This window comes from Paenibacillus brasilensis, assembly GCF_009363115.1.
GTDB lineage: Bacteria > Bacillota > Bacilli > Paenibacillales > Paenibacillaceae > Paenibacillus > Paenibacillus brasilensis.
The window spans coordinates 4,827,646-4,885,316 of sequence record NZ_CP045298.1; the positions used below are offsets into that span (position 1 = coordinate 4,827,646).

The window sequence follows — 57,671 nt, forward strand, 5'->3', positions numbered from 1 at the left end:
GGTCTGGGCCTGGCTATAGCCAAGCAGCTTGTCAAGCGATATAACGGTGACATCAGAGTGAGCAGTATTGAAAATATCGGGACAACCGTAACACTTGCTTTTCCAATGCCAGAGTCTAGATATGTTGGATAAATCAAAGAAGCTCCTAAACCATGGATATTGGTTTACGGAGCTTCTTTCACACTCAAGCATCGTCAGATTGTGGTTTGGTTGATTTATTCCAAATTTTATGTTCTGCTTTTTCGTACAGCTCCAGACATAAATTTACCAATTGCTGAGGACGTTTGAAATGCAGGAGCAGATAGCGGGTACTAACTGCACATAAGGTACCGATCAGCGCACCAACTGCAATATCCGACGGATAATGGACACCAGCCCAGATACGAGAAAAGCTGATAAGTAAAGCTGCGGCGAGCCAGAACAATCTAAACTTCTTACCATATAGCCAAAACGTGACCGCCAGCGCAAAAGCTCCAATAGCGTGGTCACTCGGGAAAGAGGCATTTGCCGGGTGCTTGATTAGCTGAATGACAGCGTGGGTGACGAAGGGACGATCCCGGTACATGAGATGCCCGATGATAAAGCTGATCCCCATACCCAGACATGTAGATACGACTGCGGACACGATCATTTTCCGGTTGAGTTTATTTCTTGAAAACCAGTATAGGATTAGAGCCAAGGCGAATACATATTGGAAATCTTCGGCGAAAAAACGCATGACTCCATTCAGAAAAGCAAAAGTATTCGCTTGTTCATTGATGAGGTGAAAAATTTGATAGTCCAGGTTGGATAACATGTTAGGGATTACTCCTTTTCTAATGTGATTCGAAAGTAATATGATCTTAACTTATTAATATGGGAGGACTTTTAGATGAAAATTAAAATTTCATGAGAAAACGCTTTCTTGACATGACTACATCGTTGGAACTTGTCCAGGTGTCCTTTAGGAGATATAATATACAAGGATATAATGAAGTTCGTTGTGTATATTCATACAGGAAGAGAGCGGGATATTATGGGACGTAAGTGGAATAACATTAAAGAAAAGAAGGCATCCAAGGATGCTAATACGAGTCGTATATATGCTAAATTCGGTGTGGAAATTTATGTAGCAGCCAAACAGGGTGAGCCCGATCCTGAATCTAATCGGGTGTTAAGAGTCGTATTGGAACGTGCAAAAACGTACAATGTACCGAAAGCGATCATTGACCGCGCTATTGAAAAAGCAAAAGGTGCCGGCGATGAAAACTACGTAGAGCTTCGTTATGAAGGCTTCGGGCCTAACGGTTCTATGGTTATTGTAGATGCACTGACTAATAACGTAAATCGTACAGCATCGGATGTGCGTTCTGCTTTTACTAAAAATGGTGGCAGCCTGGGTGTGAGTGGATCAGTAGCTTACATGTTTGATTCAACAGCAGTTATTGGTTTGGTAGGCAAAACGGCAGATGAAGTGCTGGAGCTGCTGATGGAGGCAGACGTAGAGGTACGTGACATCATTGAGGAAGATGAAGCCGTCATCGTATATGCAGAGCCTGACCAATTCCACGCTGTGCAAGAAGCTTTCAAGCAGGCAGGAGTGACTGAGTTTACAGTGGCCGAGCTTACCATGCTTGCCCAAAATGACATCTCACTTCCAGAGGATGCACAGGTGCAATTTGATAAATTGATTGATGCATTAGAAGATTTGGAGGATGTTCAACAGGTATACCACAATGTAGATTCCGGGGAATAGCTTCTGTTAAACAGATTATAAAAACATTGTATTTCGATACGATGTTTTTTTGTTATACAGTTTTTTTCTGACTGATCAGTCTTATAAAAGTATTATTTTAGGCAAGGCGGTGAATGTGCAGTTGGGAAGAGCAAAAGAATTGATACAGAACACGTTCTCCGTAAAGCCATGACTGTATTTTGAGAGTTGTTCGACCAGAGTCTGAGCTTTTGTCGCTGGCCCGATTTTTAAATCACGCCCGCTTGTCATTAACGTTTACTGCCAAAACAGGTGCAAGTCCGGAGGTGCTTAGCGACATCGTTCGTACGACGCTCTTGATTTTGAATTAATGAAAAATAGACGCTAAACGCTGTAGAGCGTTTATTTTTAAAAAATTAAGACCAAACAGTCTGAAAAAATGTTTGGTCTTAAAAAATAAACTCGATTGGAGCTAAGTTTAAGTTAATGTTTCTCCCTGCTCCTGCCTGGGCACGGCTTGTTCTTGGCAGCGCCACACCGTTCCTTCCGAAAATATATTGTATATAGGAAGAGCAATCGAACTTTTTGGACTGTGGATAGGGATCAGCGCCGAACATATATGGTGTTCCCCTCAGTTGTCTACCCAAAGCAATGATAGCGGGTGCCAGTTCCTGATTCTGCTTGATCTTCACCCTTTTTTTTACGTGATGATTGGGAAGAGGAGCATTATTAAAGCGGATGGTAGGTATCCTTACTTTGGTTCCGGGCGTAATGGGTTCTTTCAGATTCTTATTGACGGATAAGAGCTGCTTGACCGTTGTATTCAGCAATCGAAAGATCTTTCCGATTTGACCTTAAAATATCATACTCCAGAATCTCCAGTACACTGCTAAAGGGAAGATAGTTTATATTATTTTGGTTTATCAAGCGTACATGGTTGAACACTCTTCTTCTTCGTACAAAATAATCTCTCTGAAACAAGACGAGTTTGATATCAAACTGCTTCACATGCCTACCTCTTTACAGAAATTTTCTACATTATATGTTGAGGGATGTAAATAAGTCCGTTCCAGTCATGAGGATACAAAAGATAGGCTACATTGTGTCGATTATAATGGTTGGGTTTGATCTTTTCCGGATTTTGTCAGGTAGATTACCAAAGTTAAAATAATTACAAGAAAAATCATGCTGGTTCCAGCCGTACCTAGGCCAAGTCCGCCATCGGTGTGAGATTGTGACAGATAATCCCCAAGTGAGGCACCGAGAGGTCGGGTCACGATGTACGCCATCCAGAAGGACCACACGGCATTAAATTTAAACCGATAGCGGGCAATCGTTAAAATACCAATCAGTGACGCGAACATAAGCGCTGACCTCCAATAACCTAAGTCAAGGCCCTCTGATATGAGATCACCAGCCGCCGTACCCAAGGCAAAAGTAAAGAAAATCGTTGCCCAGTAGAATATTTCCCGTTTGGTTGTGTAAATAGAATGAATGGATAATGTTTTCTCACTCCCATACCATAGCGTGAAAGTCACCAGGAGAGCTAGTGCAAAGACGGTTGTGGTTACTTGCAGCGAAATCCCTATATGATCCACAAGGTTATCTGAGACGAGCGTGCCCACTACGCTGATGAGAGTCACCACGAGCCAGTAGATTCCGGGTATATATTTGCGTGACCTAAACTGAAATAGAAGTGTGACAAGTAAGAGAACAACCATGATCAAAGTTGTACGAGTCAACCCCCAATGCAAATTAAAGTTAAGAAAGTCGGCGGCTGTTTCTCCCACGGTAGTCGTCATAATCTTAATGATCCAGAAGAAAATGGTGATCTCCGGCACCTTGTTTAGCATTTGCAAACTAATGGATGAGTCCTCATTTTTCATTTCTAATCCTCCTCATGAACTAGGGAACCTTATTAAATGCTTGTTCCTACTGAGCAGTGTACATAAAGAACATGAATCGGTAGTGAGAACTAGATGTGAAAAAACCTAGAAAATTTAAATTTAGATTAGAAAATGATGAGGAGTAGTGATGCGAATTACTATATTGTGAACAGACAATGCTAAAAAAGATATAGGCTCGGCTAAAGCCGGAGGCCTATATCTTTGTATATAAGCAGCTATGGATAACGAATCGGTACAAATGATTAACTTGCGTTTAACTCCGGTGATTGTTTCATTTTAGAAGCATTTAGAGTAATGTAGATAATTAAAGCTATAAGAATTGTAACCAGTACCAGCGAAGATCCCATAGTGCCTAAATCCAAACCTCCCTTTGCGTGTGATTTGGTAAGAAGGTCTCCAAATGTCGCTCCAAAAGGACGTGTTAATACAAATGCTATCCAGAATAGAAATACTCGTGAAACATTTGTAAAATAAGTTAATAGTAAAATAATACCCAGCAAACTACCTATTAAAACCGCTCCTCCTACAAATCCAAGGCCGGAACTATCCGCCAAAAAATCACCTAAAGCAGTACCCAAAGTGTTCGAGAACAAGATGGCAATCCAATAAATTACTTCTACTTTCCGTGTAGTAATATTATTGACATTCAATGATCGCTCACTAAAATACCAAAATGAAAAAATGGCTAACAATATACAAATTAAAATGAATGATCCGGTTGCATAACCCAACCCTAGGCTACGATCCATGTAGTCTGACATGGTTGTACCAGCAGTGCTCGTTGTAAGAATAACAGTCCAATAAAGAAATGGATGATACTTCTTGGAAAAAAGTTGAAAAATAAGACTAATTAAAAAAATACTAAACAAAATCATGGAACTAATGGCATAGCCCACATTAAGAGTTTGTGACAATAAGTCACCTGCGGTTTCACCCAGCGTAGTAGCACAAATCTTCATAATCCAAAAAATGGCTGTAACTTGTGCGATTTTTTGCATCTTTATTTCTCACTCCCCGAATTTTACAGCATTTTATTTTTATAAAATGCCATTTGCGTAACTATATCCGGAGATCATTAAATTCGCATTAGAAAGCAGTAAGAAATGAATGAGGATATGTTTTTTTCTGAATGCATGCACAAGACGCACGTTCACCGCTTCTTCAGGGGTTACCCCTTCGGGTAAAAAGAATACCCGGGATACTTGACGACAGGCCATTTTTCTTTGCGCAATTGAGAGGTCACATCGGTGCCAACATGTAAATTGCTCTGAATCAGTTCTGTTGGGGTGAGAGCCATCCATTGATTCAAGGAAACATCTGCAAAACGGTCACTTTTAAACATTTCTAGAAACCAAAGTGTGCTGGTGCCTGTATTTTGAATGTAATGACCGTAAGCAAAAGGCACATATCCAACATCTCCGGCTCTGAAATCAAACGTACGGGCTGCACCATTACCGCCAAAGACAGTCATTCTTCCTTGCCCGGCAAGATAGTATTGCCATTCGTCATTATTAGGGTGCCAGTGCATTTCCCGCATAGCTCCTGGCTCAATCTCAACAAGAGCAGCTGCGATGGTTTTGGATATTGGAAAATTGGAGGAATCGACGATTCGTACGCTTCCCCCTGGTGTTTTAATTGGGGGCTGAGCTAGTAATTTATACTTAAAGGATTGAGGTGCCGCACCATAGGGAGAGGAAACCGCTTGGCTTTGAAGAGAACCGGGAACGGCATCCTGATAGATGTATACTTGATCTTGAGGAATCGACGCAAAATCAGCTTCTGGAACACCAAAATTGGCAGACAGTACATCTTTGGGGGTATGTGCGAACCAATCGGAGATGGATAGGGTGTTTAAATCCGAGAAGCTGCCATCATCAAAGACCAGCAAAAATTCGCAGCCGTCCTCAAGACCCTGTATAGAGTGGGGAATGCCGGGTGGGAAATACCAGAGATCGCCTGGGCCCACATCAGCAATAAAATTACGCCCGTACTGGTCGACTGCTGTAATACGGGCACTTCCCAGCAGCATATAGGACCATTCTGCTTGCTGATGCCAGTGAAGCTCACGGACACCTCCAGGCGTCAAACTCATATTTACCCCGGCTAGGGTTGTCGCAATCGGTAATTCCCTGACAGTTATTTCTCTGGACCATCCACCATAATTAAGCTGCATATGGGCGTCTGAAAAAGAAAATCTCATGTTCGGAATGAGTCCATTATCTGTTATGGGGGGAACCAGCATATCGGGATTTTGCAAATCCCTCATCACATCACGGGGGCCCTTGTCGATGCCTCCAGCCCCATCGCTTCTGATGGGCTGTGGGACTCCGCTATTTTTCAAGCCATCATTATGCATGATTTGATCTTCCTCTCCAGGTTGAAGCTAAGGATAAGAGAAAATACGCATAAAGATTTTATGACCGTATGGTGAGTTTTATGCTGTATGCGTCAGATCTGCAAACTGTGCCTGAGTAATTTGAGCCAAATTCTGCGGATTCAACTCCAGTTGGGTTCCAATTTTCCCGGCGCTTACAACAATGGTTTCCAATTCAAGTGCGGGCTGGTCGATAAAAGTAGGATAGAGCTTTTTCATTCCGATCGGCGAGCAGCCGCCGCGAATATATCCTGTATGCTTTTGCAGGTCTTTAACAGGAAGCATTTCGATTTTTTTCTCTCCCGCGGACTTGGCAGCCTTTTTAAGATCAAGCTCTTTATGTACAGGAATCACAAAAACAAACAGATTCTGTTTGCTGTGTGCAACCAACGTTTTAAAAACCGCTTCGGGCGCTCTTTTGATCTTTTCGGCTACGTTCATACCGTCTATTTTGCCATCTTGATGATCATAGCTCAAAATATTGTAGCTTATATGCTGCCCGTCCAATATGCGCATAGCGTTTGTTTTGCTGGTACTCATCTTATTTCTTCCTTTCCTAACTCGTGCGAGGTAATCGTTGCAACTAGAGTCGTTCCAAGGCATCCACGTAATTTTTTGCTTCTTTTAAAGAGTGAGCCCTAGCTGTTCTCAAAGTTGACACCAGAATTCCCCCTATTTCACTTGATTTCTTCAGAAATGGCACACTGAACATCAGTTACTTCTGAATAGTATAGCAAATGATTTAAAGGAATAGGGAGATGCACATCTCTATATGTGTCAAATAAGACTGCAAATTGACTTTTTGTAAACCAAAAGCTATATTACAGCTTATTATAACCGTTTTAATAAAACCTTGAAAAGGAGTGTATTACAATCCAGCCAGTCTCCAATAATACCATTCGGGTCAAACAAATAAATGTAGAGTTAGTCAAAAACACACTAAAATCCAAGGAATATGCGACCAAATCGTCCATAGCCAGCATTACAGGACTTAGTGTGGCAACCTGCGGGAATATTTTGAAAGAGCTGCTTCAAACGGGAGAAGTATTAGAGATGGAATTGGAAGAATCCAACGGTGGACGTCCGGCAAGACGGTACAAATATAACGCCGATTATTCCTATATCATCTGTTTAAACGTAAAAACGGAAGGCGGAGTGTTTTCTCTTACTTACGCTGTTGCCAATTTACTGGGTGAGATCATTGCAGAAAAGACCTCAATTGTGTCTCAGATTGATTACGAGGTAATAGAAACCCAAATTGGAGAACTGATTCATAACTATGGAAATGTCAAAGCCATTGGTATTGGCGTTCCAGGGGTTGTCCATCAAGGGGTGATTGATGTTTGTGATATTGACCTGCTCATCGGAGTCCCGGTTGGGCCGCGTCTTCAAGACAAATATGGGTTGGAAGTTACCATGGAAAATGATATGAATCTGACAGTTTACGGGTTTTATAACATGCAAAATTATGATGAGGATAAAACCTTCGCCATTGTTAACTTTCCCAAGGACCATTTTCCGGGAGCAGGTTTTATTGTTGACGGACATTTGTTAAAGGGAAATACCAAATTTGCCGGGGAAGTTTCATTTTTACCTTTTGATGTGACGAGAGAAGAACAGCTTAAACAGCTTAATAGCACTCAAGGGTTTGTTCCACTGGCAGTCAAAACGATAACTTCCATTATTGCGATTATTGATCCTGTATCTATCGCTTTGACCGGAGAGCTATCCAAGCCGGCTTTGCTGGACGATATTTATAACGGCTGTTTAAAGGACATCCCCAAAGAACATATGCCAGAGATTTTTGTGAAAAACGATACCTATGAAGAGTACATGAACGGGTTGATTTCGGTTACCCTCGAAAGTCTGACATACCATTTGCAATTAGTGGAAAAAAGAAAATAGAGAAGTTAAATTTTGGAAATCATACCATTATAGGCTCTGAAAGTGTAGTGTTCACATGTACTGTGATAATCACTGCCGCTGAAAAAAATACTTGACATGAAACGCGTTACAAATCTTAAGATTCAATTAGAAGTACTTTATAACACATCAGCATAGAGGTAACGTATTTCTATCCTAGTTCATGAAAAAACATCAGCAAAGGCGGAGAAAATATGAGTACACAGTTTCCAAAAGATTTCCTGTGGGGCGGAGCAGTTGCTGCGAATCAGCTCGAAGGCGCTTATCAAGAGGATGGAAAAGGCTGGTCCATTCAGGATGTAACTCCTCGCGGTGGTTGGGGACCGATTACGGATGTGCCAACAGAAGATAACATGAAGCTGATCGGTATTTATTTTTATCATAATTATAAGGAAGATATCAAGCTTTTTGCCGAAATGGGCTTTAAAGTGTTCCGTACGTCCATCGCTTGGTCGCGTATTTTCCCTAAAGGGGATGAACTGGAGCCTAACGAAAAGGGCTTGCAATTTTATGATGATTTGTTTGACGAACTTCATAAATACGGGATTGAACCTCTCGTTACATTGTCTCACTATGAAACACCTTTACATCTGTCCAGAGAATATGACGGTTGGGTAAACCGCAAGCTGGTTGATTTTTATGAGCGCTATGCTACAACTGTATTTAAACGCTACAAAAATAAAGTAAAATACTGGTTGACCTTTAATGAAATTAACTCCATTCTTGAAGCACCATTCATGAGTGGCGGGATTAGCACACCAAAAGATCAGCTAAGTGAGCAAGATCTTTATCAAGCCATTCACCATGAGCTTGTGGCGAGTGCAAGAGCGGTAAAAATCGGTCATCAAATCAACCCTGATTTCAAAATCGGTTGTATGGTGCTGAGCATGCCTACGTATCCGCTGACACCTAATCCAGACGATGTGATCGCTGCAATGGAGTTTGATCACAGAAACATGGCCTTCGCGGATATTCATGCAAGAGGTCAATACCCAGGCTACATGAAACGTTTCTTTAAAGAAAAAGGAATCACGATTCATTTTGAACCAGGTGACGCTGAAGATTTGAAGCATACCGTTGATTTTATCTCGTTCAGCTATTACATGAGCACTTGTGAAACAGCAGACGAAGCCAAGAAAACGAAAGGTGAAGGTAACATCCTTGGTGGTGTTAGCAATCCGCATCTTGAGGCTAGTGAGTGGGGCTGGCAAATTGATCCGCAAGGTCTGCGTTATGTACTGAATACGTTCTACGATCGCTTCCAAAAACCACTATTTATCGTTGAAAATGGTTTAGGCGCCGTTGACGAGCTTATCACCAATGAAAAAGGCGAGAGAACCGTTGAAGATGACTACCGCATCAATTACCTGAATGATCATTTGGTTCAAGTTGGAGAAGCGATTGAGGACGGAGTAGAAGTTATGGGCTACACGTCTTGGGGCTGTATCGACCTTGTCAGCGCATCGACTGCTCAGCTTAAAAAGCGTTATGGTTACATTTATGTAGACCGTCATGATGATGGCAGCGGTACACTGGAAAGATATCGCAAAAAATCGTTCCACTGGTACAAAGAGGTTATTGCCACGAACGGCAAAAGCCTTAAACGTTAATTTATAAATAAACTAGTGATTAAGTTTTAAATATACAACGAATACGTAGCGACCGCTTCTGCTCTTTTACGGGAAGCGGTCGCTAATTTTTTAGGGCATTAGCAACCGAATTGTCAAGCTAAGTACGACAGAGCTTTCATGAATGATTCGTAAGCGACATTTTATTGATAATTGGTGATAAATAGATTGGACAAAAGTAAATTACTGAGATATATTAGGACTTATTAAAACATCAATAATAACTATATAAGCCACGAGAAGTAGACCATGAATTTCGCAGAAAGCTACTGAAAAAGCATTGAAAAGCTGAGCCCAGTATAAATGAAGGTTTTATGATGAGGGCCACAGAAGGAGGAAAATAGTGAAGATTGAGCATGTAGCGATCTGGGTCAGAGACTTAGAGAAAATGAAGAGCTTTTACGAGCAGTACTTTGACGGGAAATCTAACGATAAGTATTATAATGCGACAAAAGGATTTGAGTCCTATTTTATCACCTTTAAGGATGGAGCAAGGTTAGAGGTTATGCGTCAAACAGGAGTAGATCATTCACCACAGATCAATACTACAGGCTGGGCTCATGTGGCATTTTCCGTTGGAAGTAAAGAACTGGTGAATGAAAAGACAGAGCAGCTCATGCATGCAGGATATGAAGTAGTGGGTCAGCCAAGATTAACAGGTGACGGTTATTATGAAAGCGTAATTAAAGATCCAGAGGGTAATTTGATAGAAATTTCAATGTAATACCTAGATAAACGGAGTGAGGACAGGCTCCTGTACAATGCTATTATGATGAAGAGTTATTGAGGAGCGTTTATACGCCAAAGGTATCTGCCATGAATATAATCATCTCCATCCTAGAAATAAGATGATAAGCACAAGTATAGAAGGCATTAATAATAAACTACAGCTCATTGGGAGCTGTAGTTTTGTGTCTTAAAAGAATATTACCCAACGGAAGAAACATTTTTGCACAGATTTGTTCAGGGAATAATGTAATAATGGGCTTAAGAGGGATATTTTCTAATTATACAGCAAATTACAACAGCCTATTCAGAAAGGAAAGAACAATCATGAAATTGATGTGTATATCAGATATTCACGGCTCCCTGCACTGGTTGCAATTGGCGCTGGAAAAATTCAGGGAGGAGAAAGCTGACCGTCTTGTCCTGCTCGGAGACTATATGTACCATGGGCCGCGCAATCAGCTGCCAGAAGGATATAACCCAGCAGAAGTGGCTGCTTTGCTGAATCAGTACAAGCCGCATATTGCGGTGTCTGTCCGCGGGAATTGCGATGCAGAAGTGGATCAAATGCTGCTTGAATTTCCGATGATGGGCGATTATGCCTTGTTATACCATGAAGGGCGGCGCATCTATGTCACCCACGGACACGGCTTCAGTATCGGAAATTTACCTCCACTGGAAGCAGGGGATGTATTCATACAGGGACATACCCATATTCCAGTAGCGGATGTAGAAAAAGGCGTATTTGTTCTAAATCCGGGCTCTATCTCGTTGCCAAAGGAAAACTATCCGCCATCTTATGCTGTACTGGAAGAAGCACAGTTTACAGTGAAGGATTTTGAAGGAAAAACGCTTAAAGCCATCACATTTTCAAAGTAATTACTCCCATATGAATGTAAAACATTCAAAACTTTTAGGCTCTGATTGAGAGAAAGATCATATTATTGTATGATAGGAGCGGAGTCTGTCCGTCTTGTTTATTAGACATCGTTGTTCAGCTATAGATAAGGCTCCATATTATGAAAAAGAAAGAGAGCTTCAATCCATGCAAATTAAGGATTCACATTATAAGATGCCGCCTGAATGGGCGCCACATGAACGTACGTATATTTCCTGGCCAGTACAGTCTTCTATGGTTTACCCGGATATGCATGTCGATGTATGCACGGGCTACGCCGGAATAGTACGCGCTATGGCAGAATTTGAACCGGTTACTGTGGTCGTAAATCCGGCTGATCTGCAGAGCGTTCAGGCGCTTGAACTCGGGGAAAGGGTGGAGCTGCTGCCGATTGAGCACAGTGATGCATGGCTGCGCGATAACGGTCCTACCTTTCTCACGAACGAGCATGGCCAGCTGGCAGGTGTGAACTGGAAGTTTAACGCCTGGGGCGGCAAATACGCTCCTTGGGACCTGGATGATCAGGTTGCACCGCAAATTTTGGACAAGCTTGGCATTCCGCGGTTTGATGCACCGCTTGTGATGGAAGGCGGCTCATTGCATGTAGATGGCGAGGGCACACTGATTACAACGGAAGAATGCCTGTTAAATCCGAACCGTAATCCGGAGCTAAGCAGAGAAGACATTGAACGGTACGTATGCGAGTATACAGGTGCCGAGAAAATCATCTGGCTGAAACGCGGACTGAGTGGCGACGAAACAGATGGTCATGTGGACAATATTGCTTGCTTCGCTGCTCCAGGCAAGGTTATTATGCAAGTATGCGATGATCCTGAGGATGAAAATTACGAAATTACACAAGAAAATCTGCGCATTTTGGAGCAAGCAACAGATGCCAAGGGTCGCAAGCTGGAAGTAATTCGGATCGGTCAGCCGCCGCGAGTGGATTATGAAGATAGCCGATTGACACTGAGCTATATTAACTTCTACTTTGTGAACGGTGGTATTATTTTACCAGTGTTTGGCGGCACTGCCGTTGAGAGCGATCTTGCAGCCCAGCAGGTGCTGGCAAAGGTTTTTCCAGATCGCAAGATCCGCACCGTAGATGGTATGGCAGTTATCCGTGAAGGTGGAAACGTACACTGCACAACTCAGCAGATGCCTGCTGTAAAACGTTAAGCAATACAACATCAAAGAGGAGGACTAAAGTGAGAAAAGTAAAAGTAGCAGCAACCCAAATGAGCTGCTCTACCAATATCGACGAAAATATTAGCAAAGCTGAAAAGCTGGTGCGTGAAGCGGCTGCGCAAGGCGCGCAAATTATTTTGCTGCAGGAATTGTTCGAGACTCCGTACTTCTGCCAGAAGGAGAAGTCTGATTATTATGTATATGCAACTGAGCTTGAGCACAACAAGGCGATTAATCATTTCAAGAAGATTGCCAAGGAATTGCAGGTGGTGCTGCCAATCAGTTTTTATGAGAAGAAGAACTACGCTCGCTACAACAGTCTTGCTGTAATTGACGCGGATGGCGAAGTGTTGGGTAAATACCGCAAAAGTCACATCCCGGATGGTCCGGGGTATGAGGAAAAATTTTATTTTAATCCGGGCGATACCGGTTTTAAAGTATGGAATACACGTTATGCCAAAATTGGAGTCGGCGTGTGCTGGGATCAATGGTATCCTGAGGCAGCTCGTTGTATGGCGCTGATGGGCGCAGAAATTTTGTTCTATCCGACAGCGATTGGTTCAGAGCCGCAGGATTCTTCCATTGACTCCAAGGATCACTGGCAGACCTGCATGCTCGGTCATGCTGCTTCCAACCTGATTCCCGTCATTGCCTCCAATCGTATTGGAACTGAAACAGATGAGGATTCGAGTATCAACTTCTACGGCTCGTCCTTTATTGCTGGGCCTCAAGGTAACAAGATTGCTGAGGCTGGCCGCACCGATGAGGAAGTGCTCACTGCCGAATTTGATTTGGATGAGCTGGAAGTGGGACGGATTGAATGGGGCATTTTCCGCGATCGTCGCCCAGAGCTATACAAAATGATTGCGACCTATGATGGTGAATTGAAATTGTAGTGGAATAAAAATAGAAGTATAATCTTTGTCTGCATAATAAGGAACATTCCTCACAGGTTTGTTCCTTTTTTATGTCTGACTTCATTGGACCTATAGATTAAAACTATGACTTAGTACATAAAATAGCGTTAGAATTTATGCATTGTAGGATAAAAAATCAAGCCATAAGGAATGATCGTGCTCAGCAAAACCTCGAGACAGCATTGTCTTTTCAACCTTTTTTATTGGGCGCACGCTATCATTGAAAGTATTGATTTTCTTGCGAAATTAAAGGTAAGCTATGGAGGAATAGGGGGAACAGTGGGAGGTGTCATGTGAATCAAATCTTTAGTGACATTCCGGGCTCCAGGACGTGGAGCCATGTGGAAGAGATTCATAAAGGCTGGTCAAACGATAAGAAATATTATGTTCAAACCAATGACGACAGAGAATTGCTGCTGAAAATATCAGACATAACCCAATTTGAAAGAAAACAACATGAGTTTGAAGCCGTAAAAAAGCTGGATCATTTGGAGGGAATTTTAATGTCCCGGCCGCTTGGTTTTGGGATTTGCAACAACGAACAGTCTGTATACTCTTTATTCACCTGGATTGAGGGAGAAAATGCAGAGAAGATTATTCCCACCTTAAACGCTAACGACCAGTACCGATTCGGGTTTCGAGCAGGAGAAATACTAAGAAAAATGCACGAAAACCCGGCGAAGCAAGACCAAGAGCCATGGGCCGAATATTATAACGCCAAAATCAGCAGATACATTAGCAACTATAAGGGAAGCGGCATTCCTTTTAAGGGAGCAGATCAAACCATTCGCTTTATTGAGCAGCATCGCCATCTATTAGAACATCGTCCTCAAACGTTTCAGCACGGTGATTATCATGTAGGCAATATGGTGGTTACGCAATCCGATGAACTGGGGATCATTGATTTTAATAGATTGGATTATGGAGACCCTTGGGAGGAATTCAATCGTATTACCTGGTGTGCGGCATTAAGCCCTTCATTCGCGTCGGGTCGTACCCACGGTTACTTTAACAACGATGTACCTGATTTATTTTTTAAATTAATGGCTTTGTATATTGCAAGCAACCAAATTTCATCCATCCTCTGGGCAATTTCGTTTGGACAAAAAGAGGTTGACGATATGGTTCAGCGGGCTGAAGAGGTACTGAATGCATATGATGATTTTCAAACCTATATCCCCAAATGGTATTTGCCGAGTTACCGCGATTAAAAAAAAAGCAAAAGTTCCCTTTTAAAAAATGAAGACCGCCGCTCCAAAGAGTGACGGTCTATTTATACATGTTCCATTATTGCTTCTTGATCTTGTACGTAAATTCCCAAACAGCTTGATTACCTGAATAACGTCCACGGTTTTCAGTAACCGTGACCTTTAATTTAATGGTAGAACCTTTGGCAGAGATCGTGGAGACCTTTACATTTTTGCTGGCTTCGCCTTCGTCAGGAACCTTGTCCTGTTCCTCAGCATACGCATACAGCTTGATGCTGCCACCTGATTTGACCTTCACCTTTACGCTGTTACCTTCACTAATGGACTTGCCAGCCACCTGAGCAGCAATCGCCCAATCGTTGCCAACATGATCATTGGATACCGGGGTTGCCTGCTGAAACGTTACGACATAGGTTGATGTTGCCGATGCTGCGAGCGCATACGTTCCGTTGAATAACAGGGATACCACGACGAATAGAATAGCCGATGCTTTCGTCCACGTTCTATACATTCTCATTCTCCTGTCTCCTTCAGTTTGATATATCGAAGGGAAAACCCCCTCTAATCTTTTTATCGTATGCTACACAAACAATTGTTAATGGTTGGTAAAAAATGAATTTTACTTCTTATTGCATCACTTATGATGTAATGATATTTGCTAGTTATACATGCAGAGCTGCTTAAACAAACCTCGATTTATGATGACCTAAGTCCCTATGTGCAGGTTGGTAAACAGGGTTATACGCTTCAGATGTGTGAAAGGGCGTACAAATGCTCAATAAGCTTACGACAGATGTAGAGGATGTGATGTATTGTATCATCGAAGATACCATTCACATCATTGCTCATCTGAACCTGCTTCGCAAATATAAAGTGGATCATACAACTCCCCCTTTGTAATAAACCAAGGAGATTAGAAGAGAGCTGACGACCGCTATTAATAAAGCATTTCAGCAAATCGGAGGGATTTATCAGGAATGGCATGAAGCGAATAGAAGGGGGAGGCTGGAGAACCCATTAATGTAAAAAATGCTAGAAAGCCAGTTAAATGCACGATGAATGAAAAGACGCTAACCCATGCCCATGCAAAATAAGACAGGGTTAACGTCTTTTTTAGTGTTCATCGCGTAGTGCTTCACTGTCATAGCTCAATTGCCATTCAATTCCGAACTTATCTTTCAGGCTACCATAGCATTTGCTCCAGAATGTTTCCTGAAGCTCCATGTTTACGGTCCCACCTTCTTTTAACTTATGAAAGTACGATCGAATTCTCTCTTCGTCCTTATTGACGATGGCGAGGCTGATGTTATTTCCCGCAATAAAAGGCATGCCAGGAAAAACATCTGAAAACATCACATTACTTCCATCAATATGAAGTCGCGTGTGCATGACCAAATTTTTAGCTTCTTCCGGTAGAGGATACTCGGGGTTGGGCGGTGCTTCACCGAACGTCATGATTTGTGGTTTCTCAGTCCCAAAAACCTCTGCATAAAACTCCGCTGCTTCACGACAGTTTCCATTAAAGTTAAGATAAACATCAACAGACATGTGTTTCACTCCTTCAAGGATCATCATTTTTCCATACTATACGACCTTATTTCATTATTTACCTGCAAACAAACAAAAATACAATCCGTTTTGCGAAAGTATTTGCGGCTTAACATGTTCAATTTTTAAAACAAATGGGCATTATGATCAAAGTAATGGTATGATAGCTTAGTTAAATCTGAACGACAAGTAATGGAGTGATCATATGGGTGGAAAAAGCAAGGGCGGCGGGACCGGCAGAGGTACAGGTAGTAAGGGTTGGACACGCTGGAATAAAACAGCGAAGCCAGTAAGGACAAAAAGCGCTTCTACAAGCGCACCGGGAAGCAAAGCGGCAAGTGGCACAAAAGGCGGTACTGCTAGACCAACAAGGAATAAAAGCGGCGGCAACAGTAGCAAATAAGCCGGGAAAGTATAAGTTGTAGTAAACGGCGAACATCTGATTAAGCAAGAACAATCAGGTGTTTTTTTAATTAATTACTATCAGAAGCAGGTGGATCATGAGAATTAACAAGTACATCAGCGAGACAGGATTCTGCTCACGTCGGGAAACGAACAGGCTGATTGCAGCAGGACGAATTACAATTAATGGCAGCGTATGTGAAGCGGGTGCGGAAGTAGAGCCACAGGATATCGTGTTAATTGATGGGGAAGCTATTCCAGTTAACCGTAGTGAACCTGTATATTTGGCGCTAAATAAGCCTATCGGCGTTGTATGTACGGCAGCGGAACAAGTGGAGGGCAATATTATTCGTTATGTCAATTATCCTTCACGTGTTTTTGCCATTGGCAGGCTGGATAAAGCGTCAGAGGGACTCATTCTATTAACCAACGATGGCAGTATTGTCAATCAAATGATGCGTTCCGAGTATGGTCATGAGAAGGAATATGTAGTGACTGTAGACAAACCTGTTACAAACGAGTTTACGCAGGCCATGTCTCGTGGCGTTGAAATATTGAACGTCTTTACCAAACCGTGCAAGGTTGATCGTACAAGTGAATACGAGTTCCGCATTATTTTGACGCAGGGTCTGAACTTGCAAATTCGCAGAATGTGCAAGGCCTTGGGGTATAGAGTGCTAAAACTGGAACGTATTCGAATTATGAATATTACCTTAGATCATCTGGAACGTGGACAATGGAGACATCTTGAGAGGGAGGAACTGGAGTTACTTTTTGCTAAATTGCAATAATGAGTACAACAAAAGTTTATTTGAGGACAGTATGTTCATACAGCCAACGCACTTTAGTGATACTTTTTACGTAATTTCAACGGGCCGCCTACCTTACCCACCAGCCATAGCACAAAAGGAAACACAATACCGAAAATCATGGCGTAAAAAGGCCATACTGAAAAAACTTGATTAAAAATTGCATGTTTGGCCAAATAAAAAAAGACTGTCTTTCTCCACTTTTTTGGATCAGGGATGTACTGTGCAAAAAAAGATACAGAATTGCCTCAAGGTAGGGAAAGGCAAACAAATTGAACGAAGCGAGAAGGTCAATGACATCTTCAATAGTGGAGGATTCGGGCTAAGTAATTTTTGAACAGCTGCGAACAACAAGAAACTGACGATGCAACTCTTGGATAAGGGATATTCTGATATAGCAAACAGCATGAAAGAAACCAATTGTGTGTCTATTCTCTTTTTTTGAAAGCTTTGTATGATAAGGACAAATTCGTTATCAGAGATAGTACCAGCGAAGCTGACACCACCCGTAAAGTAGATGTAATTACATAGGGGTACTTTTATTTGTTGAAAACATCGGTTTAACTACGAAAACACTAAAATCCATATCTGGGGCCTAGTTAGGGCCAGCCGAAGTTGCTACGAAGGATTCAATACATGGAATAATATACTATATGCCATTTATCTTCAGATGTAATATTTCATGAGAATACACTAAAAGGAGTTTTCCTCATGAATTCAACGCCAATTGTGTATGACTATAGAGTTGAACAAAAAATACTAAGTCTTTCTAATGCTGTCTTAAGCGAAAAAGATGAGACTTTGTGTAGCGAATTACTTTTATCCTTGGCGGATAGCCTTTTTTAAACCAATCTTTCTACAGACAATTAAGAAAGAGAAGGTTCAAATTCGAACAGCGAAGGATATGATTCATACCAACTTAGAACATGTACTTAACTTGACGAGATATGTAAAGAGCTAAATTTATCGAAATTTCAGTTTATCCGTGTATTCAATGCTCATACCGGAATTTCACCATACCAATATTTTCTTAACTGCAAGATCGAACGTGCAAAGCAGTTAATAGAAAAAAATAGAGATACTTATTCAGCAGTAGCTAAATGTGGTTTTGTTGATTTAACCCATTTAAATAAACACTTTAAAAGTGTATATGGGACAACCGCATTTGAATATATGTCACATTTAAATTGAGGAGGAGGGATTGGATGTGGATGCCCAGGTTCTCGTATATCATGTATTTTAGGCTATGGTGTTGAACGGCTCCCTAAGTTTGTGAAACAATACCATTCGCTGAATCCGTTTATATTGGAGTCCATTCAAGCTTATACTGCTGATGTGAAGAAAAACATACATTTACGATGAAGGAAGAGGAACTGAAGGTACTTTATGGAGTTAAGTGACTGCGAATCCATCACTATTGTGTTCATTTCTAAATTATTTTTCGATTATACTGTAAACACAGACTAATATTCTGCGTTTTTTTGTTTTGACGGATTGTCAAGCCAAGTGCGACAGTTCCTGTGTGAAAGATTCGTGAGCGGTTTTCCACCCCAGGCATTTTCGGGGGCGATGGTTGATTAAATCTAGCGAGCGCTCCAATGCCACATCGGATACTTGGGCAAAGTCTGTGCCTTTAGGAAAGAACTCTCGAAGCAAACCGTTCGCATTCTCATTCGATCCTCTTTGCCAGGAAGAGTATGGGTCAGCAAAGTAGATCTGCACGCCATGTGTGGTTTCCAGGTTCTCGTAACAGGCGAACTCTTTGCCTCGATCTGCAGTTGCTGTTTGAAACACCCCAACAGGGTACTGAGAAGCCGCTACGCCAAAGGCAATCTCCATCGACAATGCCGTTCGATCGGGCATTTGAATCGCGGTGTACAAACGGGTTTTCCGTTCAATGAAGGTTGCCACACAGCCTTTGCTTTTCCCACGACCAGACACCACCGTATCTAGCTCCCAGTGTCCAAAGGTGTCCCGGGAACGGATCTCCTTGGGGCGTTCGGAAATCGACTTACCCACGGCAAACTTCCCTCGTTTTTCAGCAGGCTGTTGCCGTTTACCTTTGTGCCGTAGCACCTTCACGTCCGCTTGGGCAAGGCGGCCTGCATAGAGCCAGCGATAGATGGTTTTGCAGCACACGGTGGGCTGGCCTTCTGCTCTAAAACGCTCCACGATCTGCTCAGGTGACCATGTCGCATGCAACTTCTCTTCGAGCTCTACCGCTTGTTCCTCTGTCCATTTGCCTCGGGGTACAGAGGCTCTACGGCGCTGCTCGTAAGCATGTTGGGAGCGCTGTGCATCGTAGGGCTCTAGCTCAGCATTCCGACGAATTTCCCGGCAAATGGTCGCATGATGTCGCCCCAGCTCCTCAGCGATGGCTCTTGAACTTTTCCCTTGCTGATGCAGGATTTCTAGCTTGCTTCGTTCGATTATGCTAAGATGTGAGTAGCTCATGGTGGATTCTCCTTGTGTGAATGTGGGTGTAGGAACTTTCATTCTACACGAATCCGGCCATGGGCCCTTTTTTATTTATTTCCAGCAGGTGTCGCACTTCATATTACAATCCGTCATATCTAAATGGAAAAAAAACAAATGAACAGGATGCTTAATCAGGCTGTAGTGCATTTGTCTCAATTTATTTTGAGAGTTTGATTAAGGTCAGAATTGCTGGATACGTCTCTCTAGAGGATAACCATAATAAGTAACAGATTATTACGGCATATTGAGTGGAACGCTAGGTGTATCTTTCTGCGATAAATGTTTGATTATGAGCTAATTGCTGGCGAGAGTGGAGGACCTAATGATATTTAACTTGTACTCTCAAATGGTTGCCAAGGCAAAAGATACATGAGCGGAATGACCGTTCATAACGATTAGGGAACCCAGTACTAAAATAGAAATTGTTTATTAAATATTTGAAATTTCTATTCTACATTATAGTCATCATATTGACTATAATGTAGAATGCTGTTATTGTAATTATAGTCAGTATGGTGACAATAAAAAGAAAGGATATATTTATGGAATATTCTAAAGCGTTTAGAGAGTTATATATAATGCAACAAACTTACGCTACTTTTTTTTCCGTTACTAATAAGTTGCAAATACAAGGCGATAACTATTTTGAGAAATTAACATCACGACAGTACATGATCATGCTGGCAATAGCTCATTTGCCAGAGGAGGAAACAACACTTGTTAATATTGCAAGAAAGTTAGAAACAAGCAAACAAAGTGCACAAAAGCTTATAGTCAATTTAGAGAATAAAGGATACCTGATTACGGCACCGAGCAAACGGGACAAACGTGCCATTAACGTAGAAATCACGGAATTAGGGAAAAGAGTCATGCTGGAATGTGGTGAGAAAGCAATATGCCTAATGGCAGATATTTTTAATGAATTCACAACTGAAGAATTGGAAGTGTTATGGAGTTTATTGAAAAGAATATATGGTACCAACAACGAAGAGTACGTTGGTTTTGAGGAAGATGTAAATTATAAATTTGAAGACTTGGAAGGGTTTCAAGAAGCACAAATTCGAGCTTTAGATAGTTTTATTATACGGAGAAAACATTTTTAAATGATGGGAATTGAAATGGATAACATTTCTCCATCAAAATCCTATACTATCTTTGGGGGTTGCGAGATGAAATTAAAAGTACAATCAAGAGTTGCACTTATTGATGAAAAAATCGATTTTTGTGTCACAGGGTTACCACCAGAGAGCAAATTGAAAATAACTGCATCCATGCATTTTCCATGGGCAGTCAGTGAAAAGTATCAATCATTTGCTTGGTTTACTGCGGATTCAAACGGTAGTGTTGATTTATCAAAACACAAGCCTGATTCTGGAACTTATGATTATATAGATACTATGGGGCTTATAGCTTCTTTACAAAAGGTTAATAGTGAGGGAGGGAATATCGCTCATAATATTTCAATAGATGATAGTGTATTTATTGACATAGTATGTGAAAATGGACAAGATCGAGAATGCATAAGACTAGAGCGTATGTTTAAGTTACCGGAAGTGAAAAGACATCAGATTACTGATGAATTTGTGGGTGAGTTGTTTTTTACTGAAAACTCAAATTATAAAACGATTGTAGTATTAGGTGGAGCTGATGGTGAACGAAGTGGTCTTTCGCTTTTGTCGGGACCATTGGCATCTAGAGGTTTTAATGTTTTAACCGTTGGATATTTCAATGAAAAGGGATTGCCTAAAAAGCTTGAGGAAATTCCTCTTGAATATTTTGAAAAGGTGTTCTCTTGGCTTAAAAGGAATCCATTAACACGTACTAATGAAATATATGTACATGGTACATCTAAAGGTGGAGAATTGGCGTTACTTTTGGCATCACGATATGATTTCATTGCTAAAGTTGTGGCTTCTGCACCTCATGCATATTGTTTTCAAGCGTTGGATGGTTTGATGAGTGGTAAAAATGTTTCATCATGGTCATATGAAGGGAGATCATTACCATTTATACCAGTTGATAATGACATTTTTTATGAGCATCAGCGTGATTGCTTAGCAAAGAATATCCCTTTTGGGTTTACTACTACATATAAAAAAAGTGTGGAAAGGGCAAGAAATAAAGAGGAGGCTCGAATAAAAATAGAGAATGCAAATGCAAATTTATTGCTGATTGCAGGTCAGCAAGATAATATTTGGAATACTCACGATGCATGTGTAGAAATAATGAGTATTTTGAAAAAAAACAATTATAAATACAAATACAATCTTTTAGACTATAAGGATTTAGGTCACCCATTACCAATACCGTTTGTAATACCTTTAAGCGAAACATTGAACTTAAAAATGGGTGGAGGCGTTTTTACTTGTGGTGGTACTTTAAAAGGAAATTCTTTTGGTCAATCAGATTCTTGGCAGAAAACAATAGAATTTTTCATGAATTAGGGCGTGTCTCCAAACTTAGGCAAGCCAAAACATAATGGTGATCCTATTTTAGGATGACTTTGGCGAGTTTTTCCGGGAATCATCTGAATAGCCTGCTGTTCCTTCAAAAACATGCGAATGGCATGGATAGCATACGCGCTAGATGAACATCCGTGATTATTCCTAGGCTCCATGTTTTTTTAACAAATACTAATGATGGAAGGAGATAAAGGAGTGAAAGGTGTTTTCTCCCAGTCTGAATACTGATTTCGATACAAAAGCCTGGCTCTTTAGCCCCCTAGTGAACTTGGACACTAAGAGTTGTATATGGATTACACTACTAGTGATAAGGGGCTGAGGAAATGACACGAAATAAACATTCTAGAGAATTTAAACGCCAAATCGTCAAGGAAGCCATCGAAACCGGGAATAAGGCGGCTGTAGCCCGGAGACATGAAATTGCCGTCAATATGCTTCACCGTTGGGTAAAGGAATTTGAAGAAGGTAAATATGGTGAAACTTCACTGGAAACCATACATGGACTGGATTTTAAAGTGCTTTCCCAGGAAAATGATCAATTGAAGAAACTACTGGGTGAACAGGCACTAGAGATTGCGATACTGCGTGACTTGATAAAAAAGAAAAACCCTCATTTGCTGAAAAAGTGGAAGTAGCAGAACACTACATTTGTGAAGGATATGCCGTCACGCTTGTGCTACGACTGGCCAACATCCCGAGATCTAGTTACTACTACCATAAAAATGGAAAAGTAATCGAGAAAACAGCAAGTGAGGGACGACAAAAGCTAGGATATTCGCTGCGTTCGGACGGCGTAAAAGTACCGGATGCTCAGATTATGGAACGGATTATGGAACTGGTTTCTGCAGATGGCCATGCGTATGGATACCGAAAATTAACCGTCGCTTTACGCCGAGATGATGGCCTAATCATTAACAAGAAGAAGGTTTACCGATTGTGCAGAGAACTGGACATCCTGCGACCACAGCGAAAAGTGAACTTGTCTTACCCACGGAAACTGGCACGAAATCGGATCATTACGAATTCGAACCAACTGTTTGAGACGGACATTAAGTACGGTTATATTGAAGGAGAAGACCGATTCTTCTTCATTCAGTCTTGCCTCGATGTTTACGACCGTTCTGTGGTCGCTTACCACATAGGATTGCGGTGCGAGGCCAACGATGTGATCCGAACGCTACAAACGGCCTTGTTTAAGAGACAATTATTTAAGGCGCAAACCAAACCTGCGATTCGTACAGACAATGGCCCTCAGTTTATTTCTCATGGGTTTGAAGCTGCCTGTGAAAGCTTTGGAGTGGAGCACGAACGCATTCCTCCACGAACACCGAATATGAACGCACATATTGAATCTTTTCATAGGTTATTGCAGGATGAATGCTTGGCTCGCTACGACTTTGAAACGTACAGCGAAGCTTATGAAGCCGTCACGGAATTCATTCATTTTTATAATGAACGAAGAATTCATTCCAGCATTCGCGATTTGTCGCCGTCTCAGTTTTATGAGAAAAACCAGATAAAACCGATTCCGATCCGAGAAGTTCGTGTATAATTTCAAAAACGAAGTCTCGATGAGCAAGAGAGAGTTAGTGTCCAAACTTAGGGGGTTAATCCGCTGGCTCGTTAATAAACGCTGAAGCGTGTCATTATTAGTAAAGCGATGCAATTCGATAAGTTGCTATCTTCGATCCCCAATCACGGAACGTGACCCAGTGCATGATCTGGTTACTTGAATCATACGACTGTGTCCCAGAAATCTTGACTTTAATTCCATCCTTATCGATAAATTTTCCCCAGATGCTTTCCTCTTGGTTGGATAAATCGGTTCCTAAGGGGTTTCGAGTTTCAAAAACAAACATCCCATTTGGCTCTAGGTGCTTGCAGACGGTTTCGACTAAGGCTCGTTGATCCTCATCGCTCAAAAATACCTGGAATGCATTTCCTGTCAGATAAATCATGGAAAAACGCTTTTCGGAATCGAATGTACGAGCATTAGCTTCAATAAAATCCACAGGCAAACCTTGAGCTTTAACCCGCGCATATTCTAGCATTGATGAAGAAATATCAACACCTGTTATATGTATCTCCGATTTGGATAAATGAATGGTTGTCAATCCTGTAAGAGCATCGCCTGGACCAACAGATATAAACAATATTATGAACTTCTCCATTGAGCAACTCTATAGATGATTTTTTTCAACCGTATGTGGAACAAAAAGTATGATAAAGAAAAAGAGGCTGTCCCCTATGCGGAGTATTTTCTGCAAAGAGGAGCCTCTTTTTGTTAGCCCATGCATAAGTTCTTGAACGATCAATCATACTCTAACAGGTCATGGGTCAAGGCTGAGGCTTGTTGTTCTTGGTATCCTGGAGGCGATCCAGTACAATTTGTACGGCGATTGCATCGTCCAAATAGCCTAATGGAAATACATAATCGGGGATGATATCTGTGGCAGAGACAAAGTAAAGCAAGCCGCTGCCGAGAATCGAGCGCTCCTCCGGAGTAATGTTATCGCTACTGTAGAGCTGATACATTCTTTTGAGCTCTTCAATGAATGGGCCTGCGCCGTTAACGCTTTTTACTTTACCGGGAAAGTCATTGTGGATAATCCGTGCTCCTTCTTCGGTTAGGACATAGGGCTCGTATTTGCTCAGTTCCTTCTGAACCTGGTCGGCAGTAAACTGGTGGTCCATGAGGTTGGAGGCTTGAAGGGTTTCTTTAATACTGTTGATGGAGGAGAAAATATCGTTTGATTGGTTATGATAAATTGGTGGAGCGGAGGCGCCATAACCAGCAGCTTGGAAGAGTGGAGCGGAGGGAACATCAAGATGAAGGGCAAAAGCCTCCAAATGTTCTGGCTTGGCTCTTTGCTTCCCGTTAACAATCCGCGATATTGTGGCCGTATCTATGCCGGTAGCGGCGCTTAGCTTACGCATAGATAAAGAGCGTTCTTTCAGCAAGGAGACCAGTGTCTCGCCCAGTGTAACGTTTCTTTTCTCATCAGACATTTGCAGTTCACCTCACTTTGTGTTGATGTTGTATCGAATGTTGAGGGAATCTCAACATTTTTAGAGATGATGAGCACCTTTTTGCAATATGCTCAATAGTATGGCTGTAAACAAACAACAAGGAGTGAGAGACCCATGGTTGCTTGGCTTTTAATTCTTGGCTTTGCCATATCATCCAGTCTGGATAATTTGGGTGTTGGAATATCTTATGGGATTCGGGGTATCCGTATTAACTATTTATCAAATTTAATCATTGCGGTTATCTGTTTCATCCTTAGCATGACAGGGATCATATCCGGCCAGTGGCTAGCGAAGATTCTTCCGGGCGTATTACCCGTCCTGATTGGAGCGTTATTGCTGTTCATTGTTGGTGTCCGCATCATTCTGCTGGCAGTACCGCGTAAAAAACAAGAATCTAGCCAGGACGGTGAAGGAGCTAGGGAGGCTGCCTCAGACGGATCACTCAAAGGAATTCTGCAAAATCCTGAAATGGTAGATAAAGATAAATCAGGGTCTATAGGATACTTTGAGGCAGCGGTGCTGGGGATTGCACTTGCCGCTAATGCCATTACGAATGGGATCGGTGCCGGCCTGATGGGACTGTCCCCGCTTGCGATCTCTCTGACTGCGGCAATTGGAAGCTATATCACGGTCTGGCTTGGCGTGATGCTGGGACAAAAAGTGTCGGCGATACGTATCGGCTCTTTCACATTAGGTCAGTTCAGCACGGTCTTAAGCGGAGTTATTATTATTTTGATTGCTTGTAAGTCTTTCTTTGGGTAAGTGTAGAGTTGGAAAGGAGGATTCCATAATAATAACGGACACTTTTTTTGCAATGGTGAAATAACAAAGCGACCATGCTTAGTATGCATGATCGCTTTTATTTGTAGCTTACCGGAACTTTAATTTTAACTTTATAATCCTTGACTAAGTCTTAATATCTGGTCATTCACATGTACATTACTTAATCCCCCGTGATAACAAACTACCGATGCTATGTCGAGTTCTAAATACTTTCTCAATGAGATACGAGCTTCACTCATATCCGGTGTGGTCGGTGCATGAATTCCCGCGAGAATCCCGTTTTCACTATACATCGAATCCCCAGCAATGAGAATCTTACTTTGCTCTAAATAAAGGCTGATATGACCAGGTGTATGTCCAGGCGTATGAATGATCTGAATCCTTCCGCAAAACGGTAATTCCTGGCCGTCTATTAAGGTAACGTCCACTTTACCCTTCGGAGGATTCTCAAGATGACTATCTTTTAAAAGAGGGAGCTCTCCCTGAATATACGGCTTATCCAGCTCATGTGCATATACTTTAATATTGTTGCCACACTCCTGCAAAATCTCAGGAAGACAACCTATATGATCCACATCCTGATGTGTCAAAATCACAGCTTTTAGCTTGTCGAACGATACGCCTACCTTTTCCATAGCCACGCGTAAATCTTCCATTTGTCCAGGGAATCCTGTGTCTATTAAAACAGCCATTTCTTGACCCCATAAAAGAATGGGGTGAATCATATTCCCATGAAAATCTAGCTGAAGCATTTCTACTTCCTTTGAGATTTCCATAATATCATGCCTCCATAAATAATTTACACCCATGCGGTTCGTTGATTCCACAAGTCATGAAAGGGTCACTTTACTTGTCGGATCGGCGAGTGCCAGTAATGTTAAAATAGAATTATGGGGCAAATCCAACTCTATATGGCTGTCTTTCTTTAGTGTCTATGGATACGGTACGAATGGACGTGATTGGAATGACAAGCATCTGATATTGCGTAAGGTATTTAACGAACTTGTCGTCAATCTGATCCAATACCCCGTCGCATGCACATGTTCCATCGATGAAATGAATAGTAACTTCCTTGCCTTGCAAGCTTGCTAACATGAAATCACCTCGTATTTTTTCTTGTAGTTTCTTAGCTGGATCGGGGAATCATCAAGTCCTATGCATACTCTTCAAAAGAAGTTATCACTTGATCGATGATCCCATACTCCAATGCCTCCTGAGCGGACATGTAAAAATCCCGGTCCATATCTTTTTCGACCTTTTCCAAAGGTTGGCCGGTCCGTTCAGCTGTGATGCGGTTTGCCTTTTCACGAGTTAATAAAATTCGTTTGGCGCTGATCGCAATATCGCTGGCCTGCCCTTGTGCGCCGCCATGTGGCTGATGGATCATAATTTCACTGTTCGGCAGTGCCGAACGTTTCTCTTTGGCGCCAGCCAACAAAAGAATTGCGCCGAACGAAGCAGCAAATCCCATACATATCGTATGCACATCAGGTTTGATGTACTGCATCGTATCATAAATGGCAAATCCTGCGGAGGTAGAGCCCCCTGGGCTGTTGATATACATATAAATTTCTTTTTCCGGATCTTCTGCCGCCAGAAATAATAACTGAGCAATAATATTGTTAGCTAATTGATCGTCGATGGCTGCTCCTACAAACACAATACGATCCTTTAACAGTCTGGAATAGATATCGTACGATCTTTCACCTTGAGCAGTTTGCTCAACAACATAAGGAACATAAGCACTCATTTGTGATACCCCCATTTTCTTGGTTCAGTTGATTTCTTCTTGTAAACGAACCGAGATCGTAAAAAGATACGGAGTTTTAATGGGAAAACGATTTGCGTAGATGGTGTAACTTCTCCAACTTCTTGTTCGTTTACAATGAAGGTAGCAAATGGCTTTGCTTTAGCAAAGGGCAGAATAAGACCGTGGAGGAGAAGGCCTATGAACATAGATGATTCTATTCATATGACTGACAATACAGTGAGCATCCACAACTTTGAGGAATTACAGGCGGTCCTGAAGCGCTACTGTCTGTCACTTACGAAATCAAATTGGGATGCGGAAGAATTGGCTCAGGACACTTGGGTAAAAGCATTAGGAAAGTTAAACAAATTCGAGCATACAAATCCCAAAGCGCTTTTGCTGCGGATTGCTAAAAATACCTGGATTGATGATATGCGAAGAAAAGCAGTCTTCACTCGGATATTGAACAAGGAAGAAGCGAAAGTAACTGCGCCGGATTACGGATCTTTTGAAATCGAAGTCGCGTTACAGTCCTTAATAAAACATCTATCTCCGCTTCAGAGGACTGTTTTTGTGCTGCGAGATGTGTTTGGATATTCGATTAATGAAACATCTGACATACTGGGTACAACGGAGGGAGCGGTAAAAGTTGCACTTCATCGGGCACGAAAATCGCTAGGAGCCGTTCAGGAGGAATTTCTAAAAGGAGACTTATCCTTACCGGAAAGTGAAAAATCGAAAACTTTTCTAAGGGCGTTGACGGCTGCATATCAGATGGGAGATATTGCAACATTGGTTATGCTCTCTTATCAGGATGTGGTAGAGCCAGACGTGATGATTGGTATCGTCAATAATAAGCTGCTTTGGAGTCACACCTCAGAAAAACGAGTTGAATCCCATACAATAAGTATGATGGCGGCGTAGTTTGTTTTTTGACCCGGAAGGCAAGATACAATAGGCTGTTTTAAGCGAGGGTAAAGTAATTGATAAAGCAAAAGTTGAAAATAGAGGGTATTCCGGAAATTTTGTGGGGCGGTGAATCGGATAAGATATTTATAGCTATCCCGGGAGGACATTAGTATTTTCGCTTGCAGCATGGGGGCCTATTTTAGTTTGCTTGCTTATAATCACTTCCCACTTAGACAATGCCTGTTTCTTTCTCCAGTGCTGGATATGGAGAGAATAATCAAAAATATGATGACATGGTTCAGTGTAAGTGAGGATAGATTGAAAGTTGAAAAAGAAATATCCACCCCCATTGGGCAAACACTTTATTGGGATTATTACTGCTATGTTAAATCACATCCAATTGATACATGGAATAAGCCAACTGCCATTCTTTATGGTTCTGAAGATGACTTGTGTGAATATGATGTCATATCTACGTTTGCAAGTCGATTTCATTGCCAGCTAAAAGTGATGGAACATGGACAACATTATTTTCACACCACAGAGCAATTGCAGTTTTATAGGCAGTGGTTGAAAGAACATGTAACCGCACAATAAGCATAATGGGAAGTAAGTAGTTGATCTCCCTGCTTCCCATTTTAACTGGTGAAAAAACAGTGGAGGAGATGCCTGTTCGTAAGTTGCTTTAACCGACTTCTATTGATAACGACGCAAGAAGCCATCAACTAATTGGGCATTGGTCATCTGGATTACGGACTGATTTTCCAATTCCTCGGCCATATCATCATCCGTCATGGACACGAAAAAGGTAATATTTTCTTTGGATTGGCCGAATTGAGTAAAAAGTACCTCGTCGGTTTCTTTAACTACCTTGGTCATAATTTTTATCATTTCATCTTTATAGTCCAACACATTGTCAGTTGCATACAGAAATTTGCTAATATGATTAAGGTGTGTTGTATCGCCATATTGATATTCGCTTAATCCCCATCTGTAATAAATTTCATCTTCCTTACTGTTGCACAGGTCTTGGGCTTTCATGTTTGTGATATGTCTAACTAGTGATTCCTCTGTATTAACAGCTAGAAACAAGGTGACAAAATCGCTGTCTGTGCCAAACGCGCATGCGTAAACCTTCTCATCCTTCACTTCTTCCAGTATGCTTTTAAGATCATCCAGAAATCCTGTTCTAAATCTTTCCTCAAATTCATTCAGAAAATTGCTCATCTGATTCATATACTCCTTTACAAGATTTATATTTTTATATTGTACATCATTAGCTCGACTCGGTTTTAGAAATTCTTACATTTGGTTTGAAAAGGTTGCTATTTATAGTGTTATATTGTTTACTGAGGTGTTTGTTATGGATGGTAAAAAATTTGTTCTTTTGCTTTTACTTTTTTGCTTGTTGGGCATTGTAGGGCTAGTTGCTTTAATTTTCGGTTTTATGTGGTTAGCATTCATGGATAGTGTATAAAATCAGCTACCTATCAACCCAAATGCTAATCGCTTGCTTTTGGTCGATATTATTTGCTGGTCCCAGGTGAATAGAAGTTATGCTATACTTGCGAGGTAAAAGGGGGTGCCTACTGATGGAGAATCTGTTAGGATTGTCTGTGACTTCTTACACTCATGCAAAGCCAATTATTGGAAAAGCGTTACTTTGTGTGGGGCGAAATCTTTTTTAACGCTGAACAAGCTTTTTTAATCTTACTGGCTTTGCACCTTATTTTAAACAATCAGAATAAGGGGCGAGTATAATTGAGATATACGAATGCTACAAAAGTTTTACCCCAAAAACTAATTACGGAAATCCAAAAATATGTTCAGGGAGAGACTCTGTATATCCCTAAGCCAAAAACGGAATATATGGATTGGGGCAGTTTGAGTGGGGGGAGAAGGCTGCTCGAACAGCGAAATGCCGCAATCAGAAATGCTTTTCAAAATAGCAGCAGTATCGAGCAATTAGCCAAGGAGTTTTTCCTCTCTACCGAAACCATTAAGAAAATTGTTTATTCACATAAAAAGTAGGATGGCGTGTTAGGACGTGACCGGATGATGGCGGTGTAACCAATCCGGTCACGTCTTTTTGTTTGGAAAAAGATTTGATTCTACTGCCAATAGACAAAGCCATCGTTGACCTAATCGGTGGTTGTCGTTTCAACTTCGTGTTATCTCTCACATCCAGATTCCAAGAAATTCTGCTCGTTCTCCCTGATAATCCAACAGATCAATTCTTTTAAACAGACTGTATTCCATTTTTTCATAAACGTTTTTATGCCAAAAATGATTCTAAATCGTTGTTTTCATTTATTAAGTTTATTTTAATCTCTAAAATATGAATATAAACGACAGGAACAACGAATTTGGATGGGGACCATTTCTGAATAATGAAGGGAAATATGTATGGATAAATGGTCTTTAAAACAAGAAAGTGAGGAAACAATTTCTATGGGGGAGCAAAAAAGTAGAAGTAGACATCTGATTGATCCAGAAATTATCAGTGCAGTTGATTTAATACCAACAACCGATCTAACCGAATCTACACTAATGGAAGTACGTAAAAATCAATCTCAAATGATGCAACAAATAGATGTAACGCAGATGTTCCCTGTTACATTAGAAAAAAAGGTTGTGCCAAGTTATTTTAGTGGTCCAGATATTCAAATAGAAATCATTAAGCCCAAACAATCAAAGCGTAATAAGATGCCTCTATACTATTCGATACACGGAGGCGGGATGGTCTTAGGAAGTCCAGTCGTGGATCGTCCTGCTAATGCATCTCTTGCTGCACAACATGGTTTCTGTTGTGTATCTGTGTACTATCGCCTAGCACCGGAGCATGTACAGCCAAGTCAGTTACAGGATTGTTATTCGGGCCTAAAATGGTGTATTGAGCATGCGGAAGAGTTAGGGATAGATATTCAGAAAGTTGCCGTTGGGGGCAGCAGCGCTGGCGGTGGTTTGGCGGCTGGCCTAGCCTTGTACATTCGTGATCAGAAAGAATTCGAAATCCATCATCTAAGATTAATGAGGCCAATGCTAGATGACCGTACAAGTATTGCACCAGAGCATCCATACGCAGGAGAGTTTATTTGGACAAAACAAAGTAATTATTTTGGCTGGAAATCTATATTGGGGGATGAACCGGGTCAGGAGGAGATAAGTGAGTATTATGTGCCGGCCCGTGCTAAGTCATTGGCCGGGTTACCACCGACTTATATAAATATAGGTACCATTGATTTATTCATTGATGAAGCCTTATTTTTTGCAAAACAACTGGCCTTTGATGGTGTCTTAGTGGAATTACATGTCTATCCCGGGTACCATCATATGTCTCCTGCGTTTCCGGATGCACATTTTTCAAAAGAAGGGGCCAGAACAAGTGAATACGCCTTACTGAAAGCTCTAGAGATATTTGATATAGATTCTAATGAGTATAATGCTAAACGCTAATGAGGTACGACTGCAGCAAATAAAGCACTGTTGGAGAATATCCATCAGTGCTTTTTCATACCTACTTATGATCTGAATAAAAAATTTATTGATAGATTCGGTTGAGAGTCATCAGTTTAGCGGCGTCCAGCCTTCAAGGCGATTGCGTTAAAAACCCAAGTTGATCGTGCTGGTTGAGTGGGTGAGGGGATGATATTATCTTTTTTCATTCCTTCCGACTTTTACCACCTATTTAGGGTAAAATAATACCGAGTATAAAATCCAACTACGGAAGTGGTGATGCCCCATGTCAACGAGCAGCAAACCGAATAGATTAGCCAAGGAAAAATCACCGTATTTGTTACAACATGCCCACAATCCGGTAAACTGGTTCCCTTGGTCAGATGAGGCTTTTGAAATTGCTAAGCGTGATAACAAGCCTATTTTCTTATCTATTGGCTATTCAACTTGTCATTGGTGTCATGTAATGGAAAGAGAATCTTTCGAGGATGAAGAGGTTGCAGAGGTTTTAAATCGGGACTATGTATCCATTAAGGTGGATCGGGAGGAACGTCCAGATGTGGATCATATTTATATGTCCATCTGCCAGACGATGACCGGGCATGGGGGCTGGCCGCTGACGATTCTGATGACACCGGATCAGAAGCCTTTTTTTGCGGGTACGTATTTACCCAAGGAGCAAAAATTTGGCCGCGTTGGTCTGTTGGAATTGTTGGACAAGGTGGGAACCCGCTGGAAGGAGCAGCACGAAGAGCTTGTGGAGCTGAGTGAGCAAGTGCTGACAGAGCATGAACGGCAGGACATGCTTGCAGGATATCGCGGTGAATTGGATGAACAGAGCTTGAATAAAGCCTTCCATCAATACAGCCACACCTTCGACAAGGAATATGGCGGCTTTGGAGAAGCACCCAAGTTTCCCTCTCCGCATAACTTGTCCTTTTTGCTGCGATATGCACAGCACACTGGAAATCAGCAGGCACTGGAAATGGCAGAGAAGACGCTGGATGCAATGTATCGTGGTGGAATTTACGACCATGTGGGCATGGGGTTTTCACGGTATGCAGTAGATGAGAAGTGGTTAGTGCCGCATTTTGAAAAAATGCTGTACGATAATGCACTGCTTGCTATTGCTTATATAGAGGCTTGGCAAATGACGGGCAAGGAGCTGTATCGGCAGATTGCAGAACAAATTTTTACATATATTTCAAGGGACATGACGGATGCGGGGGGAGCCTTCTATTCGGCGGAGGATGCCGATTCCGAAGGAGAAGAAGGCAGGTTCTACGTCTGGAATGAGACTGAAATAAGGGCAGTACTGGGTGATCGGGACGCTGCATTTTTTAACGATTTATACGGGATTACGCCGTATGGTAATTTTGAAGGACATAATATCCCCAATCTGATCGATATCAATCTGGAGGCTTACGGGAATAAGCATGACCTGACTAAACAAGAGTTAGAAGACCGGGTACGTGAGCTGCGAGAGAAGCTGTTTGTCGCCAGGGAAAAGCGGGTTCATCCTCACAAGGATGACAAAATTTTGACCTCGTGGAATGGGCTGATGATCGCTGCTTTGGCCAAGGCAGGACAGGCTTTTGGAGACGTCACTTATACGGAACAGGCACAGAAGGCGGAGTCGTTCCTGTGGAGCCACCTGAGACGGGCAGACGGGCGACTGCTGGCGCGTTATCGGGATGGTGAAGCGGCTTATCCTGGCTATCTGGATGACTATGCTTTTTATGTGTGGGGCTTGATCGAACTGTATCAGGCGACCTTTGATGTACAATATCTGCAACGGGCGCTGACATTAAACCAGGATATGATTCATCTATTTTGGGATGAGGAGCGACATGGTTTGTTCTTTTATGGAAAGGATAGTGAGCAACTCATTGCCAAGCCTAAGGAAATCTACGACGGTGCGATCCCGTCCGGCAATAGCATTGCGGCCCACAATTTTGTAAGGCTGGCACGGTTGACGGGTGAATCCCGATTGGAGGACTATGCAGCGAAGCAGTTCAAGGCTTTTGGCGGCATGGTTTCTCATTATCCGCCAGGATATTCGGCATTGTTAAGCTCGTTGTTGTACGCGACCGGAACGACGAAGGAGATTGTGATTGTAGGCCAGCGCGACGACCCGCAAACGCTCCAATTCATTCGGGCGATTCAAGCTGGATTCAGGCCGAATACAGTGGTGATTGTGAAGGATGAAGGGCAGCCGGCAATCGTAGACATAGTCCCTTATATCCGTGATTACAAGCTCGTCAATGGTAAACCGGGTGTATATGTGTGCGAGCATTTTGCCTGCCAAGCACCTGTGGTTACTCTCGACGACCTTAAGGCTTTACTGAATTGAATAGCCTATCCTAAACAAACTTGATCCCCTTGGGGTAGTAAGCATATGGTGATTTTCGAACAATGACCTTATGCATGCCACCTACAAGGGGATTATTTCATGTTTGGAGATAGGTCTAGTGAATTGAAACTAACATTTTCTTAACATGTTCAGTGCATTTTTTTTTTAATATTTTTTAGGTATATTACATTAAGGAATCGGTTCCAGGGAGCCTTGCCGCATTCATAACTAAGTACATATACCTATGCAACGGGAAAGAGGATTTGTCGAGTGGATAATTATTGGCAAAATGAAGCAGTTCACATTATGCAAGCAACCCAAGTGATGAAATGGAGATGTTGACTGATGAAGAAGCTCGCGGGAATACCATGGCTCGTGGGAAGGGGGCTCAGCAAAAATTTTAAAACGAAGCTGATAATCGCCTTTATTGCCTTTTTGATTATACCGTCTATGATTGTTGGGGCTCTGTCGTTTGTGAGCGCCAGCCAGGAGATTCGAAAACAAATTGAAGAAAGCGCCAGGCAGGCCATTATCCGTACTAATTTTATCATTGATAGCGCCATTGCCCCCAAGGTGCATGATGCAGAATATTCTGCTGAAAAGCTAAATGGCAATCGGGTGGAGACGGAGGAAGAAGCGGCGAATTTAGAAGAATTCTTTAAGCAATATGCTGCACTCCATCCTGAAGCCGAATCCATTTTTTATGCTACAAAGGATGGTAAGTTTATAACCTATCCACAGAATCAATCATCGGGTAATTATGATCCCCGGGTCCGATCTTGGTACGATAAGGCGATAAAGGAACAAACAAAGACAGCGATTAGTTCACCCTATCTTTCCAACACCTCGAAGCATGTGACGGTTACGGTGTCCAGGGCAACGGCAGATGGATCAGGTGTTATTGGCATCGACTTGAGAATTAGCAGTATTAAAGAGACATTGAACAAGATTAAAATAGGTCGTGAAGGTTATGCCATATTGCTGGATAGCAAGCGTACTTACATTGTTCATCCGACGAAGGCATCAGGCAGCAAAATTTCAGATGTTGAATCACGCATGTATGAGAGCGATGCTGGTGAATACGAGTATCAGTATGAAGGTCAGCTCAAATATATGAATTACGCGACTAACAAGCTGACAGGTTGGAAAATAGGAGGGACGCTGTATTTATCTGAAGTGGATGATGCAGCACGACCGATTTTGATCAGTACCTTGCTTACGGTCGTCGGGTGTCTGGTGGTAGGCATAATCATTGTCTACTTCCTGATCCGTTCCATTATCAAGCCTATTTCAAAATTGAAGGAACAAGCGGTGAATGTGAGCGCGGGGGATCTGACGCAGGACATTGAAGTGAAGAGTGAGGATGAGATTGGAGAATTGGGACGAGCTTTCCGAAATATGCAGGATAACTTGCGAGCTGTCATTCAGAACGTAGGGGATAGTGCAAATCATGTCGCCAGATCCTCGAACGAACTGACGGTAAGCGCAGAACAAACCAGTGCTGCAAGTGAGCAGGTGTCCCAGGCTGTTCAGGAAATTGCCAGCGGAGCAGAGAAGCAGACTACAGGTCTGGAAAATAACTCAGTTGCGCTTGATGAAATTGCACAGGGGGTTACACAAATCGCGGAACGCTCAATCTCGGTAGCGGATCTGGCCAGACGATCCTCATTGCAAGCTGAGGAAGGAAGGAAGTCTGTTGAGCAGACAGGCGAACAAATGAATTCCATTCACCAATCGGTAGAGCGATCTAATCGGATGATTCAAACCTTGCAAGCCCGCTCTCAGGAAATCGGTGAAATTACGAAAGTTATCGGTGATATATCCAATCAGACGAACCTGTTGGCTTTGAATGCAGCAATTGAGGCAGCCAGAGCAGGTGATCATGGCAAGGGCTTTGCCATCGTTGCCGATGAGGTGCGCAAGCTGGCAGAGCAGTCGCAGTCATCTGCAACACAGATTGCCACATTGATTGCCGAAATTCAGCAGGAAACGGAAGCCACGGTTCAGACGATGAACCAAGTTACGACTGAGGTACAGGACGGGCTGCAGATTTCCAAAGCAACCATAGTCAAGCTGGGGCACGCGATGGAAGGTATTCGAGAGACAACACCTCAGGTAGAGGAGGTCGCAGGCATTGCCCAACAGATATCAGCCAGTGTACAAGAGATTGCAGCGACGGCCAACGAGCTGACGACGATTGCAACCAGTAATGCTGCTACATCTGAGGAAGTCGCTGCTTCCTCGCAAGAGCAGCTGGCTTCCATGGAGGAAATATCAGCTTCTGCTCAGATGTTATCCACAATGGCTGCTGAGTTAAAGTCGATGATCAGTCGTTTTAAATATTAAAACGAACTTGAACCCTATGGAATCTATAGTACAATGAATGCTCGGGACAGTTCTTTAAGCCTTATGGCATAAGGAATCTGTCCTGAGTTTTTTATATTTTCAATTTAGCTTACAAAGTAGGGGAGATTACAGGTGGGTGAGCATTTGGTTCGAGATTTGATGCTTTATTTTATCGTGATATTATTAAATGTTTTGACTTTTCAGCTCTTTCGGCGGGGGATCACGCGTATTATTTATGGAGTGGCCGGAATGCTGTTTTTATATTTTGGTATACATGATAGAGCGAGAATGACTTATCTGCTGGAGCTAGCGATTGGCTTGATATTCATCCTTTTGATTATACGCGTTTGGATCATTCAATCTACATATGAACGACGTTTACAGGACCAAAACCGAGATCTTCTAAGCCTGCTTCGGATTCAACCTGGCTTTACCTTCAGGCTGGAGAAAAGCGGCGACGAATTTTATTATAGGCTGCTCGAAGGAGGCTTGCTGGAGCGCATGGGTCTGGATCTGCAAGTCAGCTACAATCGAAGGGAGCATGTAGAGAGACTCGGGGACATTTTTGAGCTATCCTCTGAAACACTTGAGCAGCTTATCGAACATTGCAAACAGGCATGGTTCGGAGACCGGACGGTATTTGAACTTGAGTTTTGGGAATACTCGGCTTTAGTTACATTACATCCGGTCAGGGAGGACGGGATTACCAAGCATGTCACAGGACATGCAATGGATATAACAGAGTATAAAGCTTTAGAGAAGAAAAGAAAGGAGATCGACGAGGCTAACCATGCCAAAAGTGTTTTTTTGGCTCATATGAGTCACGAAATTCGCACGCCGCTGAGTGGGATCATGGGTCTGTCGAAGCTGTTGAACAAGACGGAACTGACTGACGTTCAAAAAGACTACCTCCATAAGCTCCTAGCCTCCTCGCGTACTCTTTCGTCCATGCTCAATAACGTACTGGACTTTTCCAAAATGGAAGCAGGCAGTCTGGATCTGGAAAGGGTTGAATTTGAACCGGAAACAATGCTTCGGCATCTTGCGGATACGGTGGGTGCTTTGCTGGAACACAAAGAAATAGAGGTTGTATTTATAACGGACCCCAATTTACCCCAAAGCGTTAAAGGTGATCCATTGCGGATGGAGCAGGTGCTTTTAAATCTGCTAACCAATGCCGTCAAGTTTACGGATCAGGGGCATGTATTATTTCAAGTCAAGCTGCTAAGCCACCAGAACGGACGGGTAGCGTTGTCTTTTATGGTGGAGGATACAGGCATAGGTATTTCCGAGGTGTGTATGGACAAGCTGTTTATTCCTTTTACCCAAGCGAAACCATCAACTAGCCGCCGCTATGGGGGCTCGGGGCTGGGTTTAGCCATCAGCAAGCATTTGGCTGAAGCGATGGGTGGAAATATAGAGGTGGAAAGTCGATTAGGGGAATATAGTCGATTTTACTTCAATGTCGAGCTGGAAATCGGGGAATTACATACGGAAGGCACACCGGTAGGAAGACAAATAAACGGCAAAGCCTTAATGGTTGTGCAGCACGAGCTGCTGGGATATAGCCTGAAGGAATTACTTCAAAGCACAGGATTAGAAACATACACCATTTCATCCTTTCAGGAATGTGTGGAGGCTTTTGAAAATGGCAAAGCATTTAATTTGGTTATGGTTGACATGAGGATGGATGGCTTTAGAGAGCTGGAGGCAAGGAGACATTGGCTTCAATTACTCGATAGACAGATGACTCAGGTCATTGGACTTACAACAGTGTTCCAGATGGAAGAGATGGCGGCTGGAGATGAGGATAGTAGGGTAGATGCCTTTTTGTCCAAGCCCGTGACTCGGAATGCTCTATTGGAGGTTATCGGCTGGAGACTGGAAAAGGAAAATCCAGTGTCTGTAAATGTTAATTCTATGGATACACATACGATGATGAGTTTTCCTTATGAAGGAGAGATTGCAGCGCAGAAGTATCAAATTCTCATAGCGGAGGACAATGAAATTAATCAGGTGGTGATTACCGAGTTTCTGGAAGAGCGAGGTTTTGAAGTAACCATGGTTGCCAACGGAAGAGAGCTGTTAGAGTCACTGGAGCTGCGTTTTTGGGATATGGTCATGCTTGACCTGCATATGCCGGAGATGGATGGCTTTGAGACGGTCAGACATATTCGTAGAAGGAAAGCTTTTAACAGACTTCCAATTATCGCTTTTACGGCCGATGCTGCGCAGCATGAACAGGAGGTTTGTCTTCGTTCAGGCATTAATGCTGTGCTGCTCAAGCCTGTCCATGAACTGGATGCTGTAAAAGTGTTAAATAGCTGGATTCATTTAGCGTGGCTGCAAAAATTACAAGGTCTTCACGCAGAACAGGCGATAGCTGGTATGGATGGAAAGGTATATATTTTTCAATTTGCCCTTTACAAATGGATTCAGGAATACCAGCACCTCGATAAAAGAGTGACCATGAAAATGGACAACGGCCAGTTATCTGCTGCTCTCCGATTAATCCACTCACTCAAGGGAGGCGCAGGGAACCTGTGCGCGTCCAGGCTGTTGGCAAAGGTTATGGAGCTGGAAAAGGGATTGAAGCGTAGCCATGGAACCTCAGCAAGGGAGTTGTACCCAGACTGGCGAGAGCAATTGAGGTTAGTTCAAAAGGAGATTAACCAAATCAAGTCATCGGTTCCCTGGAGCTGATCGTATTACTGCATAAATTTATATCCAATCCCCCAGATGGTCCTGATCAATTTTGGATTTTTAGGGTCTTTTTCGATTTTTCTGCGTAAATGGTTGGTATGTACGTCTACAGCCCTCTCATTAATAAAGGAGTCTGTGCCACGAAGAGCTTGAATCAAGGCATATCGACTGAATACAATTCCCCGGTTCAAATAAAAAAGCTTCATAAGCTCAAATTCCGAAAATGTCATCTCCACAATCTGCCCACTTACGGTAACCATTCTTCGCGCCAGATCCAAAACAATGTCCGTATCAGACTCGGCTTCTGGCGCAAGGCCTCTTCCCTTTAGTCGTGTAATTTCAATACGTCGGAAAAGAGCCTCGATTCGTGCCTTTAGCTCCTGCATACTAAAAGGCTTGCAAATATAATCGTCTGCTCCCAACGTAAGTGTACGAATGCGCTCTGAGATGTTGTTTTCCGAAGAAATCACGACAATTGGCACATCCGTATGCTTGCGTATCAGTGGGCAGGGATTCACGCCGTCCAGGTCTGGAAGCAACAAATCTAGCAAAATAATATCAGGCTGTACGATATCGAGCCGGGTAATCCCCTCAGTCGCTTGTGCCACTCTGGTAACGCTATAGCCTTCTCCTGTCAAATATAAGGAAAGAGTGTCGCCCAGCATATTATCATCTTCAATAATTAAAACATTAGACATATTGATGTTTCCTTATCTATTTTTTAAATTTGTCATCTTCTTTCTGAATAGAGTAAACTCCTTTGGACAGTCTGTCAAAAGATCAGATAGATTGTGGTAACCTTATAGTCAAGAAGCGCGAATTTATATCTATTTGATATGGGAATGTACTATTTTCGATATTTGTCTCCATAATACGACAATTTTCGAATGGTTTTAACAATAAACTGCAAGTCTATCGCCCTCGATTACAAAAAATTAACAAATCACACCAGAAACATGCATTGACTTCAAGAAAATTTATGGTATTTTATTACATAGGAGTGACATCCTCTGATAGGCCCCTTAGAAAACCCCACCACTCATCTTCTGAATGTAATACTACTTACAACATGCTAATCTGTACTATTTTTTCGTACTCTATTCGTTCTCATGATCGTATTCATGCATTCTTTGGTGTGGCAGCCTCATCGCGATTCAGACTGTTTGCTCATTTTAGATTACATATTTAAACTTTTTTTTGCTTTCGATGCTTGTGTTTTTCCAAATCAGGTCAGCGGGAGGACGAGAATTCATGAACACATTCGAAGCATTGGAGTCCAATGTAAGATCTTATTGCAGAAGCTTTCCGGTTGTATTCAACAAAGCAAAAAACGATGTGCTGTACACAGAGGCAGGAGAGGGATATATCGACTTTTTTGCCGGAGCAGGGGCGTTGAACTATGGGCATAACAACGATTTTATGAGTAACCTCCGATCGGATCATGCACGGTCTGGATATGTATACGACAGCAAAGCAGGAATTCATAGAGTCTTTTTCAGAGCGTATTCTCCAGAGCGTATTCTCCAGCCTAAGAGTTTAAATTATAAGCTGTAATTTTGCGGACCAACGGGAACCAATGCAGTAGAGGCCGCGCTAAAGCTTGCACGCAAGGTCAAAAAAAGAAATGGTATTTTTGCTTTTATGGGCGCGTTCCATGGCATGTCGCTGGGCAGTTTGTCTATTACCAGTAACAATTCCATGCGTGAGAGCGCTGGCGTATCTTTGGATAACGTCACCTTTATTCCTTTTAACAGTACGTTTAATGGAATGGATACCATTTTGTATATGGAGCAGCTTTTAACGGATACCCATTCCGGGGTAGAAAAGCCAGCTGCGATCATTCTGGAAACGGTACAAGCTGAAGGCGGTATTAACATTGCAGATACCGAATGGCTGCGTGATTTGCGGCAGTTGTGCAATGATCATGATATTTTACTGATTATTGACGATATACAGGTCGGCTGCGGCCGAGTTGGCTCGTTCTTCTCGTTCGAGCGTGCAGGTATCGTTCCTGATATGGTTGTTTTGTCCAAGTCAATCAGTGGTTACGGATTGCCGATGTCCCTGCTGCTGCTTAAGCCCGAATTGGATATCTGGGGTCCTGGTGAGCATAATGGTACCTTCCGTGGCAATCAGCTTGCCTTTGTCGCTGCCAAAGCAGCGCTGGAATTTAGGGATACGGTAGGGCTGGAAGCACAGGTGAAGGAAAAAGAGGCTTTTGTCCAGCAGTTTTTGCGTGAGCAAATTCAAACCATGGATCCTCTCATCGCAATTCGCGGCTTGGGTCTGATCTGGGGGATTGATGTATCCCACCAGGGAGAAGCATTCGCCAAGGAAGTAGCTACTCTCTGCTTTAAAAATGGCCTTATTATTGAACGGGCTGGACGTAACGATACCGTCATTAAAATTATGCCTGCGTTAACCATAAGTTTGGAAAACCTTCGCAAGGGCTGCAACATTATTAAAGAAAGCATGGTTCAGGTGTCCAGTACTTTAGTTGCTTTATAATATTTTTTGTAAACCATTGTAAAGCGATGAGTAAATCCCCTTGGCTGGAGCTGTCGTCTGCTAGGAAGCAGAACATGGCAGCTACCGTCCAAGGGGATTTTATCGTGAAGATTAAGAAATAACCGTTTGTGCGTATTTCTGCGCGGATTGCTCGAGCTGCTCATCGGTCAGAACCCCGGCACCATATTGTACGAAATAAGGCAGCAACTTGGTACCAACCATATGGCCTGTTGCTTCCAGAGGTCTCAATAACTCTTCAATTGTATATCTATTCTGTCCGTCATGTTGGTAGTTTTCCTCAACGCTGGCAGCAGACAAGGCGATCAACAGCTCTTTACCCTGCAGCTTGCCGCCTTCGCTTCCAAAGGCCCAGCCGTAGGTTAGAACCTGATCCTGCCATTTTTTCAGCAGGGAAGGAGTGCTGTACCAGTACAAAGGGAATTGCAGTACGATGCGGTCATGCTGCTCCAGCAGTTCCTGCTCCTGAGCGACGTTAATTTGCTCGTCCGGGTATACTTCATACAAGTTGTGAATCGTCACGCCGGGTTGCTTCTTGAGCTCTTGCACCCATCTTTTGTTAATGCGAGACTCCGCAAGATTAGGGTGGACAACAATTACGAGTGTTGACATTATGAAAAACATCTCCTTAAAACTAATTTTTTGTAAGTAAATTACCAATATATATGTAATCATTTTAGTTTCAACTAATAATATTGTCAACTCTTTAAATATTCAAACTCTACATAAAAAAACTCCGGCAAGCTCATGCCGGAATTTCATCAATGAAGTGTTTTTTATATTAAGCGATATGGTTAAGCTCAGCAACAATCTTATTTTTTCCAGAACGCTTGGCCTGATACAGATAATCATCCGCACCCTGGAAAAATGTATCTTTGTTCATTTCTTCCGAATAGCTTTTTAATCCGATGCTTACGGTCACGGAAACACGTTGCATTTTTTCGTCAAAGGTCTTCTTCTCGACTTCACGCCGGATGCACTCGACAATCTGATAAGCTTCCTCAAAAGTATGCTCGAACATCAGAATAGCAAATTCCTCACCGCCATACCGGGCTGCAATGTCATTGGCTGTAATCTGCTCTGTAATGATTTGCGAGATGCTCTCCAATATTTTATCTCCAAACTGGTGTCCGTAGGTGTCATTAATTTTCTTGAAATTATCAATATCTACTACCGCTAAATGGATAATAGCACCTTGCTCAGCATATTCAAGTGCTTTCTCATAAAAAGTTTGAAACGATAAATGATTGTAGAGCTTTGTCAGTCCATCAGTCATTGACATTTTGCTTATAATCGCGTTACTGATCATTAACTCTTGCTGGGCGCGCTGTGTTTTATGCAAATCCACTAGCAGATCACGGCCACTGGCCTGAATTATAAGTGCAAGAAAGGTGGACATCGTCAAAAAAGCCGGAATAGCTACGATGTCAAAGGCCGACAAGTAGGCACGGAAGGAGCCATCAATTGCCAGTAAGGAAAAAAAGACTACAACTTGTAAGACATAGGAAAGCCATATCAGGTGACGAGTGAAAAACAGGATGGATGAGAAAATAGGTAACAAGCACAATGCCGTAATAATCCGGATATCATAGTTCAAACGAATAATCATCCAGCAAATAACCGTACTTGCTATAAACAAGATTACGAAAGATAATCTGTTGAATTTATAATAAGCCAGTTCTGCAAGAAAGTTGGAACCGCACATGATTAGTGTGGGAACAAAAAGGATTCTCACGTAAAATTCATAAGGTGTAGCAGAATAATCGAGAAATAAATAACTGCCTAGCTGGGCAATGAAATGTACTGCTATAATCATCCAATAAAGCAATAGCATTTTACGTACCCAGCGGCCTTGCTTTGTTTTGTAATCCATCGTTTGAGTAACCCGTTTTGTTCTATTCATGATGTCACCACACTTAACGTATCTTTAGCCATTCTCGTATTATAAGATACTATGTGATGAAGTTGAAGCTAATTTTTTAGGGGGTATTCCCTGATCGGAACAGAGTCCTGTATTTCGACCTCGCCTGTGCTCAAGTTGCACTGAAAGTTGGTCATATCGCTTGATCTTTTTAGTTTGTGAAGTGGTGTTCAGAAGCTTGATTGATGTACTTCACCATCAAAGGATAACGGCACAAAAGCCAGTTGCGTAGCCCGAACACCGCTGCGTTCTCTTGGAATCATCAAAAAAGCCGTACTTCATGCTTAGAACTCCTCTCGATAGAAAAATAAGACCTAACACTTGATTTTCCCGACTATTTTTCTTGAATTTGCAAAATATTCGAAATGGGTAAATATACCTTTTTATGCTAAAATAAAAAAGTTAGGATTCAGCAAGGCGGGAGGTTGCAAAATGGCATCTATTACATTGTTTTTCATTCCATATGCAGGTGGATCGGCGTCAGTCAGCTTCAAATGGAAAAAGCTGTTGTTGCCACAGATTAAGCTTGTTCCACTGGAACTGGCGGGCAGAGGGATTCGTTCCGGAGAACCACTAAAGGATAGCATCGAGGAGATAAGTGATGATCTACTGCATAAGATCGGGCAAGAGATAGCCCACGGCGACCCTTATGCCATATACGGTCACAGTATGGGGACGATGATTGCCTTCGAGTTGTACTACAAGCTGGTGGCTGGCGGATTTGGCGAGCCTGCTCATTTATTTGTTTCCGGTGGACGAGCACCGCATGTCCCAAGAAATTTCCCGTGGTCACATGATCTGCCAGCAGATCAGTTCAGGACACATTTGCAGCGGTATGGTCAGCTTTCCGAGGCAATTTTTGACAATCGAGAATTATACGACTATTTCATGCCGGTGCTGAGAGCGGATTTCAAAGCCGTTGAGACGTATAAATACACGGCCAAGCCCGAGCCTTTACACTGTCCAATTACCGCTTTGACAGGACTGGCTGATAATACGTTGGCCTTGCAGGATGTGGAAGCGTGGGCGCAGCATACGGATCAGGATTTTCGTATGTTCACCTTTGATGGGGGACATTTTTTTATTCATGATGAAATGGAACGGATTACACAGATCATCAATGAGAATTTGGAACGCAGTGCAGTGGCAAACAGAATACAACATTAAAAAGAAGAGGTAATGGTAGTGACTGTAGGTGTATTGGCACATTTATTTGGCAAGTTGCCATATCGCGAGTTGGCTGCCAAGGTAGGCGCAGCGGGCTTTACCCATGTTCAGTTGGCTCCGTGGAGAGCGATCAGTGATGTGGATTTTAATAAACCGGGCAAGTTTAGCCCAGGATTGGCATTGTCTATCGCAGAGGAGTTTCGCAGGGCATGGAGTATCCATATCGGTGCTCGGGTGCTATCTGCATTTTTTTGTACAGGATGAGCAATTGTTGCGTGAAAATGTAGAGCGCTTCAAAGAGCTGATTCGATACGCGAGTCTGTTAGGAGCACCCATCGTCGCCGCAGAAGTCGGGCGCAATGAGGATGGCAGCGCTTATACGGAACGTGATTGGAGAGTTGTCAAAGAGGTTGTGCGTGAATTGGCAGAGGAAGCGGAAAAATGGGGCGTATTCGTAGGATTGGAAGCCGCTAACGATCATTTGGTCGGAACAGCTGCAGAACTGGCAGCCTTGCTGGAGGAAGTACCTTCGTCACAAATCGGTGTTGTCATTGATCCGGGGAATCTGTTGAAGACGGAAAACCTGGCACAGCAGGATGAGATTATTCGCGAAGCTTTCCGACTGCTGGGACCTCGGATTATCGCAGCACATGCCAAAGACCGTCGGTTATCATCATCAGGTGAGATCGAGACGGTACCACCGAGATTTGGTGACATGAACTATGGCCTCTATATGGAACTGCTGGAGCAGTATAAGCCGGGGGTTCACATCATTATGGAAGCAGCGCAGGAGCATCAAATGGCCAAATCCAAACGCTATATCGAAGGCCATCGGTTAGCGGCTCAGAAAGCGCAGGAAGTACAGACGAAGTAATTATTTCCTTTATATTACAGAAACTGTTAAAAGACTTGGAAGCGTCTACTTTTCCAAGTCTCTTGTGTTGGGTAGGGCTTAGCCTTGCACAACCGCCACGATGACAAGCACCCAGCTTGCCAAAAAAGCAAGCCCGCCAAACGGGGTGATCGCTCCAAGCTTTTTGACGCTAGACAAGCTAAGTGCATACAGACTGCCGGAGAACAGAAGAATGCCCACTAGCATAACCCAACCTGCGGTTACAATGAGAGCGGAATGAACAAAATTCCCTGCAATCGCTCCAAGCAGAAGCAGACCCAGTCCATGAGCGATCTGATATTGAATGCCCGTTTGGAATATGCTCATCATGTCTGCGGAAAGTCTCTTTTTCAAAGCATGTGCCCCAAACGCGCCGAGAGCTACAGCTAAAAACATAATGATACAACCCAGCAGCAGCAAAATTTTCATGTTTCAACGCCTCCTTGTGAAATAGTACCGATTTGAACCGATTTCGTCAATTTTCCTAGTTTAACTCCAAACTTATTGAATTTTTCGACTCTCATTGGTGAGCTAATATGTTATATTTTTTCCAGGGCCAATGTGAAGCATTTGGAGCTATGGACAGCACGTCCTCCACCTTTTTTACGGGAAAGTGAGGTGATGGTGCTGTTTTTTTGTGCTGCCGTTTTTCGGAACAAAATCTTGTGCAGGGCCAAAATTGATAATGGAGAGGATGACTGCAAAAGTGACTAGAAAAAAATCTGTGTTCAGGAAATCCGTCTCTATGGTCATGTCAGCCATTTTGGTGCTTCCGCTAACCTTGGGCATATTTCAGGCTGAGCCTGATCGTGCCTCGGTTGCAACACTAGAATCGACACGCTTCCTTCAATTGTATAAACAACTGAAGGACCCGGCCAGCGGATATTTTTCAAAGGAAGGCATTCCTTATCATTCCGTTGAAACACTCATGAGTGAGGCCCCGGACTACGGGCATTTAACGACCTCGGAGGCCTATAGTTACTGGATGTGGCTGGAAGTGTTATATGGTCATTATACCGGGGATTGGGGACACTAGGAATCCGCTTGGGACAACATGGAGAAATACATTATTCCAGTTAATGAAGGGGACGGGAAGGAAGAACAGCCTACGATGAGTAACTACAACCCCAACAGCCCCGCCACTTATGCGGCTGAGTATCCGCAGCCGGATCAATATCCAAGCCGTCTGAGTGGTCAGTATAGTGGCGGCAAGGACCCGCTGGATGCAGAGTTGAAGGCAGCCTATGGCAACAATCAGACCTATCTGATGCATTGGCTGCTGGATGTGGATAATTGGTACGGTTTTGGCAACCTGCTGAATCCGTCGCACACGGCCACCTATGTGAACACCTTCCAACGTGGAGAACAGGAATCGGTTTGGGAAGCCGTCCCGCATCCATCGCAGGATAATCAAAAATTTGGTAAACCTAATGAAGGCTTCATGAGCCTGTTCACCAAGGAAAATAATGCTCCTGCACAGCAATGGCGCTATACGAATGCGACCGATGCGGACGCACGGGCGGTTCAAGCCATGTACTGGGCAAAAGAACTGGGATATGACAACCCGGTATATTTGGATAAAGCGAAAAAGATGGGAGACTACTTGCGTTACGGTATGTACGATAAATACTTCCAAAAAATAGGAAGCGCTTCCAATGGGACTCCGAGCGCTGGTTCCGGCAAGGACGCCAGCCATTGTCTAATGGCATGGTATACGGCATGGGGCGGTGGACTAGGCCAAAGCGGCAACTGGGCTTGGCGGATTGGCGCAAGTCATGCGCACCAGGGCTACCAAAATGTCGTTGCTGCCTACGCGTTATCCGATAAGGATGGCGGATTAATACCCAATTCACCAACGGCAGGACAGGATTGGGCAACCTCGCTGAAGCGCCAACTGGAATTTTATGCCTGGTTGCAATCCGATGAGGGAGCCATTGCAGGTGGAGCAACGAATAGCTGGGATGGTGCCTATAAGGCGTATCCGTCTGGCACAAGCACCTTCTATGGAATGGCTTATACAGGTGCTCCTGTATACCAAGATCCATCGTCCAACAACTGGTTTGGAATGCAGGCATGGCCGGTTGAGCGGATTGCTGAGCTGTACTACATTTTAGCCCAGAAGGGCGATACTTCGTCCGATCAGTTTAAAATGGCTAAGCAAGTGATTGAAAACTGGGTAGCGTGGTCCAAGAGCTATGTATTTGCCAATGAACGCCCTGTGACAGACGCAGAGGGATACTATTTGGACGCTCAAGGCAAGCGCATTCTGGGTGGTAAAAATCCGAAGGTAGCCACTAAAGCGGCTAAAGGCGAGTTCTGGTTGCCAGGCAATCTGGAATGGAGCGGGAAGCCAGAAACCTGGACCGGCTTTGCCAATCATAAAGGGAATGCGAATCTCCATGTCGTAACGAAGAAACCGGGGCAGGATGCCGGAGTACTGGGCAGTTATGTTAAAGCGCTTACTTTCTTTGCTGCTGGAACGAAAGCTGAAAAAGGCGACTACACCGAACTGGGCAAGGAAGCCAAGGATTTGTTCAAAGCTTTGCTTGACGCTGCATGGGGTTATAATGATGGCGTAGGTATTACAACGAAGGAAGCACGTGAGGATTATTATCGCTATTTCACCAAAGAAGTGTATATTCCGAACGGCTGGAGTGGTAAAACAGGGCAAGGCAGCACTATCCCAGGTACAGACGCGACTGCTTCTGACCCGTCCAAAGGTGGGAACGGCACATACTCCAGCTATACCGATATCCGGCCTAACATTACTAAGGACCCGCAATGGTCCTATTTGAAGGATAAATACACGACATCCTGGAATAATCAGACGAAAAAATGGGATAAGGGCGCTCCAGAATTTACGTATCACCGTTTCTGGTCTCTAGTTGATATGGCGACAGCTTATGCCGAATATGACCGTCTCATTAACGGCAGCGGACCAGCCGAGCCGACAGCTCCCAAAGCACCTGCGAATGTGAAGGCAAGTGCGGGGGATGCTCAGGTTACACTGACCTGGAACAAAGCAACGGGCGTGGATAGCTATACAGTTAAGCGGTCCACAACCAGTGGAGGACCTTATGCGACTGTAGCAACGGTAACAGACAGCACTTACAAAGATACAGGGGTGGTGAATGAAACCACTTATTATTATGTAGCAAGTGCAACTAATTCTTTAGGAACCAGTCCGGATTCTGCCGAGGTCAGCGCCAAGCCGACAGCAGCGCCGCTTCCGGCAACGGGCGATGTAATTGCCCAATACCGTGTGGGCGATACGAACCCGGGAGATAATCAGATACGTCCGCTGTTCCGTGTGGTCAACAAGGGGAAAGAAGCAGTTGATCTGAAAAATGTCAAGCTGCGGTACTACTTTACTGTAGATGGTGATAAGTCACAGGAATTCCATTGTGACTATGCACAGCTGGGTAGCGACAATGTCCAGGGACGCTTTGTCAAACTGGATAAGGCGGTTACGGGCGCAGATTATTATCTGGAGATTTCCTTTGGAGCTGGTGCGGGAAGTTTGCCAGCAGGGGCAAATACAGGGGATATTCAGATACGCATGAACAAAACGGATTGGAGCAATTATAACGAAAGTGATGATTTTTCCTATGATGCAACCAAGACATCATATACGGATTGGGATAAGACACCTCTGTACGTAAACGACAAGCGTGTCTGGGGTCTGGAGCCTTGATTGTAGGCTAATTGGAGTGAGACGGGCGGAGTGAGAGAGGGAATTAAGCCTCATATTCCGCCCGTTTTTTTGTGGTTGGATTCGTGGTACACTAGGAACGTTACATATAATATACATGACCGAGGTGACCTGAGACATGAATGACAAATTGGCACAGGCTTTGAATGAGCAAATGAATTTTGAATTTTACTCCGCTCATGTGTATCTGGCGATGGCTGCTTATTGCTCCAGTGAAAGTCTGGATGGGTTTGCGAACTTCTTCCTGGTACAAGCGGAGGAGGAACGCTTTCATGCGATGAAGCTGTACAAATATATTAATGACCGCAGAGGACGCGCTACTTTGGCAGCATTACCGGAGCCAAATAATAGCTACGCTTCCATGCTGGACGTATTTGAGCACGGCTATAAGCATGAGCAGCAAAACACACAGAAATTTTATCATTTGGCTGACCTGGCTCTGGACGAGCGTGAGCATGCGACAATCCATTTCCTGAAATGGTTTATTGATGAGCAAGTGGAAGAGGAAGCGCTGTTCGACAGTGTTATCCAAAAGCTTAAGCGCATTGAAAGAGACAGCAACGCTTTTTATATGCTGGACAGCGAGTTTGCCAAACGCAGCTTTACAGTCCCTGCGGAATAATACAGACTGTACTAGTTTTATTTAAACTTGTACAGTCTGCTTCCCAAAGGTATGAATGCCATTTACCGCCAAGATACAATTAACCACAGGAAGAGGACTGATGAACAACGTGAAATATAATCGTTTGGGAAACAGTGGGCTTCAGGTGTCCGCACTTGGCCTTGGCACCAATTCTTTCGGCAAGAGAGCGGATCAGCAGACTTCGATGGATATCATCCATGCTGCGCTCGATCAGGGAATAAATTTTATGGATACTGCCAATATTTATGCTGGTTCGGAATCGGAACGAATCATCGGGCTGGCGTTGGAAGGTAGACGGCAATCTGTCGTTCTTGCCACCAAAGCGGGCCTACCGAAACACGAAGGACCGGGAGGGAGCGGATCTTCCCGCCATCACCTGATGCAGGAGCTTGAGGGCAGCTTGCGCCGTTTGAAGACGGATTATGTTGATCTGTACCAGATTCACACATTTGATCCCTACACCCCGCTAGAGGAAACGCTGCGCACGCTTGACGATATGGTCTCCGCAGGTAAAGTGCGTTATATCGGTGCTTCCAATTACGCGGCTTGGGAAATGATGAAGGCGCTCGGGATTAGCGAAGCGCGGAATCTGGTCAAGTACGTCTCGATCCAGTGCAGCTACTCCCTCGCCGACCGTACGCCAGAGAAAGAGTTGCTTCCGCTCTGCTTCGATCAAGGAGTCGGAATCATTCCTTACTTCCCGCTTGCCGGTGGTATTCTCACCGGCAAATATGCCGGGGGTGGTGCCGTACCTGCTGGCTCCAGAGTCGAAACCGATCCAAGCTTCAGCCGCTTCCTTACCCCCGAGCGAATTGAACTCGGCAACCAAGTAAATGAAATCGCTGAAGAGTTGGGCACTTCGCCCACGGCGCTGTCATTGGCCTGGCTGATGACCAGACCCGCCGTTTCTACCGTTATTGTTGGAGCCACCCAGGTAGAGCAGGTGCAGCATAATCTGCACAGTGTTTCCATTCATCTGGATGCACCAACGCTGGACAAACTGGAACAAGCCAGCCTTTCCTTCCGCAGTGGCGAGCCGTTCGCGTTTTATCGGTTGCCATAGCCGCATCCGTGTATAAGCTATAAGCCGAAAGCGTTACCCCGAATAGCTGGTGTATCGCTCTCGGCTTTTTTAATGACTGTGTTACAAGATCATTGTTATTTTAAATGTAGTTATAGAAAAAATTAATTAGTCGCTGCGATAGTAAGCATGCTACAGTAATATTATTCTTTATATCTGATTAAATAGATAGGATTAATTATTTTTTAAGCAACTTAGAACATTATAAACAACAATATAGTGAGGCGGGTTAATATGAGCGAAATCTATCGTCTAGCACAACAGAAGGACTCCGAAAGATTGCAGTATGTGACGTATGAGGCATACGAAACGATTCGGCAGTTGGGGCTGCAGTGGCCTGCCGCTCAGGCAAACGTTGCTCTCATTCAGGAGAACATTAAAAATAATGACTGCTATGTGCTGGAAGTGGATGGCGTCATCCAGGCTACGGTTAGCCATCTGAAAAATAGAGCTCTTGATTTTATAACCGATTTACCGTTTGTGATGTGGTTCGCCGTGGACCCGGCTGCACAGGGCAAAGAATATGGGAGAAAACTGCTGAATTGGGTAGAGCAGGCGATTATTCGTGATCAGGTGGGTGCCCCTGCGGTGACACTGGCGACAGCGGAGAAGCATCCATATCTGCTATCTATGTACGAGCGCTGGGGATATGAACGTATTCAAGCTTTTGACCGTGGAACAGGGGATGGGACGATGCATTTACTGCGCAAAGTAGTGAATCCTGAATTATTTGATGCCTACATTCGTGAAAAAGATGAGGCAGAGACAGCAAACCGAAATTAGAGCCGATCACCGGGAACGAAGCCGATTCGTCCGCTGAAAGGGGTATGGTTAAAATGAAATTTGTATTGTTCAGTTATAATGATGTACTTCATTTTGGTCCTGGTGTTGCGTTACGGTTTTTGGTTATCATAGACAAAGGTATAAATTTATCGTTGCATTCGGATACAAAGGAGATATATGATGGCTGAGCCTTTAAAAAATATGTACACACAGGAATTTCTTTGCCTTTTCGGTGAAAGAGTACAAACTGCTTACAGCTCGTTTGATACCAGCGGATTTATCCGCCAAGTTATGGATGAAAAATGGGACGAACTGGAGCTAAAAGCCCGGATGCGACGGATTTCACTAACATTGGGAACGTACTTGCCAAATCGCTATGAAGAAGCCTTGGCTATCCTGTTTGCCATAGACGAGCATTGCAGCGGTTTTCCGTACTTATTCTTCCCGGACTTTGTAGAGGTGTACGGGCAGGGAGAAGAGCATTGGGACCTCTCCATGAAGGCACTGGAGCGTTTTACATCAAAATCCTCTGCAGAGTTTGCTGTGAGACCCTTTCTACTCCGTGAACCGGAAAGAATGATGCGGCAGATGACGGCTTGGGCAGGACACCGAAGCGAGCACGTCCGTCGTCTTGCGAGTGAAGGCTGCCGTCCAAGATTACCCTGGGGGCAGGCACTGCCCATGTTTAAACACGATCCTGCTCCAGTATTGAACGTATTGGAATTACTAAAAGCCGATCCGTCACTGTATGTACGTAAAAGTGTAGCCAATAACCTGAACGACATCGCCAAGGACCATCCCGATACGGTCATAGCTACGGCTAGGCGCTGGAAAGGCACGCACCCTGATACGGACTGGATTGTGCGTCACGGCTGCCGGACTTTGATTCGCAAATCCATCCCTGAAGTGATGGCCATGTTCGGCTATGCCGAAGAAACGAACGGATCACCGCTAGTTACGGAAGCGTTTTTTACCGTCGATCCGGCTGTGTTAAAGCTCGGTGATAGCTGTGAGCTGAGTTATGCACTTCAACTTCGGGAAGGTGACCCTGTGCGAGTCCGCATCGAATACGGCATCGACTTTATAAAGGCGAGAGGACAAGCCTCGCGTAAATTATTTCTGCTTTCCGACAAAACCGTTCCCGGAGGAACCCGTCTTACAGGTGTGCGTACACACCGTTTTGCAGACCTGACGACCCGCCGCCATTACCCCGGCGCACACCGTATTATACTGCTTGTGAACGGGCAAGAAGCTGCATCTACAATAGTGGAACTCCAGTTTTAAAAGCTCTATAGCAGAAAGAAAAAGAGTCTGAAACGAGGCTCTTTTTTTGTTGTTTGTTCATATAATTTATTTTTTTTCAAAAAAATTAATGGTGGTATTAGAACCAGGTACTAGGACGTGATATACTACAATAAGATATGGCTCTCATCTTATGTACAAAGGGGAAATATAATTTGACAGATCAGCAGCAGTGGCTTGCGCCTGAATATTACAATATAACTTCGGAAATGGAACACCATAATGCTGGTAAAACAGCACTCAAGTGGTTGAGCGAAACAGGAGAATACGAGGAGATCACTTATGGAGAGCTGTTAAAAAAGGCTAATCGACTGGCTGGTGGACTTATGAGTCTGGGATTTAATAAAGGAGACAGAGTTCTGGTCGTAGTACCACGGCGTATTATTGCATATGTGATTTACCTGGCGTGCTTGAAGCTGGGACTCGCCGTTATTCCTTCTTCGGAAATGCTGCGGGCTAAGGATATTGCGTATCGTCTTCGCCATTCACAAGCACGCGGAATTGTTGCATGGACCGGAGTAACTGGTGAAGTGGACAAAATAAATGATGATTTGCCTGACCTGGATTATCGGATCATGGTTTCCGGTGACAACCCGGCACCTGCACCCGGCTGGCTTGAGCTGGATGAATTGATGGACGGACAGCGCGATACTTTTAAAGCTGTGAAGACACATCGGGACGATATGGCGATTATGGCCTATACCTCAGGTACTACAGGGAATCCTAAAGGTGTTGTACATAGCCATGGCTGGGGGTATGCTCATCTGCGAATCACATCCCCATGGCTGGATATCCAAGCTTCAGATGTTGTATGGGCTACGGCAGCACCGGGGTGGCAAAAATGGATTTGGAGTCCTTTTTTATCCGTACTGGGGAATGGGGCGACCGGATTCGTATATAATGGCCCGTTTCGTCCAGGTCGTTATTTGCACTTCCTGCAGGAATATGGGATTCAGGTATTATGTTGCACGCCTACGGAGTATCGGATTATGGCGAAGACGGATGGTTTGGATCAGTACGATCTGTCTGAATTGCGCAGCGCTGTTTCTGCGGGAGAACCTCTTAATCAGGAGGTCATTAACAAGTTTCAGGAGCAGTTCAACATTACGATTCGTGACGGTTACGGACAGACGGAAAGCACATTAATTATTGGTAACTTGAAGGACGAACCTCTGCGTACAGGCTCGATGGGTAAATCCATTGCGCCGGGACTTGTTGAGGTCATAGACGAGGACGGCATTCCACTGGAGCCAGGTCAAGTCGGTGATATTGCAGTGCGTGCTGATCTTCCGGCATTATTTCATACGTATTATCTTGATCCGGAACGCAAAGCAACCAGTCTCCGTGGTGACTATTTTGTGACAGGAGATCGGGCTCGCAAAGACGAGGATGGATATTTCTGGTTTGAAGGACGCGGTGATGATATCATTATTAGCTCTGGTTATACCATTGGCCCGTTTGAAGTAGAGGAAGCGCTTATGAAGCATGACTCCGTGCAGGAATGTGCTGTTGTAGCAAGTCCTGACCCCATGCGTGGACATATCGTAAAGGCATTCGTTGTACTCAAAGCCGGAGTAAAAGAATCACCGGAACTGGTGAAGGAGCTGCAGCAGCATGTTAAAGCATGGACTGCACCCTACAAGTATCCACGAAAAATAGAGTTTATTCAGGAACTTCCCAAAACCAGTTCGGGCAAAATTCGAAGAATGGTGCTGCGTGAATTGGAAAAGCAATCTGTACTGTAATTATAAAATTAAATATGATGAAAATGGAACAGGAGCGTGGGAACATGAGTACATTCGAAACATTGCTGGAGCAATATGCAGAGCTTGTCGTGAGAGTAGGGGTCAACATTCAGCCCGGACAGGTATTTTTGGTTACAGCACCGCTGGAAACCATTGATTTTACGCGCTTGATTGTCAGTAAAGCCTATGAAGCAGGGGCCAAATACGTACAGGTAGAGTTTGAGGACGATCAGATTACACGCAGTCGCTTTGAACAGGGTGAAGAAGCTTGCTTTGATTATTACCCGGCATGGAAGGCGGAAATGATGGAAAAACTCGCGGAAGAGGGTGGAGCTACGCTAACCATCAAGGTACCGAATCCCGATCTGTATCAAGACATTGATCCACAAAAGGTTTCACGTGCAACGAAGGCGGCAGTCACTGCGAGAGAAGGCTTTTCCCAATATACCCGGAATCATAAAATTAGCTGGTGTCTAATTAAAGCGCCAACGAAGGCTTGGGCTGATAAAGTATTTGCCGATGTGGCAGAAGAGGATCGCATTCGTGTCATGTGGGATACGATTTTCCAAATGAACCGTGTAGACGGCTCAGATCCTGTTCAAAATTGGCAGGAGCATTTGAAGAATCTTGAACAGCTGCAAAACAAGCTGAATCATAAAAAATATAAAAGCTTGCACTACCGTGCACCCGGAACAGATTTAAAAATTGAACTAGCTGACGGGCATATCTGGCGCAGTGGTGGTGGTGAAAACGAACGTGGAGATTATTTTGTGGCCAATATGCCGACAGAAGAAGTGTTCACGATGCCTAAGCGCACAGGTGTGAATGGTTATGTTACCAGCACCATGCCGTTAAATTTGAACGGGCAGCTAGTGGATCGCATTACTTTTACCTTTAAGGACGGCAAAGTCACCGAGTATACAGCGGAATCCGGCGAGCAGCATCTGACTCATTTACTCGCTACGGATGAAGGGGCCAGCTATTTGGGTGAAGTTGCATTGGTTCCGCACGCTTCACCAATTTCAAATCTCAATCGTATTTTTTACAATACGGGAATTGACGAAAATGCCTCCTGTCATTTAGCTCTGGGCAGTGCGTATCCTTTTAATATGGAAAAAGGAACACAAATGAGTCGGGAGGAATTGTTGAGGAACGGTGCTAATGTCAGCCTGACTCATGTTGATTTTATGATTGGTTCAGCCGAGCTGGATATTGACGGCGAGCTGCAAGACGGAAGCAAAGAAGCAGTGTTTCGCAAAGGAAATTGGGCCATTTAGTCTTTTTCTCAATCTAATTCAAGCAACCCGCAAACGATCCCTTCGTTTTGCGGGTTTTTCTGTATCCCAATTGTAAAATTGTCCCTTGTATTGTGAAGTGTAAAGTGCTAAACTAAATTTAAACAATGTTTAAAACGTTGTTTAAATATATGATTGATTAAGGGATTCAGTTCCTTTGATTGGCACTGAGTGGACTAAATAAGAGGAGGAGAAGCATGCATGAATCAGGCAGACAAAAAACAACAAACCAAAGAAAAGATATTAGAAGCTGCGCTGGAATTCATTAAAAAAGAAGGTTTTGAGGCGGTTACTATCAGAAAAATTGCTGACCTATCGGCCACTAATATTTCTCTGGTTAATTATTATTTTGGTTCAAAAGAAAATCTGCTGAGTGAAGCTATTGAAGTCATTTTGAATGGCTTTCAACACACGTTTTCTACCTTGGACAATACAGCAATACCGCCTCAGGATAGACTGAAACAATTTTTGTTTGATTATTTACAGGTCATTCGCCAATACCCGGAGCTTCTCTCGCGGATTATTGCCATGGGTAGTACGCCCTTTACATCTCAGCAGGAATACGGAAGGTTTTTAAGTATTATGGGGTTTCCGAAGGTTCAGGGCACGATTAAGGAGCTGACAGGTGAGGAACAGCCAGAACGATTACTGGCGATGATGCTGCAATTATTCGGAGCGATTTTTCTACCTGCGCTAATGAGCCCGATACTTGAATCCGGAGCAGTTGCGAAAATACCGTCAATTGAGGAACAATTAAACCTGTTATTTGAAAGATATTTTGATCAAAAATAAGTCAATCATAGGAGTGACTATTATGAATTTCATAAGAAAATATTGGCAAGATGCAGGTGCAATTATTGGTTTGGTTATATGCATTGGGCTACTTATGAACAGGGCTATCCTTTTTGATATCACGGGGATACTCTGGCTAAGCTTTGTAGCTATACTGTTCCATCAATTTGAGGAGTACCGATGGCCTGGATATTTTCCCGGTTTATTTAATAGTACGATGTTTAAAAGTAAAGCACCGGATCATTATCCCTTAAATACCCATTCAGCCATGATTATTAATGTGGCGATTGCCTATATATTTTATTTGCTCCCCGTATGTTT

Annotated in this window: 54 protein-coding genes and 4 pseudogenes (2 of these 58 only partly in view); 39 read left to right on the top strand and 19 right to left on the bottom strand. The window is 43.3% G+C overall.

Annotated features, from left to right (window positions below; genetic code table 11):
- Nucleotides 1-132: the 3' end of a HAMP domain-containing sensor histidine kinase gene (locus GCU48_RS22730; RefSeq protein ID WP_152381552.1), read on the top strand. The gene continues 1,287 nt to the left of window position 1, outside the view; 132 of the gene's 1,419 nt are visible here — the last part of the coding sequence; its start codon lies beyond the left edge, outside the window; it ends in the stop codon at nt 130-132.
- Nucleotides 133-184: 52 nt separating this feature from the next.
- On the opposite strand, the gene GCU48_RS22735 is transcribed toward GCU48_RS22730, so the two are convergent.
- Nucleotides 185-796 (bottom strand): undecaprenyl-diphosphatase, encoded by a 612-nt coding sequence (locus GCU48_RS22735; RefSeq protein ID WP_152381553.1) that lies wholly within the window; start codon nt 794-796, stop codon nt 185-187.
- A 219-nt stretch (nt 797-1,015) separates the two neighbouring features.
- Here GCU48_RS22735 and GCU48_RS22740 point away from each other — a divergent pair, with 219 nt between their 5' ends.
- Nucleotides 1,016-1,735 carry a YebC/PmpR family DNA-binding transcriptional regulator gene (locus tag GCU48_RS22740; RefSeq protein WP_025718253.1) on the top strand — a complete coding sequence of 240 codons (720 nt, stop codon included), beginning with the start codon at nt 1,016-1,018 and terminating at the stop codon, nt 1,733-1,735.
- A 407-nt stretch (nt 1,736-2,142) separates the two neighbouring features.
- Here GCU48_RS22740 and GCU48_RS22750 read toward each other — a convergent pair whose 3' ends face one another.
- From GCU48_RS22750 to ybaK, 5 genes are all read right to left on the bottom strand, one after another.
- Nucleotides 2,143-2,523, bottom strand: coding sequence for a C40 family peptidase (locus GCU48_RS22750; protein ID WP_244315862.1), 381 nt, complete (start codon nt 2,521-2,523; stop codon nt 2,143-2,145).
- Between the two features lie 279 nt (nt 2,524-2,802).
- Nucleotides 2,803-3,579, bottom strand: coding sequence for a COG4705 family protein (locus tag GCU48_RS22755; protein ID WP_152381554.1), 777 nt, complete (start codon nt 3,577-3,579; stop codon nt 2,803-2,805).
- Between the two features lie 263 nt (nt 3,580-3,842).
- Complete coding sequence (locus tag GCU48_RS22760) at nt 3,843-4,598, bottom strand: COG4705 family protein (RefSeq protein ID WP_152381555.1); 756 nt, start codon at nt 4,596-4,598, stop codon at nt 3,843-3,845.
- Between the two features lie 170 nt (nt 4,599-4,768).
- Nucleotides 4,769-5,956: an oxalate decarboxylase family bicupin gene (locus tag GCU48_RS22765; protein ID WP_152381556.1), complete on the bottom strand. Its 1,188-nt coding sequence runs from the start codon at nt 5,954-5,956 to the stop codon at nt 4,769-4,771.
- 78 nt (nt 5,957-6,034) lie between these two features.
- A complete protein-coding gene (gene ybaK, locus GCU48_RS22770) occupies nt 6,035-6,514 on the bottom strand; it encodes a Cys-tRNA(Pro) deacylase (protein WP_025718247.1) in 480 nt (159 codons plus the stop codon).
- 456 nt (nt 6,515-6,970) lie between these two features.
- Between ybaK and GCU48_RS22775 the strand changes: the two genes are divergently transcribed.
- The 7 genes from GCU48_RS22775 (at nt 6,971) to GCU48_RS22805 (ending at nt 14,465) form a co-directional block, all read left to right on the top strand.
- On the top strand, nt 6,971-7,879 hold the full coding sequence (locus GCU48_RS22775) for an ROK family protein (protein ID WP_152381557.1): 909 nt from the start codon (nt 6,971-6,973) through the stop codon (nt 7,877-7,879).
- Between the two features lie 212 nt (nt 7,880-8,091).
- Entirely contained in the window at nt 8,092-9,507 is a 1,416-nt protein-coding gene (locus GCU48_RS22780; RefSeq protein ID WP_152381558.1) for a glycoside hydrolase family 1 protein, read from the top strand.
- 361 nt (nt 9,508-9,868) lie between these two features.
- Nucleotides 9,869-10,249: a VOC family protein gene (locus GCU48_RS22785; protein ID WP_025718240.1), complete on the top strand. Its 381-nt coding sequence runs from the start codon at nt 9,869-9,871 to the stop codon at nt 10,247-10,249.
- 329 nt (nt 10,250-10,578) lie between these two features.
- On the top strand, nt 10,579-11,130 hold the full coding sequence (yfcE, locus tag GCU48_RS22790) for a phosphodiesterase (RefSeq protein ID WP_152381559.1): 552 nt from the start codon (nt 10,579-10,581) through the stop codon (nt 11,128-11,130).
- Between the two features lie 166 nt (nt 11,131-11,296).
- On the top strand, nt 11,297-12,328 hold the full coding sequence (locus GCU48_RS22795; protein WP_025718237.1) for an agmatine deiminase family protein: 1,032 nt from the start codon (nt 11,297-11,299) through the stop codon (nt 12,326-12,328).
- Nucleotides 12,329-12,357: 29 nt separating this feature from the next.
- Nucleotides 12,358-13,233, top strand: coding sequence for an N-carbamoylputrescine amidase (aguB, locus tag GCU48_RS22800; RefSeq protein ID WP_152381560.1), 876 nt, complete (start codon nt 12,358-12,360; stop codon nt 13,231-13,233).
- Nucleotides 13,234-13,547: 314 nt separating this feature from the next.
- Nucleotides 13,548-14,465, top strand: coding sequence for an aminoglycoside phosphotransferase family protein (locus GCU48_RS22805; protein ID WP_152381561.1), 918 nt, complete (start codon nt 13,548-13,550; stop codon nt 14,463-14,465).
- 76 nt (nt 14,466-14,541) lie between these two features.
- Here GCU48_RS22805 and GCU48_RS22810 read toward each other — a convergent pair whose 3' ends face one another.
- Nucleotides 14,542-14,973, bottom strand: coding sequence for a hypothetical protein (locus GCU48_RS22810; protein ID WP_152382234.1), 432 nt, complete (start codon nt 14,971-14,973; stop codon nt 14,542-14,544).
- A 260-nt stretch (nt 14,974-15,233) separates the two neighbouring features.
- On the opposite strand from GCU48_RS22810, the gene GCU48_RS28310 reads away from it, so the two are divergent.
- The gene (locus GCU48_RS28310; RefSeq protein ID WP_244315866.1) at nt 15,234-15,362 is read left to right on the top strand and encodes an Imm63 family immunity protein; all 129 of its coding nucleotides are present in this window, start codon (nt 15,234-15,236) and stop codon (nt 15,360-15,362) included.
- 213 nt (nt 15,363-15,575) lie between these two features.
- Here GCU48_RS28310 and GCU48_RS22820 read toward each other — a convergent pair whose 3' ends face one another.
- Complete coding sequence (locus GCU48_RS22820) at nt 15,576-16,010, bottom strand: VOC family protein (protein ID WP_152381562.1); 435 nt, start codon at nt 16,008-16,010, stop codon at nt 15,576-15,578.
- A 205-nt stretch (nt 16,011-16,215) separates the two neighbouring features.
- Here GCU48_RS22820 and GCU48_RS22825 point away from each other — a divergent pair, with 205 nt between their 5' ends.
- The 5 genes and pseudogenes from GCU48_RS22825 to GCU48_RS28315 all read left to right on the top strand — a co-directional run.
- On the top strand, nt 16,216-16,413 hold the full coding sequence (locus GCU48_RS22825) for a DUF3934 family protein (RefSeq protein ID WP_025718230.1): 198 nt from the start codon (nt 16,216-16,218) through the stop codon (nt 16,411-16,413).
- A gap of 97 nt (nt 16,414-16,510) precedes the next feature.
- Nucleotides 16,511-17,203 carry a pseudouridine synthase gene (locus tag GCU48_RS22830; protein ID WP_025718227.1) on the top strand — a complete coding sequence of 231 codons (693 nt, stop codon included), beginning with the start codon at nt 16,511-16,513 and terminating at the stop codon, nt 17,201-17,203.
- 729 nt (nt 17,204-17,932) lie between these two features.
- Nucleotides 17,933-18,067: a hypothetical protein gene (locus GCU48_RS29370; RefSeq protein WP_370881002.1), complete on the top strand. Its 135-nt coding sequence runs from the start codon at nt 17,933-17,935 to the stop codon at nt 18,065-18,067.
- A 135-nt stretch (nt 18,068-18,202) separates the two neighbouring features.
- Entirely contained in the window at nt 18,203-18,412 is a 210-nt protein-coding gene (locus GCU48_RS29375; protein ID WP_425280879.1) for a helix-turn-helix domain-containing protein, read from the top strand.
- Between the two features lie 7 nt (nt 18,413-18,419).
- Nucleotides 18,420-18,621: pseudogene (locus GCU48_RS28315) on the top strand (3-methyl-2-oxobutanoate hydroxymethyltransferase); the annotation flags it as partial.
- 97 nt (nt 18,622-18,718) lie between these two features.
- Here GCU48_RS28315 and GCU48_RS22850 read toward each other — a convergent pair.
- Nucleotides 18,719-19,675, bottom strand: coding sequence for an IS30 family transposase (locus tag GCU48_RS22850; RefSeq protein WP_152381563.1), 957 nt, complete (start codon nt 19,673-19,675; stop codon nt 18,719-18,721).
- 566 nt (nt 19,676-20,241) lie between these two features.
- On the opposite strand from GCU48_RS22850, the gene GCU48_RS22855 reads away from it, so the two are divergent.
- The 4 genes from GCU48_RS22855 (at nt 20,242) to GCU48_RS22870 (ending at nt 23,713) form a co-directional block, all read left to right on the top strand.
- On the top strand, nt 20,242-20,802 hold the full coding sequence (locus GCU48_RS22855; protein WP_152381564.1) for a MarR family winged helix-turn-helix transcriptional regulator: 561 nt from the start codon (nt 20,242-20,244) through the stop codon (nt 20,800-20,802).
- Complete coding sequence (locus tag GCU48_RS22860; RefSeq protein WP_244315868.1) at nt 20,803-22,143, top strand: acyl-CoA thioesterase/bile acid-CoA:amino acid N-acyltransferase family protein; 1,341 nt, start codon at nt 20,803-20,805, stop codon at nt 22,141-22,143. It begins immediately after the preceding gene.
- A gap of 341 nt (nt 22,144-22,484) precedes the next feature.
- On the top strand, nt 22,485-22,796 hold the full coding sequence (locus GCU48_RS29380; RefSeq protein WP_425280855.1) for a transposase: 312 nt from the start codon (nt 22,485-22,487) through the stop codon (nt 22,794-22,796).
- Between the two features lie 38 nt (nt 22,797-22,834).
- Entirely contained in the window at nt 22,835-23,713 is an 879-nt protein-coding gene (locus GCU48_RS22870) for an IS3 family transposase (protein ID WP_425280856.1), read from the top strand.
- Nucleotides 23,714-23,810: 97 nt separating this feature from the next.
- Here GCU48_RS22870 and GCU48_RS22875 read toward each other — a convergent pair whose 3' ends face one another.
- Both GCU48_RS22875 and GCU48_RS22880 read right to left on the bottom strand, forming a co-directional pair.
- Nucleotides 23,811-24,314: a class I SAM-dependent DNA methyltransferase gene (locus tag GCU48_RS22875; RefSeq protein WP_244315869.1), complete on the bottom strand. Its 504-nt coding sequence runs from the start codon at nt 24,312-24,314 to the stop codon at nt 23,811-23,813.
- A 184-nt stretch (nt 24,315-24,498) separates the two neighbouring features.
- Nucleotides 24,499-25,170 (bottom strand): DUF1232 domain-containing protein, encoded by a 672-nt coding sequence (locus GCU48_RS22880; protein ID WP_025718214.1) that lies wholly within the window; start codon nt 25,168-25,170, stop codon nt 24,499-24,501.
- Nucleotides 25,171-25,305: 135 nt separating this feature from the next.
- Between GCU48_RS22880 and ytaF the strand changes: the two genes are divergently transcribed.
- The gene (ytaF, locus tag GCU48_RS22885; RefSeq protein WP_152381566.1) at nt 25,306-25,953 is read left to right on the top strand and encodes a sporulation membrane protein YtaF; all 648 of its coding nucleotides are present in this window, start codon (nt 25,306-25,308) and stop codon (nt 25,951-25,953) included.
- Between the two features lie 131 nt (nt 25,954-26,084).
- Here the strand turns inward: ytaF and GCU48_RS22890 are convergent, their stop codons facing one another.
- The 3 genes from GCU48_RS22890 to clpP all read right to left on the bottom strand — a co-directional run bounded on the left by GCU48_RS22890 (nt 26,085) and on the right by clpP (nt 27,724).
- The gene (locus tag GCU48_RS22890) at nt 26,085-26,750 is read right to left on the bottom strand and encodes an MBL fold metallo-hydrolase (protein ID WP_152381567.1); all 666 of its coding nucleotides are present in this window, start codon (nt 26,748-26,750) and stop codon (nt 26,085-26,087) included.
- A 112-nt stretch (nt 26,751-26,862) separates the two neighbouring features.
- Nucleotides 26,863-27,069 carry a hypothetical protein gene (locus GCU48_RS22895; protein WP_152381568.1) on the bottom strand — a complete coding sequence of 69 codons (207 nt, stop codon included), beginning with the start codon at nt 27,067-27,069 and terminating at the stop codon, nt 26,863-26,865.
- A 58-nt stretch (nt 27,070-27,127) separates the two neighbouring features.
- The gene (gene clpP / locus GCU48_RS22900) at nt 27,128-27,724 is read right to left on the bottom strand and encodes an ATP-dependent Clp endopeptidase proteolytic subunit ClpP (RefSeq protein ID WP_152381569.1); all 597 of its coding nucleotides are present in this window, start codon (nt 27,722-27,724) and stop codon (nt 27,128-27,130) included.
- Nucleotides 27,725-27,922: 198 nt separating this feature from the next.
- On the opposite strand from clpP, the gene GCU48_RS22905 reads away from it, so the two are divergent.
- Both GCU48_RS22905 and GCU48_RS22910 read left to right on the top strand, forming a co-directional pair.
- Entirely contained in the window at nt 27,923-28,648 is a 726-nt protein-coding gene (locus tag GCU48_RS22905) for an RNA polymerase sigma factor (protein WP_152381570.1), read from the top strand.
- 189 nt (nt 28,649-28,837) lie between these two features.
- Nucleotides 28,838-29,230 (top strand): hypothetical protein, encoded by a 393-nt coding sequence (locus GCU48_RS22910; RefSeq protein WP_370881023.1) that lies wholly within the window; start codon nt 28,838-28,840, stop codon nt 29,228-29,230.
- A gap of 99 nt (nt 29,231-29,329) precedes the next feature.
- Here GCU48_RS22910 and GCU48_RS22915 read toward each other — a convergent pair whose 3' ends face one another.
- Nucleotides 29,330-29,860 (bottom strand): DUF4303 domain-containing protein, encoded by a 531-nt coding sequence (locus GCU48_RS22915; RefSeq protein WP_152381571.1) that lies wholly within the window; start codon nt 29,858-29,860, stop codon nt 29,330-29,332.
- Nucleotides 29,861-30,394: 534 nt separating this feature from the next.
- Between GCU48_RS22915 and GCU48_RS22920 the strand changes: the two genes are divergently transcribed.
- The 5 genes from GCU48_RS22920 to GCU48_RS22940 all read left to right on the top strand — a co-directional run bounded on the left by GCU48_RS22920 (nt 30,395) and on the right by GCU48_RS22940 (nt 39,491).
- The gene (locus GCU48_RS22920) at nt 30,395-30,664 is read left to right on the top strand and encodes a CD3324 family protein (protein WP_025717351.1); all 270 of its coding nucleotides are present in this window, start codon (nt 30,395-30,397) and stop codon (nt 30,662-30,664) included.
- Nucleotides 30,665-31,084: 420 nt separating this feature from the next.
- Nucleotides 31,085-32,089 carry an alpha/beta hydrolase gene (locus tag GCU48_RS22925; RefSeq protein WP_152382236.1) on the top strand — a complete coding sequence of 335 codons (1,005 nt, stop codon included), beginning with the start codon at nt 31,085-31,087 and terminating at the stop codon, nt 32,087-32,089.
- Nucleotides 32,090-32,375: 286 nt separating this feature from the next.
- Complete coding sequence (locus GCU48_RS22930) at nt 32,376-34,442, top strand: thioredoxin domain-containing protein (RefSeq protein ID WP_152381572.1); 2,067 nt, start codon at nt 32,376-32,378, stop codon at nt 34,440-34,442.
- 345 nt (nt 34,443-34,787) lie between these two features.
- Nucleotides 34,788-36,788, top strand: coding sequence for a methyl-accepting chemotaxis protein (locus GCU48_RS22935; RefSeq protein ID WP_152381573.1), 2,001 nt, complete (start codon nt 34,788-34,790; stop codon nt 36,786-36,788).
- Nucleotides 36,789-36,932: 144 nt separating this feature from the next.
- The gene (locus GCU48_RS22940; RefSeq protein ID WP_152382237.1) at nt 36,933-39,491 is read left to right on the top strand and encodes a response regulator; all 2,559 of its coding nucleotides are present in this window, start codon (nt 36,933-36,935) and stop codon (nt 39,489-39,491) included.
- Between the two features lie 5 nt (nt 39,492-39,496).
- Here the strand turns inward: GCU48_RS22940 and GCU48_RS22945 are convergent, their stop codons facing one another.
- Nucleotides 39,497-40,189, bottom strand: coding sequence for a response regulator transcription factor (locus GCU48_RS22945; RefSeq protein WP_152381574.1), 693 nt, complete (start codon nt 40,187-40,189; stop codon nt 39,497-39,499).
- Between the two features lie 553 nt (nt 40,190-40,742).
- Between GCU48_RS22945 and ectB the strand changes: the two are divergent.
- Nucleotides 40,743-41,999: pseudogene (gene ectB, locus GCU48_RS22950) on the top strand (diaminobutyrate--2-oxoglutarate transaminase).
- 111 nt (nt 42,000-42,110) lie between these two features.
- Here the strand turns inward: ectB and GCU48_RS22955 are convergent.
- Both GCU48_RS22955 and GCU48_RS22960 read right to left on the bottom strand, forming a co-directional pair.
- Nucleotides 42,111-42,629: an NAD(P)H-dependent oxidoreductase gene (locus GCU48_RS22955; RefSeq protein ID WP_025717345.1), complete on the bottom strand. Its 519-nt coding sequence runs from the start codon at nt 42,627-42,629 to the stop codon at nt 42,111-42,113.
- Between the two features lie 169 nt (nt 42,630-42,798).
- A complete protein-coding gene (locus GCU48_RS22960; RefSeq protein ID WP_152381575.1) occupies nt 42,799-43,920 on the bottom strand; it encodes a GGDEF domain-containing protein in 1,122 nt (373 codons plus the stop codon).
- Nucleotides 43,921-44,370: 450 nt separating this feature from the next.
- Between GCU48_RS22960 and GCU48_RS22970 the strand changes: the two genes are divergently transcribed.
- Nucleotides 44,371-45,105, top strand: a complete 735-nt coding sequence (locus GCU48_RS22970) for a thioesterase II family protein (protein ID WP_152381576.1) — start codon at nt 44,371-44,373, stop codon at nt 45,103-45,105.
- Between the two features lie 18 nt (nt 45,106-45,123).
- A pseudogene (locus GCU48_RS22975) lies at nt 45,124-45,979 on the top strand (sugar phosphate isomerase/epimerase family protein).
- 78 nt (nt 45,980-46,057) lie between these two features.
- Here GCU48_RS22975 and GCU48_RS22980 read toward each other — a convergent pair.
- On the bottom strand, nt 46,058-46,426 hold the full coding sequence (locus GCU48_RS22980) for a DUF423 domain-containing protein (RefSeq protein ID WP_152381577.1): 369 nt from the start codon (nt 46,424-46,426) through the stop codon (nt 46,058-46,060).
- Between the two features lie 277 nt (nt 46,427-46,703).
- Here GCU48_RS22980 and GCU48_RS22985 point away from each other — a divergent pair.
- The 9 genes and pseudogenes from GCU48_RS22985 to GCU48_RS23025 form a co-directional block, all read left to right on the top strand.
- Nucleotides 46,704-49,691, top strand: a pseudogene (locus GCU48_RS22985) (glycoside hydrolase family 48 protein).
- 136 nt (nt 49,692-49,827) lie between these two features.
- Complete coding sequence (locus tag GCU48_RS22990) at nt 49,828-50,331, top strand: ferritin (RefSeq protein ID WP_025717340.1); 504 nt, start codon at nt 49,828-49,830, stop codon at nt 50,329-50,331.
- A 109-nt stretch (nt 50,332-50,440) separates the two neighbouring features.
- Nucleotides 50,441-51,415 carry an aldo/keto reductase gene (locus tag GCU48_RS22995; RefSeq protein WP_167518797.1) on the top strand — a complete coding sequence of 325 codons (975 nt, stop codon included), beginning with the start codon at nt 50,441-50,443 and terminating at the stop codon, nt 51,413-51,415.
- A gap of 252 nt (nt 51,416-51,667) precedes the next feature.
- Entirely contained in the window at nt 51,668-52,216 is a 549-nt protein-coding gene (locus GCU48_RS23000; protein WP_152381579.1) for a GNAT family N-acetyltransferase, read from the top strand.
- 180 nt (nt 52,217-52,396) lie between these two features.
- Entirely contained in the window at nt 52,397-53,500 is a 1,104-nt protein-coding gene (locus tag GCU48_RS23005) for a DNA alkylation repair protein (RefSeq protein WP_152381580.1), read from the top strand.
- A gap of 173 nt (nt 53,501-53,673) precedes the next feature.
- Complete coding sequence (locus GCU48_RS23010) at nt 53,674-55,263, top strand: acetate--CoA ligase (protein ID WP_152381581.1); 1,590 nt, start codon at nt 53,674-53,676, stop codon at nt 55,261-55,263.
- A 44-nt stretch (nt 55,264-55,307) separates the two neighbouring features.
- Nucleotides 55,308-56,540, top strand: coding sequence for an aminopeptidase (locus GCU48_RS23015; protein WP_152381582.1), 1,233 nt, complete (start codon nt 55,308-55,310; stop codon nt 56,538-56,540).
- 219 nt (nt 56,541-56,759) lie between these two features.
- On the top strand, nt 56,760-57,350 hold the full coding sequence (locus GCU48_RS23020; RefSeq protein WP_152381583.1) for a TetR/AcrR family transcriptional regulator: 591 nt from the start codon (nt 56,760-56,762) through the stop codon (nt 57,348-57,350).
- A gap of 22 nt (nt 57,351-57,372) precedes the next feature.
- Nucleotides 57,373-57,671, top strand: partial view of an HXXEE domain-containing protein gene (locus GCU48_RS23025; RefSeq protein ID WP_025716589.1) — the beginning only. Its footprint extends 328 nt past the window's final position; only the first 299 of its 627 coding nucleotides appear in the window; its start codon is at nt 57,373-57,375; its stop codon lies beyond the right edge, outside the window.

Bases quoted from the DNA above. Each gene is read 5' to 3' on its own strand.
- GCU48_RS22735 (WP_152381553.1), bottom strand. From the start codon at position 796: ATGTTATCCAACCTGGACTATCAAATTTTTCACCTCATCAATGAACAA.
- GCU48_RS22740 (WP_025718253.1), top strand. From the start codon at position 1,016: ATGGGACGTAAGTGGAATAACATTAAAGAAAAGAAGGCATCCAAGGAT.
- GCU48_RS22755 (WP_152381554.1), bottom strand. From the start codon at position 3,579: ATGAAAAATGAGGACTCATCCATTAGTTTGCAAATGCTAAACAAGGTG.
- GCU48_RS22760 (WP_152381555.1), bottom strand. From the start codon at position 4,598: ATGCAAAAAATCGCACAAGTTACAGCCATTTTTTGGATTATGAAGATT.
- GCU48_RS22765 (WP_152381556.1), bottom strand. From the start codon at position 5,956: ATGCATAATGATGGCTTGAAAAATAGCGGAGTCCCACAGCCCATCAGA.
- ybaK (WP_025718247.1), bottom strand. From the start codon at position 6,514: ATGAGTACCAGCAAAACAAACGCTATGCGCATATTGGACGGGCAGCAT.
- GCU48_RS22780 (WP_152381558.1), top strand. From the start codon at position 8,092: ATGAGTACACAGTTTCCAAAAGATTTCCTGTGGGGCGGAGCAGTTGCT.
- yfcE (WP_152381559.1), top strand. From the start codon at position 10,579: ATGAAATTGATGTGTATATCAGATATTCACGGCTCCCTGCACTGGTTG.
- GCU48_RS22795 (WP_025718237.1), top strand. From the start codon at position 11,297: ATGCAAATTAAGGATTCACATTATAAGATGCCGCCTGAATGGGCGCCA.
- GCU48_RS22810 (WP_152382234.1), bottom strand. From the start codon at position 14,973: ATGTATAGAACGTGGACGAAAGCATCGGCTATTCTATTCGTCGTGGTA.
- GCU48_RS28310 (WP_244315866.1), top strand. From the start codon at position 15,234: ATGCTCAATAAGCTTACGACAGATGTAGAGGATGTGATGTATTGTATC.
- GCU48_RS22820 (WP_152381562.1), bottom strand. From the start codon at position 16,010: ATGTCTGTTGATGTTTATCTTAACTTTAATGGAAACTGTCGTGAAGCA.
- GCU48_RS22825 (WP_025718230.1), top strand. From the start codon at position 16,216: ATGGGTGGAAAAAGCAAGGGCGGCGGGACCGGCAGAGGTACAGGTAGT.
- GCU48_RS22830 (WP_025718227.1), top strand. From the start codon at position 16,511: ATGAGAATTAACAAGTACATCAGCGAGACAGGATTCTGCTCACGTCGG.
- GCU48_RS29370 (WP_370881002.1), top strand. From the start codon at position 17,933: ATGAATTCAACGCCAATTGTGTATGACTATAGAGTTGAACAAAAAATA.
- GCU48_RS22850 (WP_152381563.1), bottom strand. From the start codon at position 19,675: ATGAGCTACTCACATCTTAGCATAATCGAACGAAGCAAGCTAGAAATC.
- GCU48_RS22855 (WP_152381564.1), top strand. From the start codon at position 20,242: ATGGAATATTCTAAAGCGTTTAGAGAGTTATATATAATGCAACAAACT.
- GCU48_RS22860 (WP_244315868.1), top strand. From the start codon at position 20,803: ATGATGGGAATTGAAATGGATAACATTTCTCCATCAAAATCCTATACT.
- GCU48_RS29380 (WP_425280855.1), top strand. From the start codon at position 22,485: ATGACACGAAATAAACATTCTAGAGAATTTAAACGCCAAATCGTCAAG.
- GCU48_RS22880 (WP_025718214.1), bottom strand. From the start codon at position 25,170: ATGTCTGATGAGAAAAGAAACGTTACACTGGGCGAGACACTGGTCTCC.
- ytaF (WP_152381566.1), top strand. From the start codon at position 25,306: ATGGTTGCTTGGCTTTTAATTCTTGGCTTTGCCATATCATCCAGTCTG.
- GCU48_RS22890 (WP_152381567.1), bottom strand. From the start codon at position 26,750: ATGGAAATCTCAAAGGAAGTAGAAATGCTTCAGCTAGATTTTCATGGG.
- GCU48_RS22895 (WP_152381568.1), bottom strand. From the start codon at position 27,069: ATGTTAGCAAGCTTGCAAGGCAAGGAAGTTACTATTCATTTCATCGAT.
- clpP (WP_152381569.1), bottom strand. From the start codon at position 27,724: ATGAGTGCTTATGTTCCTTATGTTGTTGAGCAAACTGCTCAAGGTGAA.
- GCU48_RS22905 (WP_152381570.1), top strand. From the start codon at position 27,923: ATGAACATAGATGATTCTATTCATATGACTGACAATACAGTGAGCATC.
- GCU48_RS22915 (WP_152381571.1), bottom strand. From the start codon at position 29,860: ATGAGCAATTTTCTGAATGAATTTGAGGAAAGATTTAGAACAGGATTT.
- GCU48_RS22925 (WP_152382236.1), top strand. From the start codon at position 31,085: ATGGGGGAGCAAAAAAGTAGAAGTAGACATCTGATTGATCCAGAAATT.
- GCU48_RS22930 (WP_152381572.1), top strand. From the start codon at position 32,376: ATGTCAACGAGCAGCAAACCGAATAGATTAGCCAAGGAAAAATCACCG.
- GCU48_RS22935 (WP_152381573.1), top strand. From the start codon at position 34,788: ATGAAGAAGCTCGCGGGAATACCATGGCTCGTGGGAAGGGGGCTCAGC.
- GCU48_RS22945 (WP_152381574.1), bottom strand. From the start codon at position 40,189: ATGTCTAATGTTTTAATTATTGAAGATGATAATATGCTGGGCGACACT.
- GCU48_RS22955 (WP_025717345.1), bottom strand. From the start codon at position 42,629: ATGTCAACACTCGTAATTGTTGTCCACCCTAATCTTGCGGAGTCTCGC.
- GCU48_RS22960 (WP_152381575.1), bottom strand. From the start codon at position 43,920: ATGAATAGAACAAAACGGGTTACTCAAACGATGGATTACAAAACAAAG.
- GCU48_RS22970 (WP_152381576.1), top strand. From the start codon at position 44,371: ATGGCATCTATTACATTGTTTTTCATTCCATATGCAGGTGGATCGGCG.
- GCU48_RS22980 (WP_152381577.1), bottom strand. From the start codon at position 46,426: ATGAAAATTTTGCTGCTGCTGGGTTGTATCATTATGTTTTTAGCTGTA.
- GCU48_RS22990 (WP_025717340.1), top strand. From the start codon at position 49,828: ATGAATGACAAATTGGCACAGGCTTTGAATGAGCAAATGAATTTTGAA.
- GCU48_RS23000 (WP_152381579.1), top strand. From the start codon at position 51,668: ATGAGCGAAATCTATCGTCTAGCACAACAGAAGGACTCCGAAAGATTG.
- GCU48_RS23005 (WP_152381580.1), top strand. From the start codon at position 52,397: ATGGCTGAGCCTTTAAAAAATATGTACACACAGGAATTTCTTTGCCTT.
- GCU48_RS23015 (WP_152381582.1), top strand. From the start codon at position 55,308: ATGAGTACATTCGAAACATTGCTGGAGCAATATGCAGAGCTTGTCGTG.
- GCU48_RS23020 (WP_152381583.1), top strand. From the start codon at position 56,760: ATGAATCAGGCAGACAAAAAACAACAAACCAAAGAAAAGATATTAGAA.